General features: G+C 71.6%; 56 protein-coding genes and 1 pseudogene (2 of these 57 running past the window's edge). 36 read left to right on the forward strand and 21 right to left on the reverse strand.

The features are described 5' to 3' along the window. The 10 genes and pseudogenes from ACWEN0_RS10080 to ACWEN0_RS10125 all read left to right on the forward strand — a co-directional run. A pseudogene (locus tag ACWEN0_RS10080) lies at nucleotides 1–295 on the forward strand (long-chain-fatty-acid--CoA ligase) (its annotated part extends 1,247 nt beyond the left edge of the window); the annotation flags it as partial. Continuing rightward, nucleotides 296–1,420: a TetR/AcrR family transcriptional regulator gene (locus tag ACWEN0_RS10085; RefSeq protein ID WP_451971149.1), complete on the forward strand. Its 1,125-nt coding sequence runs from the start codon at nucleotides 296–298 to the stop codon at nucleotides 1,418–1,420. Nucleotides 1,421–1,537: 117 nt separating this feature from the next. Next, nucleotides 1,538–2,926 carry a glycoside hydrolase family 16 protein gene (locus ACWEN0_RS10090; RefSeq protein ID WP_451971152.1) on the forward strand — a complete coding sequence of 463 codons (1,389 nt, stop codon included), beginning with the start codon at nucleotides 1,538–1,540 and terminating at the stop codon, nucleotides 2,924–2,926. A gap of 82 nt (nucleotides 2,927–3,008) precedes the next feature. Further along, nucleotides 3,009–3,842 (forward strand): LytR/AlgR family response regulator transcription factor, encoded by an 834-nt coding sequence (locus ACWEN0_RS10095; RefSeq protein WP_451971155.1) that lies wholly within the window; start codon nucleotides 3,009–3,011, stop codon nucleotides 3,840–3,842. Nucleotides 3,843–3,855: 13 nt separating this feature from the next. Then, nucleotides 3,856–4,383, forward strand: a complete 528-nt coding sequence (locus ACWEN0_RS10100; RefSeq protein ID WP_451971158.1) for a hypothetical protein — start codon at nucleotides 3,856–3,858, stop codon at nucleotides 4,381–4,383. 30 nt (nucleotides 4,384–4,413) lie between these two features. Further along, entirely contained in the window at nucleotides 4,414–6,204 is a 1,791-nt protein-coding gene (locus ACWEN0_RS10105; protein WP_451971161.1) for a sodium/solute symporter, read from the forward strand. 196 nt (nucleotides 6,205–6,400) lie between these two features. Beyond that, nucleotides 6,401–6,751, forward strand: a complete 351-nt coding sequence (locus tag ACWEN0_RS10110) for a DUF485 domain-containing protein (RefSeq protein WP_451971164.1) — start codon at nucleotides 6,401–6,403, stop codon at nucleotides 6,749–6,751. Beyond that, nucleotides 6,748–8,376, forward strand: a complete 1,629-nt coding sequence (locus ACWEN0_RS10115) for a solute symporter family protein (protein ID WP_451971167.1) — start codon at nucleotides 6,748–6,750, stop codon at nucleotides 8,374–8,376. The genes ACWEN0_RS10110 and ACWEN0_RS10115 overlap by 4 nt, the downstream gene beginning before the upstream one ends. 136 nt (nucleotides 8,377–8,512) lie before the next feature. Next, nucleotides 8,513–8,872: a rhodanese-like domain-containing protein gene (locus ACWEN0_RS10120; protein ID WP_451971168.1), complete on the forward strand. Its 360-nt coding sequence runs from the start codon at nucleotides 8,513–8,515 to the stop codon at nucleotides 8,870–8,872. A 41-nt stretch (nucleotides 8,873–8,913) separates the two neighbouring features. Continuing rightward, on the forward strand, nucleotides 8,914–9,891 hold the full coding sequence (locus ACWEN0_RS10125) for a DUF4328 domain-containing protein (protein ID WP_451971170.1): 978 nt from the start codon (nucleotides 8,914–8,916) through the stop codon (nucleotides 9,889–9,891). On the opposite strand, the gene ACWEN0_RS10130 is transcribed toward ACWEN0_RS10125, so the two are convergent. After that, nucleotides 9,888–10,478, reverse strand: a complete 591-nt coding sequence (locus tag ACWEN0_RS10130; RefSeq protein WP_451971173.1) for a TetR/AcrR family transcriptional regulator — start codon at nucleotides 10,476–10,478, stop codon at nucleotides 9,888–9,890. The genes ACWEN0_RS10125 and ACWEN0_RS10130 overlap by 4 nt on opposite strands. Nucleotides 10,479–10,573: 95 nt before the next feature. On the opposite strand from ACWEN0_RS10130, the gene ACWEN0_RS10135 reads away from it, so the two are divergent. Then, entirely contained in the window at nucleotides 10,574–11,920 is a 1,347-nt protein-coding gene (locus ACWEN0_RS10135) for a DHA2 family efflux MFS transporter permease subunit (RefSeq protein WP_451971176.1), read from the forward strand. After that, a complete protein-coding gene (gene mca, locus ACWEN0_RS10140) occupies nucleotides 11,917–12,750 on the forward strand; it encodes a mycothiol conjugate amidase Mca (RefSeq protein WP_451971179.1) in 834 nt (277 codons plus the stop codon). The genes ACWEN0_RS10135 and mca overlap by 4 nt, the downstream gene beginning before the upstream one ends. Before the next feature lie 121 nt (nucleotides 12,751–12,871). Here the strand turns inward: mca and ACWEN0_RS10145 are convergent, their stop codons facing one another. Further along, nucleotides 12,872–14,038: a cytochrome P450 gene (locus ACWEN0_RS10145; protein WP_451971182.1), complete on the reverse strand. Its 1,167-nt coding sequence runs from the start codon at nucleotides 14,036–14,038 to the stop codon at nucleotides 12,872–12,874. Nucleotides 14,039–14,091: 53 nt separating this feature from the next. Here ACWEN0_RS10145 and ACWEN0_RS10150 point away from each other — a divergent pair, with 53 nt between their 5' ends. The 4 genes from ACWEN0_RS10150 (at nucleotide 14,092) to ACWEN0_RS10165 (ending at nucleotide 17,124) form a co-directional block, all read left to right on the forward strand. Continuing rightward, nucleotides 14,092–14,973, forward strand: coding sequence for a DUF5926 family protein (locus tag ACWEN0_RS10150; protein ID WP_451971185.1), 882 nt, complete (start codon nucleotides 14,092–14,094; stop codon nucleotides 14,971–14,973). 277 nt (nucleotides 14,974–15,250) lie between these two features. Next, entirely contained in the window at nucleotides 15,251–15,604 is a 354-nt protein-coding gene (locus ACWEN0_RS10155; protein ID WP_451971187.1) for a DUF952 domain-containing protein, read from the forward strand. A gap of 183 nt (nucleotides 15,605–15,787) precedes the next feature. Then, nucleotides 15,788–16,300, forward strand: a complete 513-nt coding sequence (locus ACWEN0_RS10160) for a SigE family RNA polymerase sigma factor (RefSeq protein ID WP_451971988.1) — start codon at nucleotides 15,788–15,790, stop codon at nucleotides 16,298–16,300. Then, complete coding sequence (locus ACWEN0_RS10165) at nucleotides 16,297–17,124, forward strand: hypothetical protein (RefSeq protein ID WP_451971190.1); 828 nt, start codon at nucleotides 16,297–16,299, stop codon at nucleotides 17,122–17,124. The genes ACWEN0_RS10160 and ACWEN0_RS10165 overlap by 4 nt, the downstream gene beginning before the upstream one ends. Before the next feature lie 69 nt (nucleotides 17,125–17,193). Here ACWEN0_RS10165 and ACWEN0_RS10170 read toward each other — a convergent pair whose 3' ends face one another. The 3 genes from ACWEN0_RS10170 to ACWEN0_RS10180 all read right to left on the reverse strand — a co-directional run bounded on the left by ACWEN0_RS10170 (nucleotide 17,194) and on the right by ACWEN0_RS10180 (nucleotide 19,939). Next, nucleotides 17,194–17,748, reverse strand: coding sequence for a ferritin (locus ACWEN0_RS10170; protein WP_451971193.1), 555 nt, complete (start codon nucleotides 17,746–17,748; stop codon nucleotides 17,194–17,196). 150 nt (nucleotides 17,749–17,898) lie between these two features. Next, a complete protein-coding gene (locus ACWEN0_RS10175; RefSeq protein WP_451971991.1) occupies nucleotides 17,899–19,086 on the reverse strand; it encodes an arginine deiminase in 1,188 nt (395 codons plus the stop codon). A 40-nt stretch (nucleotides 19,087–19,126) separates the two neighbouring features. Further along, nucleotides 19,127–19,939, reverse strand: a complete 813-nt coding sequence (locus ACWEN0_RS10180) for a CPBP family intramembrane glutamic endopeptidase (RefSeq protein ID WP_451971196.1) — start codon at nucleotides 19,937–19,939, stop codon at nucleotides 19,127–19,129. 22 nt (nucleotides 19,940–19,961) lie between these two features. On the opposite strand from ACWEN0_RS10180, the gene ACWEN0_RS10185 reads away from it, so the two are divergent. Then, the gene (locus ACWEN0_RS10185; RefSeq protein ID WP_451971199.1) at nucleotides 19,962–20,423 is read left to right on the forward strand and encodes a PPOX class F420-dependent oxidoreductase; all 462 of its coding nucleotides are present in this window, start codon (nucleotides 19,962–19,964) and stop codon (nucleotides 20,421–20,423) included. Here the strand turns inward: ACWEN0_RS10185 and ACWEN0_RS10190 are convergent. Continuing rightward, nucleotides 20,415–21,209, reverse strand: coding sequence for a DUF2470 domain-containing protein (locus tag ACWEN0_RS10190; RefSeq protein WP_451971202.1), 795 nt, complete (start codon nucleotides 21,207–21,209; stop codon nucleotides 20,415–20,417). The genes ACWEN0_RS10185 and ACWEN0_RS10190 overlap by 9 nt on opposite strands. Nucleotides 21,210–21,345: 136 nt before the next feature. Here ACWEN0_RS10190 and ACWEN0_RS10195 point away from each other — a divergent pair, with 136 nt between their 5' ends. Continuing rightward, nucleotides 21,346–22,404 (forward strand): hypothetical protein, encoded by a 1,059-nt coding sequence (locus ACWEN0_RS10195; protein ID WP_451971205.1) that lies wholly within the window; start codon nucleotides 21,346–21,348, stop codon nucleotides 22,402–22,404. Here the strand turns inward: ACWEN0_RS10195 and ACWEN0_RS10200 are convergent. After that, nucleotides 22,371–23,603 (reverse strand): MFS transporter, encoded by a 1,233-nt coding sequence (locus ACWEN0_RS10200; RefSeq protein WP_451971208.1) that lies wholly within the window; start codon nucleotides 23,601–23,603, stop codon nucleotides 22,371–22,373. The two genes, ACWEN0_RS10195 and ACWEN0_RS10200, sit on opposite strands and share 34 nt — an antisense overlap. 95 nt (nucleotides 23,604–23,698) lie before the next feature. Between ACWEN0_RS10200 and ACWEN0_RS10205 the strand changes: the two genes are divergently transcribed. Next, complete coding sequence (locus ACWEN0_RS10205; protein WP_451971211.1) at nucleotides 23,699–24,607, forward strand: LysR family transcriptional regulator; 909 nt, start codon at nucleotides 23,699–23,701, stop codon at nucleotides 24,605–24,607. Nucleotides 24,608–24,609: 2 nt separating this feature from the next. Here the strand turns inward: ACWEN0_RS10205 and ACWEN0_RS10210 are convergent, their stop codons facing one another. The 4 genes from ACWEN0_RS10210 to ACWEN0_RS10225 all read right to left on the reverse strand — a co-directional run bounded on the left by ACWEN0_RS10210 (nucleotide 24,610) and on the right by ACWEN0_RS10225 (nucleotide 28,932). Then, on the reverse strand, nucleotides 24,610–25,098 hold the full coding sequence (locus tag ACWEN0_RS10210; RefSeq protein ID WP_451971214.1) for a DUF4231 domain-containing protein: 489 nt from the start codon (nucleotides 25,096–25,098) through the stop codon (nucleotides 24,610–24,612). Nucleotides 25,099–25,142: 44 nt separating this feature from the next. Next, a complete protein-coding gene (locus ACWEN0_RS10215) occupies nucleotides 25,143–25,880 on the reverse strand; it encodes a hypothetical protein (protein WP_451971216.1) in 738 nt (245 codons plus the stop codon). Between the two features lies 1 nt (nucleotide 25,881). Continuing rightward, nucleotides 25,882–27,690, reverse strand: coding sequence for a substrate-binding and VWA domain-containing protein (locus tag ACWEN0_RS10220; RefSeq protein ID WP_451971219.1), 1,809 nt, complete (start codon nucleotides 27,688–27,690; stop codon nucleotides 25,882–25,884). Nucleotides 27,691–27,759: 69 nt separating this feature from the next. Next, complete coding sequence (locus tag ACWEN0_RS10225) at nucleotides 27,760–28,932, reverse strand: homogentisate 1,2-dioxygenase domain-containing protein (RefSeq protein ID WP_451971222.1); 1,173 nt, start codon at nucleotides 28,930–28,932, stop codon at nucleotides 27,760–27,762. Between the two features lie 85 nt (nucleotides 28,933–29,017). Here ACWEN0_RS10225 and ACWEN0_RS10230 point away from each other — a divergent pair, with 85 nt between their 5' ends. Beyond that, nucleotides 29,018–29,872 carry a hypothetical protein gene (locus ACWEN0_RS10230; RefSeq protein ID WP_451971994.1) on the forward strand — a complete coding sequence of 285 codons (855 nt, stop codon included), beginning with the start codon at nucleotides 29,018–29,020 and terminating at the stop codon, nucleotides 29,870–29,872. Continuing rightward, a complete protein-coding gene (locus ACWEN0_RS10235; RefSeq protein WP_451971225.1) occupies nucleotides 29,869–30,504 on the forward strand; it encodes an IclR family transcriptional regulator in 636 nt (211 codons plus the stop codon). Before ACWEN0_RS10230 ends, ACWEN0_RS10235 begins: the two co-directional genes overlap by 4 nt. Here ACWEN0_RS10235 and ACWEN0_RS10240 read toward each other — a convergent pair. After that, a complete protein-coding gene (locus ACWEN0_RS10240; protein ID WP_451971228.1) occupies nucleotides 30,501–31,148 on the reverse strand; it encodes a DUF998 domain-containing protein in 648 nt (215 codons plus the stop codon). The two genes, ACWEN0_RS10235 and ACWEN0_RS10240, sit on opposite strands and share 4 nt — an antisense overlap. 61 nt (nucleotides 31,149–31,209) lie before the next feature. After that, nucleotides 31,210–31,797, reverse strand: coding sequence for a TMEM165/GDT1 family protein (locus tag ACWEN0_RS10245; protein WP_451971997.1), 588 nt, complete (start codon nucleotides 31,795–31,797; stop codon nucleotides 31,210–31,212). Between the two features lie 187 nt (nucleotides 31,798–31,984). Between ACWEN0_RS10245 and ACWEN0_RS10250 the strand changes: the two genes are divergently transcribed. The 5 genes from ACWEN0_RS10250 (at nucleotide 31,985) to ACWEN0_RS10270 (ending at nucleotide 40,213) form a co-directional block, all read left to right on the forward strand. Further along, nucleotides 31,985–32,977, forward strand: a complete 993-nt coding sequence (locus ACWEN0_RS10250) for a S41 family peptidase (RefSeq protein ID WP_451971230.1) — start codon at nucleotides 31,985–31,987, stop codon at nucleotides 32,975–32,977. Between the two features lie 38 nt (nucleotides 32,978–33,015). Further along, a complete protein-coding gene (locus ACWEN0_RS10255; RefSeq protein WP_451971233.1) occupies nucleotides 33,016–34,488 on the forward strand; it encodes a cytochrome ubiquinol oxidase subunit I in 1,473 nt (490 codons plus the stop codon). A 114-nt stretch (nucleotides 34,489–34,602) separates the two neighbouring features. After that, complete coding sequence (cydB, locus tag ACWEN0_RS10260; RefSeq protein ID WP_451971237.1) at nucleotides 34,603–35,610, forward strand: cytochrome d ubiquinol oxidase subunit II; 1,008 nt, start codon at nucleotides 34,603–34,605, stop codon at nucleotides 35,608–35,610. Further along, the gene (gene cydD, locus ACWEN0_RS10265; RefSeq protein ID WP_451971240.1) at nucleotides 35,607–38,822 is read left to right on the forward strand and encodes a thiol reductant ABC exporter subunit CydD; all 3,216 of its coding nucleotides are present in this window, start codon (nucleotides 35,607–35,609) and stop codon (nucleotides 38,820–38,822) included. Before cydB ends, cydD begins: the two co-directional genes overlap by 4 nt. Nucleotides 38,823–38,881: 59 nt before the next feature. Continuing rightward, nucleotides 38,882–40,213 (forward strand): histidine kinase, encoded by a 1,332-nt coding sequence (locus tag ACWEN0_RS10270; protein WP_451972001.1) that lies wholly within the window; start codon nucleotides 38,882–38,884, stop codon nucleotides 40,211–40,213. A gap of 197 nt (nucleotides 40,214–40,410) precedes the next feature. Here the strand turns inward: ACWEN0_RS10270 and ACWEN0_RS10275 are convergent, their stop codons facing one another. Continuing rightward, on the reverse strand, nucleotides 40,411–41,037 hold the full coding sequence (locus ACWEN0_RS10275) for a response regulator (protein WP_043788689.1): 627 nt from the start codon (nucleotides 41,035–41,037) through the stop codon (nucleotides 40,411–40,413). Nucleotides 41,038–41,229: 192 nt separating this feature from the next. Here ACWEN0_RS10275 and ACWEN0_RS10280 point away from each other — a divergent pair, with 192 nt between their 5' ends. Beyond that, nucleotides 41,230–41,700 carry an excalibur calcium-binding domain-containing protein gene (locus ACWEN0_RS10280; RefSeq protein ID WP_451971243.1) on the forward strand — a complete coding sequence of 157 codons (471 nt, stop codon included), beginning with the start codon at nucleotides 41,230–41,232 and terminating at the stop codon, nucleotides 41,698–41,700. After that, nucleotides 41,697–42,335: a class F sortase gene (locus ACWEN0_RS10285; protein ID WP_451971246.1), complete on the forward strand. Its 639-nt coding sequence runs from the start codon at nucleotides 41,697–41,699 to the stop codon at nucleotides 42,333–42,335. The genes ACWEN0_RS10280 and ACWEN0_RS10285 overlap by 4 nt, the downstream gene beginning before the upstream one ends. Here ACWEN0_RS10285 and ACWEN0_RS10290 read toward each other — a convergent pair. After that, nucleotides 42,332–44,590: a helicase-associated domain-containing protein gene (locus tag ACWEN0_RS10290; RefSeq protein ID WP_451971249.1), complete on the reverse strand. Its 2,259-nt coding sequence runs from the start codon at nucleotides 44,588–44,590 to the stop codon at nucleotides 42,332–42,334. The two genes, ACWEN0_RS10285 and ACWEN0_RS10290, sit on opposite strands and share 4 nt — an antisense overlap. Before the next feature lie 77 nt (nucleotides 44,591–44,667). Between ACWEN0_RS10290 and ACWEN0_RS10295 the strand changes: the two genes are divergently transcribed. Both ACWEN0_RS10295 and ACWEN0_RS10300 read left to right on the forward strand, forming a co-directional pair. After that, on the forward strand, nucleotides 44,668–44,997 hold the full coding sequence (locus ACWEN0_RS10295) for a DUF3024 domain-containing protein (protein WP_451971251.1): 330 nt from the start codon (nucleotides 44,668–44,670) through the stop codon (nucleotides 44,995–44,997). Beyond that, nucleotides 44,997–45,539 carry an AAA family ATPase gene (locus tag ACWEN0_RS10300; protein WP_451971254.1) on the forward strand — a complete coding sequence of 181 codons (543 nt, stop codon included), beginning with the start codon at nucleotides 44,997–44,999 and terminating at the stop codon, nucleotides 45,537–45,539. The genes ACWEN0_RS10295 and ACWEN0_RS10300 overlap by 1 nt, the downstream gene beginning before the upstream one ends. On the opposite strand, the gene ACWEN0_RS10305 is transcribed toward ACWEN0_RS10300, so the two are convergent. Then, nucleotides 45,512–45,853: a nucleotide pyrophosphohydrolase gene (locus ACWEN0_RS10305; protein WP_451971258.1), complete on the reverse strand. Its 342-nt coding sequence runs from the start codon at nucleotides 45,851–45,853 to the stop codon at nucleotides 45,512–45,514. The two genes, ACWEN0_RS10300 and ACWEN0_RS10305, sit on opposite strands and share 28 nt — an antisense overlap. Before the next feature lie 133 nt (nucleotides 45,854–45,986). Here ACWEN0_RS10305 and ACWEN0_RS10310 point away from each other — a divergent pair, with 133 nt between their 5' ends. The 3 genes from ACWEN0_RS10310 to ACWEN0_RS10320 all read left to right on the forward strand — a co-directional run bounded on the left by ACWEN0_RS10310 (nucleotide 45,987) and on the right by ACWEN0_RS10320 (nucleotide 50,181). Continuing rightward, entirely contained in the window at nucleotides 45,987–46,907 is a 921-nt protein-coding gene (locus ACWEN0_RS10310) for a nitrate- and nitrite sensing domain-containing protein (protein WP_451971261.1), read from the forward strand. Nucleotides 46,908–46,995: 88 nt separating this feature from the next. Continuing rightward, nucleotides 46,996–48,423, forward strand: coding sequence for a DUF6880 family protein (locus ACWEN0_RS10315; RefSeq protein WP_451971264.1), 1,428 nt, complete (start codon nucleotides 46,996–46,998; stop codon nucleotides 48,421–48,423). A 246-nt stretch (nucleotides 48,424–48,669) separates the two neighbouring features. Further along, entirely contained in the window at nucleotides 48,670–50,181 is a 1,512-nt protein-coding gene (locus ACWEN0_RS10320; protein ID WP_451971267.1) for a hypothetical protein, read from the forward strand. A gap of 3 nt (nucleotides 50,182–50,184) precedes the next feature. Here ACWEN0_RS10320 and ACWEN0_RS10325 read toward each other — a convergent pair whose 3' ends face one another. The 3 genes from ACWEN0_RS10325 to ACWEN0_RS10335 all read right to left on the reverse strand — a co-directional run bounded on the left by ACWEN0_RS10325 (nucleotide 50,185) and on the right by ACWEN0_RS10335 (nucleotide 52,229). Continuing rightward, nucleotides 50,185–50,340, reverse strand: coding sequence for a hypothetical protein (locus ACWEN0_RS10325; RefSeq protein WP_451971270.1), 156 nt, complete (start codon nucleotides 50,338–50,340; stop codon nucleotides 50,185–50,187). Between the two features lie 222 nt (nucleotides 50,341–50,562). Continuing rightward, on the reverse strand, nucleotides 50,563–51,495 hold the full coding sequence (gene coaA, locus ACWEN0_RS10330; RefSeq protein WP_451971272.1) for a type I pantothenate kinase: 933 nt from the start codon (nucleotides 51,493–51,495) through the stop codon (nucleotides 50,563–50,565). A 113-nt stretch (nucleotides 51,496–51,608) separates the two neighbouring features. Next, entirely contained in the window at nucleotides 51,609–52,229 is a 621-nt protein-coding gene (locus ACWEN0_RS10335) for a macro domain-containing protein (RefSeq protein ID WP_451971275.1), read from the reverse strand. 98 nt (nucleotides 52,230–52,327) lie between these two features. Between ACWEN0_RS10335 and pheA the strand changes: the two genes are divergently transcribed. The 3 genes from pheA (at nucleotide 52,328) to ACWEN0_RS10350 (ending at nucleotide 54,615) form a co-directional block, all read left to right on the forward strand. Continuing rightward, nucleotides 52,328–53,236, forward strand: coding sequence for a prephenate dehydratase (pheA, locus tag ACWEN0_RS10340; protein WP_451971278.1), 909 nt, complete (start codon nucleotides 52,328–52,330; stop codon nucleotides 53,234–53,236). Then, the gene (locus tag ACWEN0_RS10345) at nucleotides 53,233–53,850 is read left to right on the forward strand and encodes a histidine phosphatase family protein (protein WP_451971281.1); all 618 of its coding nucleotides are present in this window, start codon (nucleotides 53,233–53,235) and stop codon (nucleotides 53,848–53,850) included. Before pheA ends, ACWEN0_RS10345 begins: the two co-directional genes overlap by 4 nt. Before the next feature lie 123 nt (nucleotides 53,851–53,973). Beyond that, nucleotides 53,974–54,615, forward strand: coding sequence for a DUF4232 domain-containing protein (locus ACWEN0_RS10350; protein WP_451971284.1), 642 nt, complete (start codon nucleotides 53,974–53,976; stop codon nucleotides 54,613–54,615). A gap of 4 nt (nucleotides 54,616–54,619) precedes the next feature. Here the strand turns inward: ACWEN0_RS10350 and ACWEN0_RS10355 are convergent, their stop codons facing one another. Both ACWEN0_RS10355 and ACWEN0_RS10360 read right to left on the reverse strand, forming a co-directional pair. Next, nucleotides 54,620–55,105 carry a hypothetical protein gene (locus ACWEN0_RS10355; protein WP_451971287.1) on the reverse strand — a complete coding sequence of 162 codons (486 nt, stop codon included), beginning with the start codon at nucleotides 55,103–55,105 and terminating at the stop codon, nucleotides 54,620–54,622. Between the two features lie 38 nt (nucleotides 55,106–55,143). After that, a protein-coding gene (locus tag ACWEN0_RS10360) for an MFS transporter (protein WP_451971290.1) crosses the window boundary here: on the reverse strand, nucleotides 55,144–55,259 show its 3' portion. Its footprint extends 1,126 nt past the window's final position; the window shows 116 of its 1,242 coding nt (coding positions 1,127–1,242); its start codon lies off the right edge, out of view; its stop codon occupies nucleotides 55,144–55,146.

Here is a 55,259-nt window from a genome sequence, read left to right on the forward strand (position 1 = left end):
CTCCGCCGAGGTGGAGAACGCCCTCGCCAAGCACCCGGCCGTGGCCGCGTGCGCGGTGATCGGCGTGCCCGACGACAAGTGGGGTGAGCGGGTGCACGCCGTCGTCGTGCTGCTCGACGGCCACGAAGCGACCGGCGACGAGCTGCGCGACTTCTGCCGCGAGGCGATCGCGGGCTACAAGGTGCCGCGCACGGTCGAGTTCGCCGACGCGCTCCCGATGTCCGGCGCGGGCAAGATCCTCAAACGCGAACTGCGGAAGCAGCACTGGGCCGACGGCGACCGCGGGGTCCACTGAGTGTCCGCACCCGCCCGCGGCACCCGGCCGCGCAACCGCCGCGCGCTGATCGTCTCGGCCGCCGCCGGGCTGTTCGTCCGCCGCGGCTACCCGCACGTCGCGATGGGCGACATCGCCGAGGCCGTCGCGATCGGGCCGTCCGCGCTGTACCGGCACTTCCGCGGCAAGCAGGAGCTGCTCGCCGAGGTCGTGCGGGACGCACTGAGCGCGCTCACCGCCCCCGACCTCGCCGGTCTGGCGGCGGGCACGCTCGACCGGCGCGACGTCGGCGTGCTGTGGCAGCGCGAGTCCCGCCACCTCGAGCCCGGCGTTCGCCGCCGCGTCGGCGAACCGTTGCGGCGGCAGGCCCGGTGGCTCGCCGGGCTGCTGCGCGACGGGCGTCGCGAGCTGAGCCACGACCAGGCCGACCTGCTCGGCTGGGCGGTGCTTGCAGTGCTGGTCAGCGTCTCCTTCCAGCGCGTCGACCTGCCGCGCCCGGCCTACGACGAGCTGATGACGTCCCTGGCCACGGCGGTCACCGCCGTCGATCTGCCGGACCTGGGCGAACGCGCCGCCGAGCCGGTCGCCGAGCCCGCGAACCGGCGTGAGCTGCTGCTGACGACCGCGACCCGGCTGTTCGCCGAGCGCGGCTTCGACAGCGTCGCCATCGAGGAGGTCGGCGCGGCGGCCGGGATCGCCGGGCCGAGCGTCTACCACCACTTCGGGAGCAAGGCCGAACTGCTGATGACGGCCCTGCGCATCGGGGCCGACGCACTCGGCGAGGGCCTGAAGACGGCTTCGCTACCCGCGTTGCTGCGGTCGTACGCCGCCTACTCGCTGGCCCACCACGACGTCGTCGACCTGCTGATCACCGAGGTCGGCCTGCTGCCGGAACCGCAGCGGCACGAGCTGCGCCGCACCCAGCGCGAGTACGTCCAAGCCTGGGCCGGGCTGCTCCTCGACGTCCACCCGGACGTCGGCGCCGATGTCGCCCGTGTGCGCGTCCAAGCGGCGCTCACCGTGGTCAACGACGTCGCGCGGACGCCGCACCTGCGTACGCTGCCGGGTGTCGAGGACGCGGTCGTCGCGATCGGATCGGCTCTGCTGGGACTGTCCGGTTTGAGTACTTCCGGGCAGACTTTGTGACCTGTATCACTCTTGTCGGGTAACGGGTCTGGCGATCACCGCGAGTCGTCGGGTCCCCTTGTCGACGGGCTTTGTTGTGACCCGCAACAAATCCGGCTCGACAAGGAGGTCGTTCCGATGCCCCACCTCTCCCGAAGACTCCTCACCCTCGGCGCGGTGCTCGGCGCCGCGCTCATCGCCATCCCGCTCACCCTGCCCGCCGACGCGTCCATCCCGCCGCCCGACTCGGGCTGGACCACCGTGTTCGCCGACGACTTCACCGGCGGCTCCGGCACCCTTCCCTCGGGCGCGAACTGGATCATCGACACCGGCCACGCCTACCCCGGCGGCCCCGCGAACTGGGGCACCGGCGAGATCCAGAACTACACCGCCGGCACGGCGAACCTCGCCCAGGACGGTGCCGGGAACCTCCGCATCACGCCGTTGCGCGACGGCGCCGGCAACTGGACGTCGGCCCGCATCGAAACCCAGCGCACGGACTTCAAGCCGCCCGCGGGCGGGATCATGCGGATCGAGAGCCGGATCCAGATGCCGGACGTCACCGGCGCGGCCGCGCTCGGCTACTGGCCGGCGTTCTGGGCCCTCGGCGGGCCCTACCGCGGCAACTACTGGAACTGGCCCGCCATCGGCGAGTTCGACATCATGGAGAACGTCAACGGGATCAACTCCGTCTGGGGCGTCCTCCACTGCGGCGTCAACCCGGGTGGCCCGTGCAACGAGACGACCGGCCTGCCCGCCAACCGGGCCTGCCCCGGCAGCAGCTGCCAGTCGGCCTTCCACACCTACCGCTTCGAATGGGACGCGAGCGTCAGCCCGCAGGTGTTCCGCTGGTTCGTCGACGGCCAGCAGTTCCACTCGGTCAGCCAGAACCAGGTCGACGCGACGACCTGGGCGAACATGACCACGCACCAGGGCTACTTCGTGCTGCTGAACGTCGCGATCGGCGGCGCGTTCCCCAACAACAACTCCGGCACGACCACGCCGGGGCCGGGGATCGTGCCGGGCCGCCCGATGGTCGTCGACTACGTCACGGTGACCACGCGCGGTGGTGGCGGCACCACGACGCCGCCGACGACCACCCCGCCCGGCGGTGGGACCAGCGCGTACAGCACCATCCAGGCCGAGTCGTACAGCCAGCAGTCCGGGCTCGCCACGGAGGCGACGTCCGACACCGGCGGCGGCCTGGACGTCGGCTGGGCGGCCAACGGCGACTGGGCGCTCTACCCCAACGTCGACTTCGGTGGCAGCGCGGCGACGAACTTCCAGGCGCGGGTCGCGTCCGGCGCGGCGTCCGGCGTGACCGGGCTGGTCGAGGTGCGGCTGGACAGCCGGTCGAACGCGCCCGTCGGCAGCTTCGCCGTGGGCAACACGGGTGGCTGGCAGAGCTGGCGGACCGTCCCGGCGAACATCGGCGCGGTGACCGGCGTGCACAACGTGTACCTGACGTTCACGAGCGGCCAGCCCGCCGACTTCGTGAACCTCAACTGGTTCACCTTCGTGCATTGAGACGAGGGACCCGCGGCCCCGGCCGCGGGTCTCCCCACATCAGGCGGACGGGGGCTGGACATTGCACTCGGCAATGGGCAGGATGCGTTTCACTGTGAGTGCTCACGATGACACCCGGAAGCTCGTGGTCCTGGCTGTGGACGACGAGCCTCGAGGTCTGGACGAACTCGTCCACTGCCTGCGCAACAGCCCGCACGTGGCCAAGGTGTTCCCGGCCATCGACGCGTCCGAGGCACTGCGCCTGCTGTCCACCGACGACCCGAGGCTACGCGAACGCAAGGACCGCGGCCTGCCGATCGTCGACGCCGTCTTCGCGGACATCGACATGCCCGGCCTTTCCGGCATGGAGATGTCGCGCGTGTTCGCCGCGCTCCGGCCGTCGCCCGCGCTCGTGTTCGTCACCGGGCACGCGGAGGAGGCGGTCAACGCCTTCGACCTCGGCGCGCTGGACTACGTGCTGAAGCCCTACCAGCAGGATCGCCTCGACCGCGCGATCTCCCGCGTGATCGAGAAGCTGGCCTCGGCGGCGGCACCCGCCCCGGGCGGCCTCGGCGGCGAGCCGGTGAAGAACGACGACGAGGTCATCCCGGTCGAGCTGGCCGGCACCACCAAGCTCATCCCGCGCTCGTCGGTCCGCTGGGTCGAAGCGCAGGGCGACTACGCACGGTTGTTCACCACCGAAGGCAGCCACCTGGTCCGCATCCCGCTCGCCCAGCTCGAGGAGCGGTGGGAGAAGGCCGGGTTCGTCCGGATCCACCGGTCGTTCCTCGTCGCGCTGCCGCTGATCACCGAGTTGCGCATGGGCCAGGGCGGCTACCAGGTCGTGATCGGCAACGAGGAGAAGGTGTTGCCGGTGAGCCGGCGGCACACCCGCGCGCTGAAGGACCGGCTGGTCGGTTCGGGCCGGAACGGCTGAGCCGGGACCGGCGATGACCGACGACTTCTACGACCGCCGCGCGAACGGCGTGCGCGAACCCGACCCGACGCTCGGCAGGCGGGTCAGCCGGCCGCTGCCGCAGCCGACCGAGCGCGCCGTCGTCGAGTCGCTGCCGCCCGCCCCGGACGCCGAGCCGCCGCCGAAGCCGGAGCACCACGCGAAACCCAAGCGGGAGCGAGTGATCCTCGCCGACCCGCGCCGCGGCGCCGGCACCCTGCGCGCCCGCGTCGAGCTGGAAGAGCAGACCAGCTGGGGAAAACTGCTCGTGCGGGACCACCTGGTGAAGGTGCAGCTGAGGACGGCCCTGCTGCTCGCGGGGCTCGTCGTCGTCGTGTTCGGCTCGCTGCCGGTGCTGTTCTACGTCGTCCCGGGGTTCTCCCGGCTGAGCCTGCTCGGCATCCCGGTGGCCTGGCTGATCCTCGGCGTGCTGCCGTTCCCGTTCCTGTTCGGGGTCGGCATCTGGTACAACCGGCTGGCCGAGCGCAACGAACGCGCGTTCGTGGACATGATCGAAAACTAGTTTCGCACCGAGTCGTGCGAGGATTCCCCCGTGCAGCTGAACCCGTGGGCCTTGACCGGCATCGTGCTGGTCGCCGTGGTGACGTTCTTCCTCGGTCACCGCTCTTCGCGTTCGGCCACGAGCACGCACGACTTCCTGGTCGCCCGGCGCACCGTCCGGTCGCGCCGCAACGCCGCCGCGATCTCCGGTGAGTACCTGTCCGCGGCGTCGTTCCTCGGCATCGCCGGGATCGTGCTCAAGGACGGCGCCGACGCCCTCTGGTTCCCGATCGGCTTCACCGCGGGCTACCTCGCGCTGATGCTCTTCGTCGCCGCGCCGCTGCGGCGCTCCGGCGCGTACACGCTGCCCGACTTCGTCGAGATGCGGCTGGGATCGAAGGGCCTGCGCCGGTTCTCGACGGCGTTCGTCGTGTTCATCGGGATCCTCTACATGGTCCCGCAGCTGCAGGGCGCCGGCCTGACGCTCGCGACGATCCTGCCGGTGCCGGTGTGGGCCGGCGCGGTCGCCGTGATGGTCGTGGTGGCGTTCAACGTGATCGCCGGCGGCATGCGCGCGATCACCGTGGTCCAGGCCTTCCAGTACTGGCTCAAGCTGTTCGCGATCTCGGTGCCCGCGTTCGTGCTGTGCATGGTCTTCTTCGCCGGCGGCGGCCCGGACGGCTTCCGCCCGCTCGGCGCGGCCGCGCCGCCGGTGTTCACCAGCGACACCACAGTGGACGTCCAGACCGACGTCACCCTGCACGTCACTTCGGACACCTTCCTCTACGCGTACGGCCGCACCGACAACGGTCCGGCGGCCGGGCCGACGCACTGGACCCCGCTGGCGCCGCACCAGGTGTCCGAAGGCACGAAGCTGAAGTTCCTGGCCGGCACGCCCGTCCCGGTGGTCAGCGACGCGAGCGCGGACAACGCGAACTGGCTGCATCCGGCGTCGGGCAGCCTCACCGACCTGCTGCAGACGTACTCGCTGATGTTCGCGACGTTCCTCGGCACGATGGGCCTGCCGCACGTGCTGGTCCGCTTCTACACCAACCCCGACGGCAAGGCCGCGCGCCGCACCACCGTGCACGTCCTGCTGCTGCTCGGCCTGTTCTACCTGTTCCCGACGCTGCTGGGCGCGCTGTCCCGGATGTACGTCCCGGAGCTGCTGGTCACCGGCAAGACGGACGCGGCGATCCTGCGGTTGCCCTCGGCGATGCTGCCGGGGGTCGGCGGGCAGATCCTCGGCGCGGTCACCGCCGCCGGCGCGTTCGCGGCGTTCCTCTCCAGCACGTCCGGGCTGCTGGTGAGCGTCGCCGGGGTGGTGTCGACCGACCTGCTGCCCGGGCGGGTGCGCGACTTCCGCGTCGCGACGCTGCTGGTCGCGCTGCTGCCCATCGCGCTGGCGGTCGCGCTGCGGCCCGAGGACATCTCGCTGTCGATCGGGCTGACGTTCGCGCTCGCCGCGTCGACGTTCAGCCCGTTGCTGGTGCTCGGCATCTGGTGGCGGAAGCTGTCCTGGCCGGGTGCGCTGGCCGGGATGTTCGTCGGCGGCGGCCTGGTGCTGGCCGCGCTGGTGACCAACATCGTGAGCGGCTACACCGGCGGCTGGGCGCCGTGGTTCGTCACCCAGCCCGCCCTGATCACCGTGCCGGCTGCGTTCGTCACGACGTACCTGGTCAGCCGGGTGACCGGCTACGGGCGCCCGGACCACGTCCACGACATCATGTTGCGGCTGCACGCGCCGGACCCGCTCGGGTTCATGCGCGACCGGGCGGTCGCGCGGTTCGGGCAGGCCGAGGAAAAGACGCGGATGGCCGGCCGAGGCCGCCACCGGAAGTGACGGTCCGTCAGAAATTCTTTACCTGATCGAGTGAGTTTCGGTCTGCTAAACGGACATCGCTCGCGAATCTGCTGGTGGTTTTCTACTGATCGTCAAGCGCCCGATTGGGGGCTTACCAACTACGCCGTTAACTCTTTACGGTCCGTTGGCTTCAAACAGTACGGCCAGTACGAGAACGGGAAGGTGGAGATCCGCTGTGAGCAGCACCGAACAAGACGTCGGTGGCGCGGAGCCGCAGACCGACTGGGAGAGGATCCAGGGGAGTCCCGAATTCACGAACCTGCGCCGGCGATTGCGGGTGTTCGTGTTCCCGATGACCGCGCTGTTCCTGCTCTGGTACCTGCTGTACGTCATCCTGGCCGACTACGCGCACGGGTTCATGAGCACGAAGCTGTTCGGCAACATCACCGTCGGCCTGGTCTTCGGCCTGCTGCAGTTCGTGTCGACGTTCGTCATCACCGGGCTGTACGTGCGCTACGCCAACCGGAAGCTCGACCCGGTGGCCGACGAGATCCGCGCGCAGATCGAAGGGGAGCCCGGCAAATGAGCCTCGCCGCGGGCGTGGAAGGCAGCAACTCCACCCTCAACATCATCATCTTCCTGGTCTTCGTCGCGATCACGCTGGTGATCGTGTTCCGGGCCAGCCGCAACACGAAGACGGCGTCGGACTACTACGCCGCCGGCCGCGCGTTCACCGGCCCGCAGAACGGCATCGCGATTTCCGGCGACTACCTTTCGGCGGCGTCGTTCCTCGGCATCGCGGGCGCGATCGCCGTCAACGGCTACGACGGCTTCCTCTATTCGATCGGCTTCCTGGTCGCGTGGCTCGTCGCGCTGCTGCTCGTCGCGGAATTGCTGCGCAACACCGGCAAGTTCACGATGGGCGACGTCCTGGCGTTCCGCATGAAGCAGACGCCCGTGCGCGCGGCGGCCGCGATTTCGACGCTGGCCGTTTCGTTCTTCTACCTGCTCGCGCAGATGGCGGGCGCCGGTGGTCTGGTCAACCTGCTGCTCGGCATTTCCGGGGAAGCGGGCCAGGACCTGGTGATCGCCGTCGTCGGCGTGATCATGATCCTGTACGTGCTGATCGGCGGCATGAAGGGCACCACCTGGGTGCAGATCATCAAGGCCGCGCTGCTGATCGTCGGCGCGTTCGCGATGACGCTGTGGGTGCTCGGCAAGTACGGCTTCAGCCTGTCCGACCTGTTCCAGGCCGCCGTCGACAAGGGCGGCAAGGGCGGCGCGGCGCTGCTCGACCCGGGCAAGCAGTACGGCAAGACGGGCACGACGAAGCTCGACTTCCTGTCGCTGGGCATCGCGCTCGTCCTCGGCACCGCGGGCCTGCCGCACGTCCTGATGCGCTTCTACACCGTGCCGACCGCGCGCGACGCGCGCCGCTCGGTGGTCTGGGCGATCGTGCTGATCGGCGTGTTCTACCTGTTCACGCTGGTGCTCGGCTACGGCGCGGGCGCGATCGTCGGGCCGGAAAAGATCGCGAAGGCCCCGGGCACGACGAACTCGGCCGCGCCCCTGCTGGCGTTGGAGCTCGGCGGCCCGGTGCTGCTCGGGTTCATCTCCGCGGTCGCCTTCGCGACGATCCTCGCGGTGGTGGCGGGCCTGACGATCACGGCGTCGGCGTCCTTCGCGCACGACGTGTACGCGAACGTGATCAAGAAGGGCCAGATCTCCACCGGCGGCGAGGTCCGGGTCGCCCGGATCACGGCGCTGGTGATCGGGGCGCTGGCCATCGCGGGCGGCATCCTGGCGAAGTCCCAGAACGTGGCGTTCCTGGTCGCGCTCGCCTTCGCGGTGGCGGCGTCGGCGAACCTGCCGACGATCCTGTATTCGCTGTTCTGGAAGCGGTTCAACACCCAGGGCGCGCTGTGGTCGATCTACGGCGGCCTGGTCGTCACGATCGTGCTGATCGTGTTCTCGCCGGCGGTCTCCGGCAAGCCGGTCGACCCGAAGACGGGCAAGAGCGCGTCGATGATCCAGGGCGTCGACTTCCACTGGTTCCCGCTCGACAACCCGGGCCTGGTCTCGATCCCGGCCGCGTTCCTGCTCGGCTGGCTCGGCACGGTCCTGTCGAAGGAACGCAACAACGCGAAGTACGCGGAGATGGAGGTCCGCGCGCTGACCGGCGCGGGCGCCGAAAAAGCCGTCACGCACTAGCGGTCCGCGAAGGGCCCTCCCGCACGGGAGGGCCCTTCGCCGTGTCGCCCCTCCAATCACGCGTGATGCCTCCCCAATCACACGTGATGCCCGGCCGATCCCACCTCACGCGCGGGCAACGCCCTCGCATGGCAGCATGGAGACCGTGGTGAGCCCTGCTGAACTGCCGACCGCCGAGGTCCGCGACCTGCCCAAGGACGGCCTCGTCCTGCTCGACGTCCGCGAAGACGACGAGTGGGCCGCCGGGCACGCGCCCGGCGCCGTGCACATCCCGATGGGGGAGCTGCCCGCCCGCGTCGGCGAGCTGACCGACCTGCCCGACGACCAGCCGATCCACGTGATCTGCCGCAGCGGCGGCCGGTCCGCGCGCGCGACGGCGTGGCTGAACCAGAGCGGCTGGGACGCGGTGAACGTCGCCGGCGGCATGGGCGCGTGGCAGCGTGAAGGCCGGCCGATGGTCGGCGAGCACCCCGGCATCGACCCCGAAGTGATCTAGCCTTGCAGCCGGGTCCGCCTCCTGGGTACTGGCCGCGCCAGGTGCCGCCGCCGAACGCCCAGCAGCTGCAGGGCCGGGCGCCGGCCGCCCAGCCGGAGCCGTACCCGTACCACCGCCGTCCCCTGCACCGGCCGAAGCTGCGCTGGGTCGCGACCCCGCCCCCGGGCGCGTGGCCGCGCCGGCGGGTGACGCCGCCCGAGCGGTACCTCGGACCGCCGTCGTACCCGGTGCCGCCGCGCTGGGGCTTCCCGAACCTGGTCTGGCGCCGCCCGACGTCCGTGCCCGGCACGGCGTCGGACGAGGTCCGCCCGATCGACCGCGTGCCGGTGCTCAGCCGGAGCCTGCTCGGCATCCTCTTCGCGTTCGCCGTCCTCGCCGTCGTGGCCGCCGGCGCGGAGATCTGGCGGTACGTGCTGCTCGTCCAGGGCCGGGAGTCCGCGCTGAACCGCTCGGTCGTCGCGTTCTCCGACGGCTTCGTGCTCACTGCCGGCCTGCTGGCCTCGATCCTCGCGCTGCTGCCCGCCGGACTGTCGGTCTGGTGGCTGCTGGTCGCGCGCCGGGCCGCCGCGGACGTCTCGGGCGACGACCCGCCGCGGCCGCTCTGGCAGGTGCTGGTCGGCGTCCTCGTGCCGATCGCGAACCTGCCGATGGCCCTGTCGATCGTCGGCGAGCTGGAGCACGCGGTGCTGGGTCGCCCGCGCGACGTCCGGCCGAAGCCGTCGCGCCAGGTCCTCGTGTGGTGGGGCGCCTGGCTGCTGAACTGGATCCTGCTCGGCGTCACGATCGTCTGGCGCTTCCGCGACGACGTGCAGGCGATGGCCGACAGCGTCGTCCTCGTCGCGCTGACCGACCTGTCGGCGGCGCTGCTGGCGGTGGTGACCGCCCTGGTCGTGCGGCGATTCTCGGCTTTGCTGGCGCCGTCCGACGCTCGCGTCGTGCGCTCGATGCGCGTCCTCAAGGTGGCGGGTGCCCCGGAGCCCGAGCTGCGCACCGCGCGGCCGTCCGGCGCCGCCCGCTAGTACCTGCCGAAGACCGGTTCCAGCTGGTCGAAGGCCTGTTCCGCGGCGGGCCACACCGCATCGGAGATCTGCTTCTCGTTCTCGAGCGTCCGGTCGAAGACCTCCTGGAAGAGCACGCGCAGCACCGTCGCGAGGTGGGCGGCGGCGAGTACCGGCTCGAGGCCCTGCTCCGGATGGCGCCGGATGAGGAGGTGCGTCAACGCTGCCTCGCGCTCGCGGTGCATTTCGTGCAACGCGTTCGTCAGGACTGGGCTGTCCTTGATCATGCGCGCGAACCCCTGGCCGGAGAACCCGACCAGCGCGTGCTCGGCGCCCAGCGCTTCGAAGTAGAGCTCGCGGGTGTCGTGGAAGACGCTGTCGTGGATCAGGTTCGCGGGCCAGGCCGCGAAGTCCGCGCGGATGTCGAAGACCAGGTCCTCCTTGCGCGGGAAGTGGTTCGTCACGGTCATCTTGGCGACCCGCGCCGCGGCCGCGATGTCCGCGATCGTCACGTCCTCGAAGCCCTCGCGAATGAACAGCTTCGTCGCGACGTCGGAGATGTTCTTCCTGGTCTCGTGCTTCTTCTGGGCCCGGAGTCCCTCGCTCATGGACGTCACTCTACTGGGTCGGACCCAAGTTTGTGCTTGACCTAGTAGATGGGTTGGACCTAATCTGAGGTTCGACCTAATGAACGGGGGAGGGCATGACGACGGCGATCCGTCCCGACGCGGCGTTGTGGAAGCTCGGCGGCGTCCTGATCATGGGCGCGGTGCTGTCGATCCTCGACGCGACGATCGTCACCGTCGGGATCGGCTCGATCGCCCGTGACCTGGGCAGTCCGCTGCCGACGGTGCAGTGGGTGGCCAGCGCGTATTTGCTGGCCGCGTCGGCGGCGATCCCGTTGTCGGGCTGGCTGACCGACCGCGTCGGCGGCCGCGCGGTGTGGCTGGCGGCGGTGGCGGTCTTCACGGCCGGCACGCTGTTGTGCGGGTTCGCCTGGTCGGCGCCGGCACTGATCGCGTTCCGGGTGCTGCACGGCCTGGGCGGCGGGCTGATGCAGCCGGTCGGGCAGGCGGTGTTCGCGCAGGAGGCGGGCCCGGCGCTGGGCCGCATGATCGGCGTGATCACGCTGCCGGCCACGGTGGCGCCGGTGCTCGGCCCGATGCTCGGCGGTGTCCTGGTGGCCGGCCTCGGCTGGCGGTGGATGTTCTTCGGCGTCGTCCCGTTGGGCGTGGCGACGTTCGTCTTCGCACGGCGGTTGCTCCCGGCGCCGTCGCCCGGCGGCGTCCGCGCACCGCTCGACGTCCGCGGGATCCTCCTGCTTTCGCCGGGGCTGAGCGCGTTCGTCTACGGCTTGGCCGAAGGTGTGCTCGTCGCTTGGCTGGCTGGGGCTGTCCTGCTGGTCGCGTACGGCGTCCACGCGGCCCGGACGCCGTCGGCGATCCTCGACCTGAAGTTGTTCCGCGACAAGGGTTTCACGGTCGCCAGCGTGAGCACTTTTCTGCTGGGTGCGTCACTGTACAGCTCGATGTTGCTGCTTCCCCTTTACTACCAACAGGTTTCGCACGCGAGCGCGTTGGAAGCCGGGCTGTTGCTCGCTCCGCAGGCCGTCGGCTCGGCGGCGGTCATGCTGGCGGGCGGCCGGCTCCTGGCCCGGTTCGGCGCCCGCCGGATGATGCTGGCCGGGATCGGCCTGTCCCTGCTGGGCACCATCGCGTTCACCCAGCTCGGTTCGGCACCGAGTGGCGTCTTGCTGACCTTGTCCCTGGTCGTCCGTGGCGCCGGGCTCGGCGCGGCGACCGCCCCGGGCATGACCACGCTGTACGGCTCGCTGGAGCGGTCCCGCATCCCGCGGGCGGCGAGCGCGTTCAACGTGATCAACCGGATCGGCGGCTCGCTGGGCACGGCCCTGCTGGCCGCGATCCTCCACAGTGAACTCACGAAGGCGGCGGGCCCCAGCGCCTTCGGCATGACGTTCACGTGGGCACTCGCGATATCCGCATTGACCCTGATTCCCGCAGCCTTCTACCCCCCGAGGAGCACCCGGTGACCCTCCGCCTGCTGAGCGTCCACGCACACCCCGACGACGAGTCCAGCAAGGGCGCGGCCACGCTCGCCCGCTACGCGGCCGAAGGCGTCGACGTCCTGGTCGCCACCTGCACCGGCGGCGAGCGCGGCGACATCCTGAACCCGGCCCTGGACACCCCCGAAACCCTCGCCGACCTGCCGGCGATCCGTCGCCGCGAGATGGCCGCGGCGGCCCGGATCCTGGGCGTCCGCCAGCGCTTCCTCGGCATGGCCGACTCGGGCATGAGCGAGCCACTGCCCGAGGGCTCCTTCGCCACGCTCCCGCTGTCCGAAGCGGCCGCTCCGCTGGTGGCGCTGATCCGCGAGTTCCGCCCGCACGTCGTGATCACGTACGACGAAACGGGCGGCTACCCCCACCCGGACCACATCCGCACCCACGAGGTCACGCTCGAAGCCTTCGACGCGGCGGCCGACCCGGCCCGCTACCCGGGAACCGGCGAACCCTGGCGGGTCCAAAAGCTGTACTACCAGGCAACTCTGAGCCGGGCCTGGTTCAAAGCCCTGCACGACGCGACCCTGGCCGCCGGTCTCGAGTCCTCCATGGCCGACGTCCTCGCCGAGCTCCCACCCGACACCCTGACGACCACCACGAAGATCCGCTGCGAGGAGTACTTCGGCACCCGCGACCGCGCCCTCCTGGCCCACGCGACCCAGGTCGACCCGGCCCACCCGTTCTTCGCCCACTCCCGCGACATCGAACGCGAAGTCTGGCCCCACGAGGACTACCACCGAGCCTGCCCGGTCCCAGGCCCAGACCTGGAAACCGACCTGTTCGCCGGAGTAACCCCATGACCCACCGTGTCGACCCCGCAATCACGCGTGATGCCTCCCCAATCACGCGAGATGCCCGTCCAATCACGCGAGATGCCCGTCCAATCACGCGAGTTCGGGCTCGGCTCACGCCGGATCCGGCCTACGCGGTGACCCGCAGCTCCCGCAGCCCGCGGATGACGAACTCCGGCCGTCGCCGCGGAGTCTCGGCGAGTCGCAGACCCGGCAGCTTCGCCGCCAGCGCGCTCAACGCGGCGGCGATCTCCACCCGAGCGAGAGGAGCGCCCACGCAGTAGTGAATCCCCAGGCCGAACCCGAGGTGCGCGTTCGGCGTCCGTCCGATGTCGAGGGTGTCCGGCGCGTCGAACACCTTCGGATCGCGGGCGGCGGCACCCAGCAGCGCGCCGATCTTCTGCCCCTCCGAGACGACATACCCGCAGATCGACACGTCCTCGGTCGCCGTCCGCTCGAACAGCTGCAGCGGCGCGTCGAACCGGATCAGTTCTTCGACGCACGAATCCAGCAAGGAAGGAGTCGCCAGGAGCCGTTCCCACTGGTCCCGGTGGGTGAGCAGGGCCGTGATGCCGTTGCCGAGCACGTTCACCGTTGCCTCGTGGCCGGCCATCAGCAGCAGCACCGCGGTCGCGACCAGCTCGTCCGGGGTCAGCTCGCTGCTCAGCAGGTCGCTGATGATGTCGTCCCCGGGCGACTCGGCGCGGGTCGAGGCCACCGACCGGACGTACTCGACGAACTCGGCGGCCGCCAGCTCGGCGGCGTCGCGGCCCTCCTCGGGCAGGCCGTACTCGTACATCTTGACGATGGCGTTGGACAGTTCGACCATCCGCGGGCCGTCGGTGCCGGGCACGCCCAGCAGCTCGGCGATCACGGCGACCGGCAGCGGCTGGGCGAGGTGCGCCAGCAGGTCCGCGCTGCCGTCGGCGGCGATCGCGGCCGCGAGGTCGTCGACCATCCGGTCGGCGAGCTTCGCGACCATCGGACGCAGGCGCTGCACGTGGCCGCGGCCGAAGGCGCCCGCGATCAGGCGGCGCAGGCGGGTGTGCGCCGGCGGCTCGTTCTCCAGCAGGGAGTTGCGGTGCAGCAGGTTGAACGACGCGAACCGTTCGAGCGGCTGGGCGTCCTGCCAGATCCGGCCCAGGCCGCGGTGGCGCAGGACGGCCGAAGACGCGGCGTGCGAGACGGCGACGGCCAAGCCGAGCTCGTCGTGGTGGTGGACGTCGCCCTGGGAACGGAGCTCGGCGAACGCCGGGTACGGGTCTTCCAGGAACGCGGGATCGCGGGGGTCGAACACGTCGCGAGACTAACCCTTCGATAGCGTCTCAAACCGAGCCAGAGGAGGCAGCAGTGGGCAAGGGCGCGCGCAAGAAGGGTCCCAAGCAGGCGTCGGACCGCAAGCCGAAGGTGCGCGACGTCTTCGTCGGCCAGCCGTTCGAAGGACTGGCGGCGGAGCCCGAGCTGATCGCGCTGCGCGAGTTCGTGCCGTCCGCGACGGCCAAGCTGACCCTCGCCGACGGCGGGGACGTCACCCTCGGCACGGTGCTGCCGATGGCCGCGGCCGCGTTCGTCCGCTCGGATGGCGAGCGCTACCTCGGCCTGCAGGTGCAGACGCGCTCGTCCGACATCAGCCGCGACCTCGGCCGTTCGCTGAAGTGGCTGCTGGACGCCAAGGAGGGCGACGTCCTCGGCGTGCCGGACACGACGACCCCGCCGGAGGCCGACGAGCACGCCCGCCTCCAGGACCTGCTGAGCCCGGGCGCCGAACTCGACGTCACGCTGCACAAGGACTTCGCCTGGTGGCTCCCGGAGGACGCGGACGCCACCGGCGACGTCGCGGTCTCCCTCGAGCGCGCGAACGCGGCGATCATGCCGACCGAACGCCTCGGCCACGGCGCCTACTGGGTCCTCGCGGGCGAAAAGGCGCACCTGCGCTGGGTCCGCCCGGAGCCGGAGAACCTGCTGCTCCAGGCCCTCGCCCGGCTGTCCGCGGCGGGCGAGCTCGGCCTCGGCGAGGGCTCGCGCTACGCCGGTTCGTTCCGGGCGCACGGCCTGCTGGTCCCGGTCTGGGACCTCGACCCCGAGGCCCACGCCCGCGAGTGGGCCGAAGCGAAGGACGCCCTGGGCGGCCGCCTCGAGTCGGCCCTCAAGTCCCTCGACACGGAACCCCTGAACGCCGCCGAGCGCCGCGCTCGCGACGGCCTCATCGGCCGCCAGCTCACCCTGCGCTGACCCACCGGGCGCGGCCCGCCGAAGGCCCCAGCAGGCCGCGCCCGCCGAGCAGCCCTTCGGGACGGCCACCGTCCGGCCGCGGAGCTCGGATGGGTCGTCGGCGGTAGCCCGCAAGCGGCGTGCCCGAGGCGGTCCGGCAGCCGCCGAGGCGTCGTCGGAAAGCACCGGACCGTTCGCGCGTTCCGGTGACCGGAAACTGCTCGATGAGCGTTCAACCAGGCGTTATGTGGCGCACGAGACACCGCCGCCGAATCGCTGTGGTGGGACGATTCTCCGCGTGATACTCCACATCTGCGGGGCGGCCGACTGGGCCGAAGTGGGCGAAGGCGGCGAGTACCGGCCTCCTTCACTCGGGGACGTCGGGTTCGTCCACTGCTCCGACTTCGGCACGGCGCACCTGCCGGCCAACGCGCTCTACCGGGGCCGCACCGATCTGGTGCTGCTCGAGATCGACCCGGGAAATCTGGGGGTCCCCGTCCGCTGGGAAGACGGCGAGCCCCCGCATCCGGCCGGGGTCTGGTTCCCGCACGTGTACGGCCCGATTCCGCGCTCGGCGGTTGTCGGTGTGCACGCGTTCGGCGAGGTGGACGGTGCCGGTTTCCGGCTGCCCGACGCGCTCGCGCACCGCTGACGTGGGCAATTCGACCCGCCCGAAGTCAGGCGGGAACGCGGGCAACCTGAGGGGGCTGTGATGCGTGTTGGGGAGGAAAGCGGCTCGAACCCGATGGGAGGCGATACGGTGACCGCTGCGGCACCCGTCTTCACCGGGGGAGATACCTGGGTGACCAGCGCAGGCCGAGGGAGGGCCGCGACGTTGCCGGGCGAGTTCACCGACTTCGGTGACTTCGTGCAGGCCACCCTGCCGGGGTTGCTGCGGTACGGGCACGCGCTCACCGGCAACCCGCACGACGCGGCGGACCTGGTGCAGACCGTCCTCGAAAAGATCGGTTCGCGCTGGGCGTACGTGCACGAAAAGACCGGCGACCCGCTCGCCTACGTCCGGCGGTCGATGGCGAACGCGCACGTCAGCCGCTGGCGGCGGACGCGTCGCGAGAACCTCGTGGCCGATCTGCCGGACACCAGTCCGCACGTGCCGGACGACCCGTTCGAGCACGAGCCGCTGTGGCGTGCGTTACGAACGCTGCCGCCGAGACAACGGGCCGTGATGGTCCTGCGTTACTACGAGGGTCTGTCGGAAGCGGAGATCGCGAGCGCCCTCGGCGTCACGCAGGGCACCGTGAAGAGCCAGGCCAGCAAGGCGATCACGTCGCTGCGGATGAAGCTGACCGCGGCCGACATCCAGGGCGAAGGGAGTGACGCGGGTTGAACATCTCCGAGGACGAGCTGGAGCAGCGCCTGCGCGCGCTGTTCGCCGACGAGCGCCTGGACTTACCGCCACCGCCGCCGGACGCCGGCACGGTCATCGTCGCCGGGGCACGGCGCCGCCGCCGTCGCCGGCACGGCGTGCTCGCCGCGACGGGTGTCGCGGCGGCCGTCGTGGCCGTTTCGGGCGGGCTCACCATGGTCAGCCTCCACGGCGAGGACGGCACCGCGGTGATGTCCGCGGGCGGCTCGTCGATCAGCGTCAAGCCGCCGGAGAACCTCACGGCCGGGCGGCAGCCACAGCCGTCGGACGCGGGTCCGACGAGCACGCAGGACATCGAGGCTTCCGCGCCTCCGGCCACGCAGCCGTCGAAGGCTTCGCGGCCACCTTCGGCCCAGCCGACGTCGAAGCTCCCGGTCGTGCTGAGCGGGCCGCTGCTCGCCCCGGACGGCTTCGGCAGCATCAAGCTCGGCATGTCCGAGACCCAGATCGCCGCGCAGGGCGTCACGCTCAGCGACGCGAAGACGGGCGGGAGCTGCACCGTTTACACCGCGCGGGGCAGCGGGGTGCCGTCCGGCGCGACCGTGGTGGTCTCGAAAGCGGCCGGGCTCACCGTCGTCACCCCCGACCAGTCGGCGCACACCGCCGAGGGCATCGGCGCCGGGTCGACCAGGGACCAGGTGCTCGCGGTCTACCCCGCGGCGAAGGACGAGTCGGGTGGCGTCGTCGCCCCCGCCACCGCCGCCGCCGAATACCACTTCCGGCTCGACGACTCCGCGGTCGTGCAGACCAGCCTCGCGAGCGTCAACCAGGACTGCGCCGGCTGAAAACGCCGGCGACATGCGAAAACCCGGGCTGTCCACAGGGGGAGAGCCCGGGTTTTCGGCGTCTTGGGGTTACAGCGCTCCGCCGGCCACCGGCGGCATCTGCGCATCCGTGCCGCCATCGCCGACGGACTCGCGGTGCAGGTGGTTCTCGACCTCGAACAGGTTGCCGTTCGCGCGCTTGACGACGTTCAGCAGCGTGTTCATCTGCGAGATCTCCTCGACCTGCTCCTTGAGGAACCACTGCGTGAACTGCTCGCTGATGTAGTCCTCTTCGGCGCGGGCGGCCTTGGCCATCGCGGAGATGTCGGCCGCGACTTCCTTCTCCTGCTCGAGCGCGAGCTCGATGACCTCGGTGACGCCGGAGAAGTCGTTGCGCACTTCACCCGTGCCCGGGATTTCGACGTGGTGGTCGCGGTCGAGCATGTACTGCACGAGCGCCATCGCGTGGTTGCGCTCTTCGACGGACTGCTTGTAGAAGTGCTTCGCCAGCTGCGGCAGGTCCTCGGCGTCGAACCACACCGCGAGCGCGATGTACTGCTGCGATGCGTTGAACTCGTTGTGGATCTGCGCCTGCAGCAGCTCGTAGAACTTCGAGCGCGGTTCTTTCTTCTTGGTGAGGGCCATGTGAATCAGAATAAATCAAGATTCGGCTCGATGCCACTTCGGGCTGGTGATCTGGCCCCTATTAGGGTTACCATTCCTAAAGAAGACGTACCTAATTTAAGTAAGCCTTCCCTAAATTGTCGTAACCATTTAGGGAAGGCTTACTTCATTTTATTGCAGCGGCTCCCGGCGGATGGGGCAGGACATGCACCGCGGGCCACCCCGGCCGGAACCCAGCTCCGAGCCCGCGATCGGCAGCACCTCGATACCGGCCGCCTCCAGCCGTTCGTTCGTCTCGACGTTCCGCTCGTAGCCGACGACCACGCCGGGCGCCAGCGCGAGCGTGTTGTTGCCGTCGTCCCACTGCTCGCGCTCGGCCGTCACCGGGTCGAGCCCGGTGTCGATGACGCGCAGCCGGTCGATTTCCATGGCCTCCGCCGCGGCCACCAGGAACGGGGCCGGGCCCGCCACCTTCACGCCGCCGTCGCCGGTCGGGCGGATGGTGAACGCCGTCAGCGAGTCGCGGGCCAGCGGGTACATCACCACGGCGTCGGCGGCGACCATCGTGCACACCGTGTCCAGGTGCATGGTCGCGCGGGACTGCTCGATCGGCACCGCCAGCACGGTGTGCGCGATGCCGTCGGCGAACACCGACCGCGCGAGCGACTCCGCGCCGGCCGCGGTCGTGCGCTCGCCGACGCCGATGGCGAGCACGCCCGGCGCCAGCAGCATCACGTCACCGCCTTCGATCGGTGCGGAATGCGCGCCGTACGCGCGGGCGGCGTGCCGGAAGTACGGGTGGTAGGCGTAGATCAGGTCCAGCACCGCCGTCTCGCGACGGCGCGCGGGCATGGTCAACGACGAAATCGCCACCCGGTCGGCGATCCACGCCGACGAATCGCGCGTGAACAGCAGGTTCGGCAGCGGGTCGACGGCGAAGTCGTGCGGGTGGTTCATCATCCGCACCAGCGACGCGCCCTCGGCCGACGGCAGCTCCTCGAACGTCATCCCGGCCATCAGCACCTCGGCGAGGCCGGCGGCGGGGACGCCGGAAAGGTGCGACCGCAGCGAGTCGGCGAGGTCGCCGCCGAGGCGCCGGTCGTCGACCGCCGCGTGCACGCCGGCCGCGTGGGCGCGGTCGTCCTCCAGCGCCGTCCGGAGGGCGTCGGCCAGCAGCAGCACCTCGACGCCGCGGCTGCGCAGCACCTCGGCGAACGCGTCGTGCTCGGCCTGGGCCCGGTCGACCCACGGGATCGAGTCGAACAGGAGCTGGTCGTTGTTGCGGGGCGTCAGCCTTTTGAGCTCGTTGCCGGGCCGGTGCAGCAGCACCGCGCGCAGGGGTCCGACTTCGCTGTCCACCCGGGGAGGTGTCGTTTCGTCGATCACCCCCCGAGCTTAGTCAGGGCAACCAGGAAACGTGCCCCTTCAGCAGGGCGTATCCGACGAAAGAAACGAAGTCGAACAGCGTGTGCGCGGCGACGAGCGGCCACAGCCGGTTCGTCTTCTGCCACAGCCGCCCGAACACCAGGCCCATGACGAAGTTGCCCACGAACCCGCCGAAGCCCTGGTACAGGTGGTACGACCCGCGCAGCACCGCGGCGCCGAGCACGGCGTTGTTCTCGCGGACGCCGAGCTGGCGCAGCCGCGTCAGCAGATAGCCGATGACCAGGACTTCTTCGGCGAACGCGTTGCCGAACGCCGAGAGCGTCAGCGAGATCGGCCGCCACCACGTGTCGTTCAAAGTGGACGGTTGCACCGCCAGGCTGAAGCCCAGGTGGTAGGAGAGGAAGTACAGCCCGAGGCCGGGGATCCCGATCAGCGCGGCCAGCCCGAGCGTCAGCAGCGTGTCGCGGCCGGGAGACCGGCGGTCCAGTCCGACCTGGGCCATCTTGATCCCGGCGCGCCACAGGAAGTACAGCCCGAGCGCGCCCCAGCCGACGAGCTGGGCGGCCGAGAGCAGCTGCTTCAGCAGGTCGATCAGGCTGGCCGCGGCCTGCGGCACGTTGAGCTGGACCTGTTGCTGGGCCAGCGGCGTCGGCTGCAACAGGGAGTCCACAAGGGACAGCAGGCTGCGCACGCCGGACAGGCCGAGCGTGATGCCGAAGACGATCAGCAGCTCGACCTTGACCGCCCGGCGCTCCCGCGGGTCCTCGATCGTCTCCGGGAACTCGGGACGGGCCGGGGCCAGCCACGATCGCGCGGTGAACGTCATGTGCGCACGCTACCTTCGGGGTATGCCGAGGAGCATCGCCACCAACGAAACCGTCGACCGCGCCGCGCTCGTCGAGTTCCTGTCCACCCGCCACCGCGCGATCCTGATGGCCACGAAGGCCGACGGGAGCCCGCAGCTCTCGCCGGTCACCTGCGGCGTCGACGCCGAGGGCAGGCTGGTCATCTCGACCTACCCCAAGCGCGCCAAGGTCGTGAACGTCAAGCGCAACCCGAAGGTCTCGGCCTGCATCCTCTCCGACGAGTGGAACGACCGGTGGGTCCAGCTCAACGGGACCGCCGAGGTGCTGGACATCCCGGAGTCCGTCGAGCCGCTCGTGGAGTACTTCCGCGCCATTTCCGGCGAACACCCGGACTGGGACGAATACCGCGAAGCCATGGTCAAGCAGGGCAAGAGCATCATCCGCGTGACGATCGAGAGCTGGGGCCCGATCGCCAAGGGCGGCTTCCCCGCCGAACTAGCCTGACGTCCCCCGCAGGAACGGGCAGCCGACGAGCCGCCGCAGCTCCATCGCGAGCTGCGGCGGGCTTTCGACGGACTTCGAGAACGCCAGCCGGACGTCGTGGTCGCCCGCGTCGGACTCGACGCGCAGCCGCAGCCCGAACCGGTCCAGCCCGAGCGGGCGGATCCGGCCGCCGCGCAGCTCCGCCGGCAGGTGCTTGGCCAGCTGGTCGACGACGTCGGAGTGGTCGCTCTCCAGGTGCCGCAGCCACTGGGCCTCGTAGTCGTGGAACGGGTCGGGCGGCGCCGCGCTGAACATGTGCGGGCGCAGCGAATGCGTGCCCTCGGCGTCGGCGAGCACGAGCGACGCCGGGGTGAGCCGCAGCAGGGTGACGCCGTGACCGACGTCGAGGAGCCGTTCGTCCGGTCGCGACTCGGCGATCGCGATCGCCCGCGCGCGGGCCGAAACCGGGGAGAGCGGCCGCAGCCAGCCCGTGATCCACAGCAGGCCGCGGATCGGTTCGCGCAGGTCGACGGGTGCCTGGTCGGCCAGTTCGACCATCACGGCCAGCTCGCCGCGCTGGGTCTGCTTCGCCGCGTTGACCATCGGGTGGTCGTCGGGCAGCAGCACGCTGACGCTGCCGCTGTGGTGCACGTGGTGCAGGACCGGGACGACGCGTTCGCCGTCGAGACCGGCGCGTTCGCACGTCGGCATGAGCGACGCCGGCCCGTTGCGGGTCGCGATCGTCTTGGCGCGCTCGGCGGGGTTCGGCGCCGGCGGGCGGCGGATGGATGTCGGTGCCTCGGTCACGGCTCACCTCCTACTTAGGTGAGCCTAACCTGAATCAGTCGGTCTGGGTAGTCGCCGGATTGCGGTTCGGGTCACGTCGCCGGTCCGCTGAGCGGAGCATCCGGTAACGCCGCTGTGCAAATTTCCGAAAAGGCCGGTGACCAGTGTCGACTCGGTGGGGGCCAGCGTGCAGATCATCCCGGTTCCCGAACGCGTGCCCGCGTTCGAACTCGACCCGGCCATGCCGTCGGGCGCCCTGCCGATCTTCGGCGAGTACCTCGACCGGATCGGCCGGAACGCCGCCAACCAGCAGCTGCTGTCGTGGTTCTTCCTGGTGTTCGCCGCCGCGCAGTTCTTCACCGGCGCCGGGGTCGCGCTGTCGGTGGGCGCGCTCGCGCTGGCCGGGGCGTCCGAGGCGTGGTGGCTCCACCGCGCGTACGCCTGGGTGCCCGAGACGCGGTTGAAGCGGGAGCCGTTCCGCCAGGTCGACATCGCCGCCGACGGCCTGGTCGCCGCCGGCCGGGTGGTCGGGGTGCGGCTGCCGGACGGCCGCTGGCTGCGCGTCCGGCTCGACGAGGCGTACCGGCTGCTGCTGGCCGGGCACCGGCGGGTGTGGCTGCTGGGCCGGGGCCCGAAGGTGTTCGTCGGCTTCTCCGGGCTCGTGCGGATCCGCCGCGCCCGGATCTTCGACGCGCCGCCGCCGGGTGCCGTGGCCGTGCCGCCGCTCGCCGGGTCGGCGTCGCCGCGGCTCGACCCCGTGCTGGCCGCGCACCGCCGCCGGATCGCCCGCGAGCTGCGCGTGGGTGCGGCGTTCCTGCTGGCCCTGGCCGGGTTCGCGCTGTGGGTGCGGGTCGACTTCCCCGCCGTGAAGTGGGCTGCCCTGGCCGCCACGGCCGTCGCGCTGCTGAGCGCGCTCGTGGCCGCGACGCGCTCGTGGGCCCACTCCCGCCCGCTTCCGGCGGACCACTGGACGGAGCTGCGGGCGGTCCTCGACGGCCCGGTCCGGATGGGCCGCCGCGGCGCCGCGCGGCTGAGCGGCCTGACGATGCTGGCCGACGGGACCGTGGTCGGTTTCCGCCTGCCCAAGGCGGACCCGTCGATGGCCGCGAACATCGCGGCGACCGGCCGGCTGTGGATCGCGGGCGTGCCGAGGCCGGGCGCGGCGAAGACGGGCGTGCCGGGCTACCCGGTGCTCGGCACGGTCTGGCTGGGCTGAGCGGGCGTCCGGTCCCGGCGCGGCAGCAGCACCGGCGTCACCAGCACCAGAACCCCGGCGGCACCGATCGCGACGCGAGGGCCGGTGAAGTTCGCGAGCACACCCCAGAGCGCGGTCAGCGTGGCGATCGACGCCTTGGTGCTGACCGACCACGCCGAGAGCGTGCTCGCGACGCGGTCCGCCGGCAGCTGCTCGAGCCGGTAGGTGGCGAGCACGGGGGTGAACACGCTGCAGGAGACGATCAAGCCGAGCTCGACCAGCATCACGAAGGCGAGCCCGCCGGCGCCGCCCGGCAGGAAAGCCAGCGCGAGCAGCCAGCACGCCCGGACCGCACCGGCCGTCAGCAGAACGGGGTGCCTGCCGAACCGCGCGACGAGCCGGGGCGTCAGGCGTGAACCGGCGAGCCCGCCGAGGCACGGCACCGCGAACGCGAGCCCGTACTGCCACGGCGTGAACCCGAGCTGGTTCAGCATCAGCACGGCGAGCAGCGGCTCGGTCGCCATGATCAGGCCGTTGAACAGCAGGACGTTGAAGTACAGCGGCCGGAGTCCGGGGTGCGTCAGGATCGTGCGCCAGCCTTCGGCCAGATCCCGCGCGCGCAGGCGGCTGGTGTGCTTCGGCCGCGGCTCGTCCCCGCCGATCGCCCGGATCCCGAGCGCGGAGAGCAGGAAGCTGACGGCGTTGGCGGCCACCGACGTCACCGGCCCGAAGAGCGCGAAGGCGGCCCCGCCCAGCGGCGGGCCGAGCGCGGTGGCCGTCCAGTTCGTCGACTCGAAGCGGCCGTTCGCGACGAGCAGGTCTTCGGGCCGCACGAGCCCCTTCAGGAAGGCGCCGCTCGCCGAGGTGAAGGTGATGTCCGCCGCCGCGACGACCACGGAAACGACGAGGAGCTGCGTGAAACCCAAGGCCCCGAGCGCGTAGAGGGCCGGGACGCTGACGAGCGCGGCGAACCGCACGAGGTCCATCGCCACCATGACCGGCCGCTTGGGGCGCCGGTCGACCCACGGCCCCAGCGGCACGGCCACGAGCGCTCCGACGGCCGGTCCGACGGCGGCGAGCGCGGAGACGGTCGCGGGCCCGGCGTGCAGCACGAGGATGGCCAGCATCGGGAAGGCCCCGAAGCCGAGCCAGGTCCCGAACGCGCTCACGGCGTAAGCCGTCCACAGCCACCTGAACCGCCGTCCGAGCCGCCTGCGCATCACCCGGAGATCAAAGCGGGCAACGGCCGCGGGGAGCAAACAACCGCCGCATCGGCGCGTCACAACCCGGCGTTGTGACCCTAGAGTCGGTCGTCGTGGACCTCGATGCCGTGCGCACCTTCGTCGCGGCCGCGGAGGCGGGCCGGTTCCAGGACGCCGCGGCCGATCTCGCGATCACCCAGCAGGCCGTCTCGAAGCGCATCGCCGCGTTGGAAAAGACGCTGGCCGTGCGCCTGTTCACCCGCACGGCCCGCGGCGTCCGGCTCACCGGCGACGGTGCGGTGTTCCTGCCCCACGCCCGCGAACTCCTGCTGGCGGAAGCGCGGGCCGTGGCGTCCGTGCAGTCCGGCCGGAGGGCGTTGCGCGTCGACGTGATCGGCCGGCGGCTGGGCCCCGCGTCGCTCCTGCACCGGTTCCACGAAGCCCATCCGGAAGTCGCCTTGGAGGTCGTCACGCTCTTCGACGTCGGTTCGGCCCTGGCCGCGGTGCTGGCGGGGTCGATCGACGCTTCGTTCCGGGCGGTCGCGTCCTTGCCCGGCGAAGTCGAGGCGATGCGGGTGCTGGACGAGCCGCTGCAGCTGCTCTGCGGACCGGCGCACCCGCTGGCGACCGAGTCCGCGGTCACCCCGTGGCAGGTGCGGGGGCATCGGATCTGGATGCCCGGGCTCGTGCCCGGCACCGAGTGGGAGGCGTATTACGCCGAGCTGGCGGCGGCTTTCGGCCTCTCGATCGACATGGCCGGGCCGAACTTCGGCACCGAGGTCGTGCTGGACACGATCGCGGAGTCGGCCGAGGTCGCGACCCTGGTGGGAGCGGGGGTCAGGCTGTCGTGGCCCGTGGAGCACGACCTGCGGCGAGTGCCGATCGAGCAGCCGGTTCCCGTGTACCCGCACTCGCTGCTCTGGCGTCGCGACAACTCCCACCCCGCCCTGGCCGCGTTGCGCGACGACCTGCGTGAAGCACCGCGCGCGGACGATGCGTGGCAGCCCGGCTGGGCGAGCTGACCTCAGGGCGTCGTCGCGTTCTCGCGGTTCGTGCCGTACGACAGCCGCAGGGCGACCCAGCCGTCGCGCTCGCCCGCGCAGATCTCCTCGACCGTCTCCACCAGGACGGCCGCCGCGCCCGATGTCGCGTACGGTTCGTGTTTGGCGGCGAACAGCGCGATCTCCTTCTCGATCGCGTAGCGCGCCCGGGTCCGGCTGGTCCAGTTCTCCTTGTACCCGCCCAGCGCGCGGATCCCGTTGATCAGCACCGCGAGCGACCCGACCGCGGCGATGAGCCGCGCGTCGAGGGCGAACGCCGCGAGCGCGGGGATCGTGGCCGTCACGAGCAGGCTCGTGACCTCGACGACGGAGTGCCGGCGCCGCGCGGCCCACGAGGACCGCTGGTAGCGCCGCCATTCGGCGAGCACCGACGGCGGCACGGGCTCGTCGTCGACCCCCTTCGCGTCCAGGACCCACTGACTGCGCGCGATCGAGCGCGGATCTGCCTTCATGGCACGAAAGTTCACACCACCGGGCGACCCGGTCAAGCACGCGGTCAGCCCAGCGACTTCCGCGTCGCCTGCTCGGTCTCCAGGACGCCCTGCCGGATGCCCTCCAGCTGGTCGCTCAGCTCCCGGATCGCGCCGGTGTCCACCGCGACGTCCGTCGTCGCCGCGGTCAGCTCCGCGACCCTCGCCACCAGGCTGTCCAACCCGAGCGCGCCCGACTGCAGCTGCGCCAGCAGCTTGTCCCGGGCGCCGGAAAGGCGCCCGTGCACGTCCGCCTGGGCCTGGACGGCCGTCAGCGCCTGCTCGAGGTCGCCGCGGACCTCCTCGCGCGCCGACGTCAGCGACTGCTCCAGCCGGCGCCGTTCGCGCGTGACGGCCTCGAGGTCGACCCGGGACAGGGCCTTCCCGGTCGCCGACGCGCGGCCGGCCAGCCGTTCGAGCGTCGCCAGCGTCTCCTGGACGACCGGCTCCATGTCCGCGACGCGGTCGGCGAGCGGACCGGCGTCGAGCGACGAGCTGAGCGACGCGAACCCGTCGGCCGCGCCTTCGGCCCGCCGCAGCCAGTTCGCCTCGGCCGAACCGGGCGCGACGTCGAGCACGCGCGCTTCACGCCGTTCCGGCGCGGCCTCTCGTCCCAGCGAAGCCACGCCCGCACGCGCGGCCAGCACCGCCACCCCGATCAAGACGGCGACGAGCACCGGCAGCTGGACGGCCCAGGCCACGCCCGCCGCCGTGGCGGCCAGCAGCAGCCCCCACGGTTCGGCGAGCTCACGGGCGAACTTCATGTCAGAAATTGGAGATCACGGAGGTGAACACCTGGTTGATCGAGTCCGGTTTGGACGAATCGTACTCCGATCCCTCGGTCGCTTCGGCGATCTGCTTCAGCACGCCCTGGTCGGCGTCCGAGCCGTAGGCGATCGTGAACAGCCGGACCGTCTCCGCGTTGCCTTCCGGCCGCAGCTCGGGGAGCAGGTGGTCCAGGTCGACGCCGCCGGGGTCCTCGTTGCGGCCGTCGGTCAGCACCACGACCGCGTTGATCGCCGTCGGGTCGACGTGCGCCTTCATGTACTCATAGGCGGCCTTCGACGAGTCGTACAGCCCGGTGCCCGCCTGCGGCGTGAGCCCGCCCAGCCGCGCCGCCAGGGTCTCCTTGCCGTTCGCGCCGAGCGCCTGGACCGGCACCAGCTCCTGGTAGTCCTTGTCGCCGTCGAGGTGCGTCGAGAACTGCCAGAGCCCGACCTGGTCGCGGGGCACGAACTGGCCGAGCGCGTCGATCGCGGCCTGCTTGGCCAGGTCGATCTTGCTCTTGCCGGTGCCGCTCACCTCGTCGCCCATCGAGCCCGAGACGTCCACGACCAGCAGCACGTTCGCCTTCTTGCGCAGCTCGGTCCACGTGGTCAGCAGCTTCGAGAGCACGCTCGGCGACGGCGGTTGCAGGAAGCTGATCTTCGCGTCCGGCTGGACGCCGTTCGCGGTGGTCGCCTGCGGGCCCGGCTTGCCGTCGAACGACCGGAAGCCCAGGTCGGCGAACTTCTGCTGCGTCTCCGGGCCGCGCAGGTAGCCGAGGAAGTCGGCGGCGACCTGCTTGCGCGTCGCGTCGGCCCAGTTCAGCGTGACGAACGGGTGGTCGGAGTTGAGCGTGCCGTCCGCCGGGTAGATCCCCACGAGCGGCACCTTCGGGGGTGCGTGCTGGCCCGCCTTCGCCGGATCGGTCGTCGGGTTGCCCTGGTTGTAGCCGATCAGTGAGTTCTCCTCGACGGTCACCGCCGAGATGTAGGACAGCGCCGCGCCGCGGTCGTCGGCCTTCTGCAGGTTCGTCAGGAAGGTCAGCGTGTTGTCGCCGTAGTGGACGATCGCCTGCTCGATGTTCGTGACGAACTGCTTGGCCTCGGGCTTCTCGAGCGCGGCCGCGGTGAGGTCCGACGACGTGCCCGTGGCCGCGTAGTACGCGCCGATGGTGGCGTTCAGGCCCGCCGTGGAGATGTTCGGGTTCGTCTTGCCGAGCCGGAACTTCCCCCACTCCGGGTGGCCGTACTTCGCCCAGCCCGCCGGGTCGGTGGCCAGCTCGGCCAGGTCCTTCCAGCCGATCGGCTTGGCCGGCCAGCCCAGCGCCTCGGCCATCGGCTTCGGCATCGCGATGGTCAGCGGCGAGTTCGCGATCGACGGCGGGGCGCCCTCCGGCACGATCGACGCCGTGTCGCCCTTCGCGTTGACGCGCAGCAGGTTGACCCAGCCGCTCGCGGCCGGCGTCCAGACGTCCGGGCGCGGCCCGTCGGTGGCTTCGTTCCAGCCGTTCGCCAGCGCCTGCATGGCGACGCCGGACGACTTCGACCGCACGACCACGTCGACGCAGTGCCCGGCGACGGTCCGTCCGGAGTAGGCCTTCGCGGCTTCTTGGACTATTCCGACCTTTTCCGGGGACGACGCGACGTTGAGCGCGATCGCGTCCGAGCCCGTGCACTTCGGGGCGTCCGCGCTGCCGTCCGGACCACTGGTCCAGTACCGGATCCCGATGATCAGCCCGGCGGCGACCACGATCGCGGCCACGAACGGGAGGATCTTTCTCTTTCGCCGTGCTGGTTGGGAATTGATCATCGAACCCTCCCCGTTGCGCCGCGGAATTCCATTATCCGGCAACGGAACGGGGAGGGGACGGTATTTTGACTATCCCTTGGGCCCGCGGCGCGACCACGTCCACGCGTAGCCGGGGTCTTCGGACGCGTCGGCGGCTTCGCCGAGCTCCAGCGGCGCGAACGTGTCGACCATGACGGCGGTCTCGTCGAAGAACTCCGCGCCGATCGACGCCTCCGCCGCGCCCGGCTGCGGGCCGTGCGTGAATCCCGACGGGTGCAGCGAAAGGGAGCCGATGCCGATCCCGGAGCCCTTCCGGGCTTCGTAGTTGCCGCGGACGTAGAACATCAGCTCGTCGGAGTCGACGTTCGCGTGGTTGTACGGCACCGGGATCGAGTCCTCGTGGTAGTCGACCTTCCGCGGGCAGAAGGAGCAGACGACGAAGTTCGGGCCCTCGAACGTCTGGTGCACCGGCGGCGGCTGGTGCACGCGGCCGGTGATCGGCTCGAAGTCGTCGATGTTGAACGCCCACGGGTAGAGGCAGCCGTCCCAGCCGACGACGTCGAAGGGGTGCGTCGCGTACGTGTAGCGCGTCAGCCCGGCGCGGTGGCGGACGAGGACGTCCACGTCTTCGCCGTCGGCCAGCAGCGGCTGCGACGGACCCCGGATGTCCCGCTCGCAGTACGGCGAGTGCTCCAGGAACTGGCCCTTCGCCGAGAGGTAGCGCTTCGGCGGACCGATGTGCCCGCGTGCCTCCAGGACGAAGAGCCCGACTTCGCCGTGGGGGACGACGCGGTAGGTGCAGGACGTCGGGATCACGAGGTAGTCGCCGTCGCCGACCTCGAGGCTGCCGTAGATCGTCTCGACGGTCGCGGAGCCGCCCTGGACGTAGAAGAGCTCGTCGCCGGCCGCGTTGCGGTAGAGCGGGCTGGGCGCGGTCGCGGTGACGAACCCGATGGTGACGTCGTTGTTGCCGAACAGCCGGCGCCGGTCGGTCACGGCGTCGGTGTCGCCGCCGAACTTGAGGTCCCGCGTCTGGTAGGCGCGAGGCTTGAGGGGGAGGTTCGGGGTGAGCGGGCCGCGGTCCTCCTCGACCGCGACGGCGTCGACGATCGCCGTCGGCAGGCCGCGGTGGTACAGCAGCGCCGAGTCGGCGGAGAAGCCTTCGACGCCCATCAGCTCCTCGGCGTAGAGGCCGCCGTCCGGCTTGCGGAACGCGGTGTGCCGCTTGTGCGGGATCTCGCCTACTTGCCGGTAGTAAGGCATCGGCACCCCTCCGAAATGTGTCCGTTGTGCGAACGATTTTGTCCTCATGTCGTACGCTACTAGCGTGTCAGTCGTGTCAAGCGCTGTGGAACTCACGCCCCCCGGCCCCCGTGGAATCCCTCCCCTGTTCGCGAGGCTCGTCGACGACTCGGCGCTGTTCCCGCCCGGTGATTCCGCGATGCCCGAAGCGCTGCGTGCGCACTTCGCCAGCCGGGAGTCCGAACACGCCGGTGTGCTGGGGGTTTTCCTCTGCCAGGCGTCCCGGCTGCCGGAGCTGATCACCGAGCTGATCAAGATCAAGCCGAAGCAGCCCCTGCCGCTTTCGCTGATCATCGACACCGGTCTGGGCGGCGTGCCGAAGGCGATCTCCATCGTCGAGTCGCGCAGCGAGCTGCTCGCCCTCCGGATGGTCGAGATGCCGGCGCCGTCGGATGTCGACGAGGTCTGGCTGGAGCGCGTCTCGGAGTTCGTCCCGGAGGACGTCATCCGCGTGGTCGAGCCGCGGCGCGGCGTCGGCTGGCTGGACGGCGTGCGGAAGGTGATCGAGCACGGCAGCTGGCCGAAGATCCGCTGCGGCGGCCAGGCCGGCGAGAACTTCCCCAGCGTCGACGAGGTGGCGGACTTCCTCGCCGTCGTCAGCGGGGCCACCGGGGCGTCGTTCAAGGCGACGAACAGCCTGCACCGCGCGGTCCGGCACGCCGACCCCGACACCGGCTTCGTGCACCACGGCTTCCTCAACCTGCTCGTGGCCTCCGCGCGCAGCCTTTCGGGCGGCGACGTCCGGGGCGCGCTGGAGTCGACGGACGCCGAAGCGCTGGCCGACGAGGCCCGCGCGTTGTCCGAGCAGGCCGCGAAGGCCGTCCGGGCGCTCTTCGCGTCGTACGCGGCCGCGTCGTTCGACGAGCCGGTCGCCGACATGGGCGAACTCGGCTTGCTGTGACCAGCCGGGAGGGGTCGCTGACGCTCGACCGGGGTTTGGCGCTGCTGCAGGCGGTCGCCGATGCCGGAGGCGACGCGGCGACCATCTCCGAGCTGGCGGTGGCCATCGGGGCCAGCCGCGCGGCCGTCTACCGGCTCCTCGTGCCGCTGTCGGAACGCGGGCTGGTCTGGCGGGACGGCACCAAGGTCCGCCTCGGCGTCGGCCTGCTCCGGCTGGCCGGGCAGGTGCTGCCCCAGCTGCGGGACGCCGCGGGGCCGGTGTTGCGCGAGCTGGCCGAGAAGGTCGGGGCGACCGCGCACCTGTCGGTCGCGCAGGGGCCGCAAGCGCTTGCGGTGGCCGTCGTCGAGCCGTCGTGGACGAGTTTTCACGTCGCCTACCGCGTCGGCAGCCGGCACTCGCTGACCGCGGGCGCGGCGGGCAAGGCGATGTCCCTGCGCCCGGGCGGCGACGGCTGGGTGACGTCGACGGGCGAGCTGGAGGCGGGCGCGTCCGGTGTCGCGGCACCCGTCCGGGGCGTGCCGGGGCTCAAGGCGAGTGTCGGTGTCGTCTCGATGGAGCCGCTGAAGGCCGCCGAGGTGGGCCCGCAGGTCGTCGCGGCCGCCGGGCGGCTGGCCGAGATCCTGAAGGCTTAACGCAGCGGGCGGACCATCGTCAGCAGCAGCGTGACGTCGATGGTGAACAGCAGCCGCTCGAACAGGCCGAGCGTGACTTCCTGGTTCGCCGGGCCGAGGACGAGCGTGAGCACGAACCCGCCGAGCACCACGCCGACGCTGGCGAAGCTCGCGGCGGCCAGGCGCCGGATCGTCGTCCGGCGCGGCTCCCACGGGCACCGCTCGCGGCCCTTCTTCGTCAGCACGAACGCGGCCGTGGGCAGCGCGACGAACGCCGTGAGCGCGGCGGCGTTGTGGATCTGGCCGGACAGGGTGCGCGCCTGGCCGTCGGGGTCCACGGGCACGAGCCCGCACACGAGCAGCCCGGCCGACCAGACGCCGAGCAGCACGCAGACGGCCGTGGTGCCGGGCCGGTGCGCCTTCGCGATCCCCGCGAGCAGCGCCACCGAGCCGAACGACAGGGCCAGGCACATCACGCTGAACAGCGGCGCGGCCGAGCCGTGCCCGAGCCGGCCGTAGACGTACTCCGAGAGCGTCTGCCAGACCGGGCTGACCTGCCCGGAGAGGCGCAGGTGCAGGTCGATCGAGATGACCACCGCGAGGCCGATCCCGCCGAGCGCGATCCGGCCGTGCACGGGCGAGACCGCGGACAGGGGCTTGTTCACCTGGCTTCCACCCTTTCGTTTCCGAAAGGTTACCCGGTGACCCTGTGAAAGAGCTGTCGGCTCAGAAGGCCAGCTGGATCAGCGCGAAGGCCGAGAAGCCGGCGAAGACGAACCCGGCGCAGCGCTGGATCAGCTTCGGCTTGATCCGGCTGCGGATCTTCGCGCCGATGAACACGGCGAGCCCGGCGACGATCACGAGCGCGGCGAACGCGCCGACGCCGACGGCGACGGGGTTGCCGATCCGGGCGGCGAGGCTCGCCGTCGCGAGCTGGGAGGCGTCGCCCCACTCGGCGGCGAAGAGTACGCCGAACGACGTCATCGCGGAGCGCAGGAAGGACAGCGGAGCCGGCCCGACCCGCGAAGCGTCTTCACCTGCTTCGTCCGCTTCGCTGAATCCCTCGCGAAGGAGCATGAAAGCGCCGAGCGCGAACATGCCGGCGACGACCAGCGAAAGCACCAGGTCCGGCAGCAGCGTCAGCACGCTGCCGAAGGCGACCGCGATGACGCATTGCACGGCGAACGCGGCGCACACCCCGGCGAATACCGGACCACCGCGGAAACGGGTGGTCAGCACCAGGGTCGCCACGAGCGTCTTGTCCGGCAGCTCCACGGCGAGGACCAGGCCGAACGCGCTGATCAACGCCACCATCGCGGAAGTCATGAGTATTTTCTCGCCCCTTTCACTGCAACGATAAAGGGGTGATTCAGAAGACCGCAAGCTGATGGCTTGCTCGAAATTGCGCCGTCGGTGGTCATGAATTTGTCATCCAGTCGCGTCGTACATTTGTTTTCGGCATGCCGAAAAGTCATTTGTGGCCTGCGGTAGGTTGACAACCATGGGGTCAATGGCGCGTGCTGCGCAGGTCGACGAGGTCATCCGCCGGTTGGAAGCCCACTACGTGTTCCCGGACGTCGCGGAGAAACTGGCCGAAGTGCTTCGCCGCCGTCTCGGCGAAGGTGCGTATGCGGAAGTGGACGACGCCGGGTTCGCGACGCTCGTCACAGCGGACCTGCAGTCGGTGAACGGGGACAAGCACCTGCGCCTGCGGCACCACGTGGACCCGGTGGCCGAGGACGGCGACGCGGCCGTGAGCTCCGACGGGTACCGGCTCGAGGCCGAACTCGAGGGCTTCGGCATCGCGTCGGCGCGGCGGCTCGCGGGCAACGTCGGCTACGTCGACACGACCCTGCTCTACCCGCTCGACCTCGCGGCGCCGTCGATCGCGGCGGCGATGACGCTGGTCGCCCCCACCGACGCGGTGCTGCTCGACGTGCGGCGCAACCGCGGCGGCACCCCGGACACCAGCGCGTTCCTGCAGAGCTACCTCTTCGACGAGCGGACCCACTACCTCGACATCTACGAGCGCGAGGGCCACCGGACGACGCAGATGTGGACGCTGCCGTACGTGCCGGGCCCGCGGTTCGGCGGGACCAAGCCGGTCTGGGTGCTCACCGGCCCGCAGACGTTCTCCGGCGGCGAGGACCTGGCGTTCTCCCTCCAGCAGCAAGGCCGCGCGAAGACGGTGGGGGAGGCCACGCGCGGCGGCGCGCACCCGCGCGAGCAGTACAAGGTGGACACCTACCTGGACGTGACGGTGTCGATCGCGCGCTCGTTCCACCCGGACACGGGGGAGAACTGGGAGGGCACGGGCGTCCGGCCGGACTTCCCGGTGGCGGCGGACAGGGCGTTCGACACGGCGTACGAGCTGGCGCTGCGGCACATCGCCGGACTGGGTGACGCCGGTCCGCGACGCGCTGTGGCCGAAGAGGCGCGAAAGGCACTCGAACAGGTGCAGGACCTTGGTCCCAGGAGGGAAGGGACCGATTGATCTAGTCGCTCCGGCGGCGCCGGAGCACGCTGGACCACGTGGAGGTCCTTGAGCTAGCGCGGTGGCAGTTCGGCATCACCACCGTCTACCACTTCCTGATGGTCCCGCTGACCATCGGGCTGTCGATCCTGGTCGCGGCGATGCAGACCCGCTGGGTCCGCACCGGCGATCCGCGGCACCTGAAGATGACCAAGTTCTGGGGCAAGCTGCTGCTGGTCAACTTCGCGATGGGCGTCGTGACCGGCATCGTGCAGGAGTTCCAGTTCGGGATGAACTGGAGCGCCTACTCGCGCTTCGTCGGCGACGTCTTCGGCGCGCCGCTCGCCATGGAAGGGCTCGTCGCGTTCTTCGTCGAGTCGACGTTCCTCGGCCTGTGGATCTTCGGCTGGGACCGGCTGCCGAAGAAGGTCCACCTGGCCTGCGCGTGGGCGTTTTCCCTGGCCACGATGGCCTCGGCGTACTTCATCCTGGCCGCGAACTCGTGGATGCAGCACCCGGTGGGCGTGACGTTCGAGAACGGCAAGCCGACCATGAACTCGATCTGGGCGGTGCTGACGAACAACACGGCGCTGGCCGCGATCCCGCACACCCTGGCCGGCGCGTTCTCGGTGGCGGCGGCGTTCCTGGTGGGCGTCGCGGGCTGGCACCTCTGGCGGCGCCGCTCGAACCAGGATGTCTGGCGCTCGTCGCTGCGCCTCGGCGCCTGGGTCGGCATCGCGGCGTTCGCGGTGCTCGCCATCACCGGCGACACCCAGGGCAAGCTGATGTTCGAGCAGCAGCCGATGAAGATGGCGTCGGCGGAAGCGCTGTGCCACACGGAAAAGCCGGCGAGCTTCTCGATCATCGCGATCGGCGACGTCTCGGGGTCGAACTGCGAGGACGTCAAGACGTTCAACGTGCCCGCGCTCCTGTCCTTCCTGGCCCACAACGACTTCTCGACCGAGGTCAAGGGCGTCGAGAACCTGGTCTCGGAGTACCAGGCGAAGTACGGGACGAACTACCCGGACGACCCGGAGCTGGGCTCGCTGGCCGGCAAGCCGATCGACTACGTGCCGAACCTGCCGGTGACGTACTGGGGCTTCCGCATGATGATCGGCTTCGGCGCGATCTCGGCGGGCATCGGGCTGCTGGCGCTGTGGCTGACGCGGCGCGATCGCATCCCCACCGGCCGCTGGTTCCCCCTGCTGGTCCTGGCCGGCATCGCGACCCCGTTCCTGGGCAACAGCGCGGGCTGGATCTTCACGGAGATGGGGCGTCAGCCGTTCGTGGTGGCCCCGAACCCGACGGGCGTCGACGGGGTGTGGATGTTCACCGCCCAGGCGGTCTCACGCCTGACGACGGGCGAAGTCTGGACGTCGTTGATCGCCCTGACCACGGTGTACGCGGCCCTGGGCGTGGTGGAGCTGTTCCTGATGCGCAAGTACATCCGGGGCGGCGTCGAGGCCGTGATGCCCCCGGAACCGAAGGATTCCGACAAACCGGGCGAGGACACGCTCGCCTTCGCCTACTGAGGTGCTGACGATGAGTGCCGATGCGATCACCCTGCCGGGTTACCCACAGCCTGCCTGTGGACAACTCCCCGGCTTGTGGACAACTCACGGCTACCACGCTCGAGGAGCGACCCGATGACCCTCGAAACCGTCTGGTTCGTCGTGATCGCCTTCTTCTGGCTCGGCTACCTGTTCCTCGAAGGCTTCGATTTCGGCGTCGGGATGCTGCTGCCGATCCTGGCGCGCGACAACACCGAACGCCGCGTCATGGTCAACACCATCGGGCCCGTCTGGGACGGCAACGAGGTCTGGCTCATCGTCGCCGGCGGCGCGATGTTCGCCGCCTTCCCCGGGTGGTACGCGAGCCTCTTCTCGGCCGCCTACCTGCCGTTGCTGCTCCTGCTGCTCGCCCTGATCGGCCGCGGCGTCGCGTTCGAGTACCGCGGCAAGGTCGACTCCGACCGCTGGCGGCGCACCTGGGACCGCGTGATCATGATCGGCTCGTGGATCCCGCCGCTGGGTGTCGGCCTCGTCCTCGCCACGACCGTCCTCGGCCTGCCGCTGGACGCCGAAGGCAACCGCGTCGGCTCGGCGTTCGCCGCGATCCGCTGGGACACCCTGCTCGGCGCGGTCGCGATCGCGGCCTTCTCGATCACCCACGGTGCCGCGTTCCTCGCCCTCAAGACGAGCGGCGACCTGCGGGAACGCGCTCGTCTCCTGGCGCTGCGGCTGCTGCCGTTCGCGATGGTGCCGATCGTCGCGTTCCTCGCGGTGGTGCAGTGGCGCTCGGGCACCCTGTGGACGCTGCTCGCGTTCGGCGTGGCCGCCGTCGCCGCCGTCGTGGCTTGGTTCCGGCTGCGCGCGGATCGCGACGGCCAGGCGTTCGCCGCGCTCGCCGTGGTCATCACCGGTGCCGCCGTCGTCCTGTTCGGCTCGCTCTTCCCGAACGTGCTGCCGTCGACGGTCGACACAGCGAACACCCTTTCCATCGCCGAAGCCGCGTCCAGCCCGTACACGCTGACCGTCATGACCTGGGTCGCCGTCTTCGGTGCCCCAGCTGTGCTGATCTACCAGGGCTGGACGTACTGGGTGTTCCGGAAGCGCATCGGCACTCAGCACATCCCGGCGGTCCACGCGCCATGAGCAAGCTTCCCGGACGCGCTCCCCTTTCCGCCTCGGAGTCCACAGTGGACTCGGCGCGGCCGGGAAAGGGCCCGCTCGGCGCATTGCCGGCCCTCGTGCCGGCCGTGCGCCGAGCGCTGGCCCTGGTGGGGTTCCTGTCCTTCCTGCACGCGGCCGCGCTGGTGGCCCAGGCCTTCCTGCTCGCCGACGTCCTCGCGGCGATCGTCGGAGCGGGTTCCGGGGGGCGCACCGCCCAGCTGGCCGCGCTGCTCGCGCTCGTCGCGACGCGCGCCGTGACCGGCTGGGCCGTGCGCACGGTCTCCGCGCGTGCGGCCGCGACAGCGCAACGCGAGCTGCGCGCCAAGGCCGTCGACCACGCGCTGCGCCTGGGTCCCGAGTGGATCGCCCGGCGTGGCCACGGCGAGCTGACCGCGCTCACCACCCGCGGTCTCGACGCGCTCGACGCGTACTTCCGCGAATACCTGCCCGCCCTGGTGACGGCCGCGGTCGTGCCGCTCGGCGCGGGCGCGGCGATCCTGTTCGCCGACTGGCCGTCCGGCGTGATCGTCGCGCTGACCGTGCCGCTGCTCCCGGTGTTCGCGATCCTCGTCGGCAAGTTCACGGCCGGGCGCGTCGCCGGCGCGACCGACGCGACGCACCGGATGTCCGAACGGCTCCTCGAGCTCGTGCGCGTGCTGCCGGTGCTGACCGCGTTCCGCCGCGCGGCCGCCCAGGGCGAGACGGTCCGGCAGCTGTCCGAACGCCACCGCCGAGCGACGCTCAAGACGTTGAAGGTCGCCTTCTCCTCGGCGTTCGTGCTCGAACTGATCGCGACGCTGTCGGTGGCGCTGGTCGCGGTGACGATCGGCGTCCGGCTGGTGAACGGAAACCTCCCGCTCGCCATCGGGCTGGGCGTGCTGATCCTGGCGCCCGAGTGCTACCAGCCGCTGCGCGCGGTCGGCGCCGCGTTCCACGCCAGTGAGGACGGCGTCGAAGCGGTCCGGCGGGTCGCCGACCTGCTGGCGGTCCCGGCGCCCGCCGCCGGAACCGAGGATCCTTCGCGGGGCGAACTGCGCGTGGCTTCCCTGCGCGTGGCGCGACGCGGCGGGTTCGCCCCGGACGGCGAGACGTTCTCGGTCCGCCCGGGCGAGACGGTGTGGCTGCGCGCCCCGAGCGGCGGCGGCAAGTCGACCACCCTCTCGGCGCTGCTGGGCTTCGTCCCGGCCCACGACGGTGCGATCACCGTCGGCGCGACGAACCTCGCCGACGCCGACCTCGCGCGCTGGCGTGAGCAGGTCGCGTGGGTGCCGCAGTCGCCGGTGTTCACCGGCGGCACGGTCCGCGAGGAGGTCGGCTCCGACGCCCCGCTCGCGGAACTCGGCCTGACCGGGCTCGCGGACCGCCCGGTGGCACGGCTTTCGCTGGGGCAACGTCAGCGCGTCGCGGTGGCTCGGGCGTTGCTCCGCGTCCGCGACGGCGCCTGGCTGCTGGTGCTCGACGAGCCGACCGCCCACCTCGACGAGGCCGGCGCGCGCCTGGTGCTCGACGCCGTGCAGCGCGCGGTCGACGACGGCGCCGCGGCGATCATCGCGGCCCACGAGCACACGGCGGCGGTCGACCTGCCGCCGGAAGAGGTCCCGGCCGTCGAAGTGTCCACAGTGGACTCGGCGCGCGCGCCGCTGAAGTGGCGTGCCCTGCTCGACACCCGCCTGTTCGGCGGCGCCGTGCTGGGCGCGGTGGCGCTGCTGGCCGGGGTGGCGCTGACGGCGACGTCGGGCTTGCTCATCGCCAAGGCGTCGCAGCAGCCGCCGATCCTGACGTTGACGGTCGCGGTGGTCGGCGTCCGCGCGTTCGGGCTGGGCCGTGCGGGGCTGCGGTACGCGGAACGCCTGGTCACGCACGACGCGGCGTTCCGCATCGCGGGCCGGCTCCGGGTGCGGCTGTGGACTTCGCTGGTCCGGCTCGGCCCGGCGCGGGGCCTGCGCGCGGGCGAAGGGCAGCGCCGGCTCGTCGCCGACGTCGACACCGTGCGCGACCTGCTGCCCCGGGTGGTGTCGCCACCGCTGGTGGTGGCGCTGGTCGCGGCCGGGGCGATCGCCGTGCAGACGTGGGGCCTGCCCGCGGCGGGGCTCACGCTCGCGGCGGCCGTGGCGCTCGGGCTGTGCGCGCCCTGGCTCGCCTTGCGCGCCGAGCGCCGGGCGACGTCGGCCCTGGCGGACGGCCGTCGCGAAGTGGCTTCGCGCGTCCTCGTGCTCTTCGAGGCGGCGGCCGAGCTGCTCGCCTTCGGCAAGGACCGCGACCACCGCCGCGCGCTCGCGGACGCCGACACCCACTTGGCGGCGCAGGCCCGCCGGCAGGCTTTCGGTGCGGGCGCAGCGGAAGCGCTGGTCACGCTGGTCTGCGGCGCGGCCGCGGTGGTCAGCACGGCGCTCGCGGCGTCGGCCGTGACCGACGGCCGTCTCGAACCGGTGCTGGCGCCCGTGCTGGCGTTGGTGCCGCTGGCTTTGGCGGAGGTGCTCGCGCTGCTGCCGCCGGTCGCCCAGCACTGGGACACGCTGCAGCGGGCCCGCCGGCGCTTGGCCGACACGCCGGCCACGCACCCGGTCCCGGTCGACGACCACGTGGTCCTCCGGAGCGCCGACCTCGGCTGGCCGGGCGGTCCTGCCGTGCTGCACGACGTCGACGTCGACCTGGCGCCGGGCACTTACGCCGCGGTGGTCGGCCCGAGTGGCGCCGGCAAGTCGACGCTCGTCGCCGCGCTGCTGGGCTTCCTCGAGCCGCGGCGCGGAGTCGTCGGCGTCCCGGACGGGGTCGCGTGGGCGCCCCAGGAGCCGATGCTCGCCGCCACGACGGTCGCCGAGAACCTCCGCCTCGCCCGCCCGACGGCCACGCCGGACGAACTGCGCGAGGCGCTGCGGCAGGCCGCGCTCGCGGACCTCGACCCGTCGACGCTGCTAGGCAGCGGCGGCAGCGGCCTGTCCGGCGGGCAGGCCCAGCGCGTCGCACTGGCGCGGGCGCTGCTCGGGGCGCCGTCGGCGGGGCTCGTGCTGCTCGACGAGCCGACCGCGCACCTCGACGAGCCGACCGCGCAGGTCGTGCGCGCGCACCTGCGTGAGGCCTTGGCCGGCCGGACGGTGGTGCACGTGACCCACCGCGCGGAGGAGGCGTCCGACGCGGACGTGGTTCTCGAAGTCCGCGACGGGCGAGTTGTCGCGCGGGTGCCGGTGTCGTGATCGAGTCCGCCAGTGTGCTTGGCGCACCGCCGCAGCGCCGCGCGATAATGACGGAACTCATGGATCCGACGCTTGCCGCGCGGGCACTGTCCGCCGCCACCGAGATCACGAGCACCGCCCTGTCCGGCGACGACCCGGGCGCGGTGCTCGACACGGTCGTAGCCCGAGCGGCCGAGCTGGCCGACGCCGACCTGGGCCTGGCCATGGTCAGCACCGACGACGGCCGCGTGGTGGTCGAGGCAGCGCACCACGCCACCGCCCACCCGGCCGAGCCGCCCTTTTCCGCCGCGAGCAGCGCCGCCGCCCACCCCGTGGAGTCCGAGCCGCGCCTTCCCGACGCGGGCAGCGCCACCGCCGACCCGACCGAGGCGCCTCTTCCTGCCGCGGACAGTGCCGTCGGTGAGCCGGAAGCCGCGGGAGACGAATCAGCCGTGCCAGGCCATGCCAGTGCCGCGGAATCCTTGCGCGGTCTTGCCTTGGCCGCCGACTCCGCTGCTGGGCGCGTCGCGCGCGGGGGTGAGCCCGTCGCGAGCGCCGACTTCACCGTCGATCCGCGGACCGCGCCCTTCGTGCCCGCCGAGTTGCAGGGCTATGGGCCGTTCGCCGCCGCGCCGTTCGGGTCCGGGGGGCGGGTGCTCGGGGCGCTCACGGTCTACCGGAAGCGGGGGCGTGAGCCGTTCTCCGCCGGGACCGTCGAGATGCTCGTGGCCTTCGCCGCCCAGGCCGGGGTCGTCCTCGCGCTCGCCGAAGGCGCCAATGCCCGGCACCGCGTCGCGCTCTACGAAGAGCGGGAGCGCATCGCTCGCGAGCTGCACGACGTCATCGTCCAGCGGCTCTACGGCGCCGGCATGCAGCTCGACCGGGTCCGGCGCAACATGCGCAAGCGGTTCGCCCAGGCCGATGGCGCACGGCTTTCGGATGCGATCGACCAGCTCGACCAGACCATCGAGGAAATCCGGGGCACCGTGCGCGCGCTGAGGTCTCCGGAGCCTCGCCACGACACCGGCACGCCCACCGACCTCGCCGAGTCGGCGCGCGGCGAGGTCCGCATCGCCGGCGAGCTGCTCGGCTACCCGCCGACCCTGGAGCTGTCCGGCGAATTCGCCGACATCCCCGCGGAACGCGCCGACCACATCCGGGCCGCACTGCGCGAAGCACTGTCCAATGTGGTCAGACACTCCGGTGCCAGCGAAACCCGCGTGACCCTGACCAGGGACTCCGGGGGCGTCAAACTCCGTGTCCGGGACAACGGTTCCGGCGTCCCCCAAGGTGTCGCCACCCGTGGCCTGCGTCATCTCGCCGAACGCGCGGATGCCGCCGGCGGCAAGTTCTTCCTGAACTCCTCGCCCAGCCTCGGCACGCTCGTCGCGTTCGACCTCCCACTTGACTGACCGCGACCTAGCCTTCTCGGGTCATCCAGCCTCCCTTCCTCGCCCTCACGAAGATCGTACCGGCTGATCGAACACCCATTCGACTCACGTTAGAGTGAATCTGGCGCCAAGAAACCGCTGATCGACATCGCGGATCGTGACCACGGTTGAAAAGGACGCAGCGAACGGCGGCTTGCGGACGCGATCGTCGCGCGGAGCTACTTTTCCCGGCGCGCGATCCAGGCGGCCGCCTGCGTCCGGCGCTGCATGCCGAGCTTCGCCAGCACCGAAGTGACGTAGTTCTTGACCGTCTTCTCGGCGAGGAACAGCCGCTCGGCGATCTCCCGGTTCGACAGCCCCTGGCCGATCAGCTCGAGCACGTCCCGCTCGCGCTCGGTCAGCGTCGCCAGCTCGTCCGTCGGCGGGTGCCGCATCTTGTCGAGCACCCGCGCGGTGCTCACCGGGTCCAGCAGCGACCGCCCGGCCGCGACCTCGCGGACGGCGTTCACGACGTCCTGCCCCCGCACCTGTTTCAGCAGGTAACCGGCGGCGCCGGCCATGATCGCGCCGACCATCGCCTCCTCGTCGTCGAACGCGGTGAGCATCAGGCAGGCGGGCGGGTTCGGCTTGGACCGCAGTTCGCGGCAGAGCGTGATGCCGTCGCCGTCGCCGAGGCGGACGTCGACCACGGCGACCTCCGGTTCGACGTGCATCGCCACCGCCAGGGCTTCTTCGACGCTGCTCGCCTCGGCGACGACCTCGATGTCAGGCTCGTCGCCGAGGAGGTCGCGGAGCCCGCGGCGGACCAGTTCGTGGTCGTCGACGAGCAGTACCTGGATCGGCATATCCCCAGGTTACGGGGTATGCCGGCGCTGCGGCGAATAGGCCCGGTGGCGGCCGGGAAAAGAATCACCAGCCGCCCGGATTCAGGTGGAGCGCTGGCATTTCCGGAATTACGGAAAAGTCCGTAACAGAATGGCCGTCGCCACGATATTAACCCTCGCAATCGCCCCGATTCTCCCCCGAAAGGACTTCCGGTGTCCTTGTTTCGCCGTGCCCTGACGACGGCCGCCGCCGTCGCCGGGATCGCTCTCCTCGGCCCCGTTCCCTTCGCTTCCGCCCAGACCGCCGGTGACTTGGACTGCAGCGACTTCCACTACCAGGAAGAGGCCCAGGCGGTGCTCGACGCGACGCCGGGCGACCCGAACAACCTCGATTCCGACCACGACGGCATCGCCTGCGAATCCCTGCCGCACCGCCCGCAGGGCACGACCACGCCGTCGTCCGAAGAGCCCGCGACCGAGACCCACCCGGCACCGAAGCCCGCCACGACCACCAAGAAGGCCGCGACGGGCGGCCAGGTGAAGGTGAAGCCGGTCGGCGGCGTGGCCACCGGCGGCGGCGAGCCGGACGAGGAGGTCCCCGGGTTCCTGGTGCTCGGCGGCGCGCTGCTCGCCGCGGCGGCCTCCGGCGGCATGGTGCTCTACCTGCGCCGGCGGGCGAATTGAGGCACCCGCGCCTGTGGCCGGCCGTCACGGCGGTCGTCGCCGCGCTCGTCGCGGTCCTGGTGGTGGCCGCCGTCTTCGCCTTCTCGCCGCATCCGGCGAACGAAGTCGCTCCGCCGTCCGCGTCGCCGGTCGCGATCGTCCCGCCGACCACCTTCACGCCCACCGTCGGCGGGCTCCCGGCGGCGAAACCGGCGTCGCTGACCATCCCGGCGATCGGCGTCCGGGCCGAGGGGATCAAGGACCTCGGGCTGACCGCGAAGGGCGAGCTCGAGGTCCCGGGCGACGCGACGACGGTCGGCTGGTTCACCGGCGCGCCGTCGCCCGGCGAGGTCGGCCCGGCCGTGCTGGCCGCGCACGTCGACTACAAGCACGTCACCGGGGCCTTCTCCCGGCTCAAGGACCTGCGCCCCGGCGAACAGGCCGTGGTCGGCCGCGCCGACGGCCGGACGGCGGTCTTCACCGTCTACCGCGTCGACCGCTACGCCAAGGCCGAGTTCCCGACGGACCAGGTCTACGGCGACACGGCCGGGCCCGAGCTGCGGCTCATCACCTGCGGCGGGGCGTTCGACCGGTCGAGCGGCAACTACCTCGACAACGTCGTGGTCTACGCGCGGCTGACCGGCGTCAGGACCTAGCCGAGTTCGATCCGCGTCAGCTCGAGCCGCCGGTAACCGCGCTCGCCGAGCGACCAGACGTCCAGGACGTCGCCGTCGAGTTCCGGGTACGCGATCACGAGCCGGGCGGGGCCGTCTTCGGCCTGGTACAGGACGTCCGCGGGGATCCCGGCCTCGAGCTGCCAGCAGAGCTGCTGCTGCTTCGGCGTGAGGCGGCCGGAGTAGCGGTCGCTCATCGCCCGCGCGAGCTGCCCGCGCAGCAGGCCCGGGCCGGTCCGCGGGGCCGCGAGCAGGCGCTCGGCGTGGTCCAGGGCGCTCGGTGGCCGGTCGCCCGGCTCGGCGTCGCGGACGACGACCGTCGGCTCGGCCGGTTCACGGGCCGGCAGCACGATGCTCCCGTCGGCGGCGTGCCGGGTCGGCGCGTACCCGGCTTCGCGCAGGGCGTCCAGCGTGCCCGAAGCGTCCACAGTGGACGTCAAGACGGTCGGGGCCACCCCGCGCAGGCCGAGTTTCGCCAGCTTGCGGTGCGCGGCGAGCTCGGCCAGCACGGCGGGTTCGCCGACGACGACGCTCGCGACGTCGAGCACCTGCGCTTCGCCGTGCCGCCTCGCGACGTCGTTGACCAGGTACACCAGCGGTTGCGGCAGCTCGCCCGCGGCGAGCGCGCCCAGCTCGCCGAGCAGCTCGTCGGCCGTCGCGCCCTGGTCGAACGCCCGCCGGACGGTCGCGGGCGAGAACCGCCAGCTGGTCGCGGTGCCCTGGGACTCGCGGTCGGCGACCCGGTCGAGCGACGCGGCGAGCCGCGTGTCCGGCGAGCCGGGCACGATCGCGGTCAGGTCGGTGCCGAACAACGCCGTCGTCCGCGCACGGGCGACCAGCTCGTCGGTGACCTCGACGAGCTCGCCGTCGTCGAGCAGGGCCCGCCCGGCCGCGGTGACGGCGCCGTGCGCGACGACGCCGAGCAGCTCGGCCTCGGCGAGCGCCGCCCGGACGTGGCCGGCGAAGTCGTCGGTCGGCAGCATCGGCGCGTGCCATTCGGCCAGCCGGGCCAGCGCGTCGACGTCGGCGATCGCGTCGCCGGGACCGAGCCGCGCCAGGAGCCGCACGACCAGCCGTCGCGTGAGCGCGGGGACGTCGGTCTCGAACTCCGGCGGCGCCGGGTCCCACCAGGTCGTCAGCAGCAGGCGGTACAGCAGCGCGGGCGCGGGCCGGGCGAGGTCGGGATCCGGCGCGAGCGTGGGCGGCGGCGCTTTCCGGCCGCGACCCAGGTCGGGCGGCTCGCCGGCCAGCAGCAGCCCGGCCTGCGCGGCGAGGTCGATGGCCAGCTCGATCTCCGCCAGCGCCGCGCCGGTCTCCTTGGCGAGCTTCTTGATCAGCCGCGCGCCGATCGTGCCGTCCTTGAGCAGCGGGAACGGTTCCGCGGACCCGAGTTCGAGGATCGCCGACACCCGGTCGAGCAGCCGCAGCGCGGCGGCCGACGACGTGGCCTCGGCCGACTCGGCGCCGACGTGCGTGACGGGAAAGCTGGGCTCGTCCGGCGTGAACGGCAGGTGGTGGTCCGGGTCGCGCAGCGCCAGCGACACCTCGATCGGCATCACCGCGCTGCCGTCGTAGGTGGCGAACAGGAAGCCGTGCTCGAACGCCCAGCCCTCCGCGGCGTGGAACGGCAGCACGCCCCCGGCCTCGGGAACGCCGTCGGCCATGTCCCGCAACAGTTTCCGCGTCGCCTCGGGCGCGTCGGCGAACAGCTCGCGGACGCGGTCGCCGTCGCGGTAGAACCGCACGAGCGGCGTCAGTCCCCCGGGCAGCCCGAGGGCGCGCGACAGCTGCGCGTGCCGGCTCCGGCCGACCTCGCCGAGCAGGTCCGCGACCGGCCGGCCGAGCCCTTCGGCGCGAAAGCTCTTCTTGTGCAGGAGGTCCGGCAGAACGACGCGGTCGTCGTCACGCCACAGCAGAGCGCGCTCGGCGAGCTGGTCCACAAAGGACTCGACAACGTCGGCGGTCGCCCCGAGCAGCCGGGCCACTTCGGCAACCGGCGTCGGCCGCACGCCCAGAGCGTGCCCCAGCTGAACGGCCCGCACGACCTGAGCCTGCGGCAACGACAACCCGAGCACGGCCTCGTTCACGGACTCGGCGGAGGCAAGCCGCGCCGCAACGACATCAAGCCGCCGCGGCCACGGCTCCCGCAGCACATCGGCCCGGTGGGCCAGCACTTTCGCCAGGCCATCCCGACCCAGGGCGGCGAGCCTGCCGAGCAGGTCGTCGGCGGTGGTCATGCTCCGAAGGCTACTGGGCGGCGGGTTCATGGCCACCCGGGTGTGCGGCTGCCCGGCCGTTTCGGTTCACTGGGGGCATGGCGGGAATCCCGGAACTCGCGCTTCGGCAGATCGAACGGTGGTGCGCGCAGCGCGTGCCCGAGCGTGTTCGTGACCAGGTGCGCGTCGAATGCCGGCGGCGGGGCAGGGCGGTGACCATCGTCGAACGGCGGGCGCCCGTGGACGGGCCCGAGTGGACCGAGCAGAAGATCGCGCAGCTGCGGCTCGACGAGTTCGGGATCTGGTCCGTGCTGTGGGCCGACAGCAACGGGCAGTGGCTGACCTACCCGGACGCGCCCGTCGCCAGCTCGCCGACGCCGCTGCTGGCGGAGATCGACCGCAATCCGCACGGCGTGTTCTGGGGCTGATGGTGGCGCCCAGGCTGATCCACCTGAACGGCCCGTCCGGAATCGGGAAGTCGACCGTCGCCGAGGCCTACGCCGAGCGGCATGCCGGGGTGCTGAACCTCGACACCGATCGCGTCGTCTGCCTCATCGGCGGGTGGCGGGACACCTTCTTCGAGACCTTCAAAGCCGCGCAGCTGCTCACCGCCGCCATGGCCGAGACGCACCTGCGGACCGGGCACGACGTCGTCATGCCGCAGCTCGCCACCCGCGTCGCCGACGTCGAGCCCTTCGAGGAAGTCGCGGAGCGGTGTGGTGCCGAGTACCGCGAAATCCTGCTGACCGCCGAGAAAACCGTCGCCTGCAGCCGGTTCGAGAGCCGTGTCGGGAACGCCGGGACCCAGGGGATCGACGACGTCGTCACCTCGCGGGGCGGGGCCGCCGTGGTCGGGCGGATCCACGACCAGCTCGCCGCCTACCTGCCGTTGCGGCCCGGCTGCGTCGTCGTGCCCACCGACGGGCGTGCGCCCGCCGAGACCTACGCCGACGTCGTCGCCGTGCTCTGATCCGGGGGCGGGAACCGGACTTCGTTGCGGTCGATCTTCGCGTGCGCCGCGGCTGCCAGGTCCACGCCGAGGCGGTCCGCCAACTGGAGCAAATACAGCGTGACGTCCGCGATCTCGTCGAGCACGTTCGCTTCCAGCGCCGGGTCTTCCCGCCACGCGTCGGACTCCGCCGGCGTCAGCCACTGGAACAGCGACGTCAGCTCGCCGACCTCGCCGGACAACGCCATCACGAGGTTCTTCGGGGTGTGGTACGGCTCCCAGGAGCGGGCCGCCGCGAAGGCGCGGAGGCGCTGCGTCACGTCGTCGAAAGTCACCGGCTGATTGTCCTCCGTCGTCACGGTGCGCTAACGGCCGTATGGCGGACTGCCGTTGACCGGTGAATCTCTCACTCAATAGGTTGAACTTCGTCGGGATGCTTGCGGGGCTTGAAGCAGGGAAAGGAACGTCTTGAAGTACCTGCGATCCGTCCGCGGCCGCATGCTGTGCATCGCCTTCGTGCCCGGTGGCGCCCTCGTCGTCGTGGCTCTCGTGATCGCGTTCTTCCTGGTCCACCAAGCGAACCGCACCCGCGACCTCGCGCTGGAGACGGCGGGCGTCGCGGATCGGACCGCTCGGGCCGTCGTCTCGCTGCAGTCCCAGCGCAGCGAAGCGATGTCCGCACCCGACCAACGGACCACGGCGTACGCGAATTTCACCCAGCGGATCGATGTCGCCATCGGCGGCCTCCGCGACTACGTCCGCCGGGCGCCGGACGCCGAATCCGCCTACCAGCAGACGACCGCCGTGGAGCTGCTTTCCGTCGCCGAGGGCATGGATCGCTCCGATTCCCTCGCCCTGGCGGGGATCGACGGCGTGACGCGGCGGCCGTTCACCGAAGCCGTCGCGGCCTACCGGGCCGAGTTGACGCGGGTCGCGCCGCAGCTCACCGAGAGTGGCCGGCTCGCCTACGAGTCGCTCACGCGCGGCGCCGATTGGAGCAGGCTGGCCGCGGCCGAGGACGCGCTCATGGCCGCCGAACCGTTGCCCGTGCCCGAGTCCACCTGGCGCAGTGCCGCTTACACCGTCTCCCAGCAGCTGGGCCGGCTGTACTCGCAGCAGAGCCAGTACGCCGTTCAGCTCACCCTCGACGACGGCCGCCGCACGCTCGCCGGCGCGATCGCCGCGAGCGCGGCTCTGCTGCTGTGCGCCGGACTGCTGCTCGTCGTCGTGCGGCGGCTGGTCGCGCGGGTGCCGGTGCCGGTCGTCCCGATCATGGTGCCGACGATGCACGCCGCCATCCCGCGGCCCCGCCACGCTCGGTCACGACGGCCGCGCGTCCCCGAGCCGTGGCCGATGAAAGCCGTGCTCGACGAGTTGCGGGGCTCCTGAGCCGGTGACGCAAGGTGAGCGATTACGCCGAAAAGAGCACGCGGTTGGCCCACACGCGAATCCGCCGGCCTCGGGCAGACTGGTGCGCGTGAGTCCCCCCTCGGATCTTCGCCCCTACCTGCGCACTTTGGACGCGGAGACGTTGGCGGACCTGCTGTACGCCCAGGCCGAGCGTGACCCTGAGTTGCGGCATTCGCTCGAACTGCGCGCGGCCACCCAGTCCGGTGATGTCACCGAAGCGCACCGGCTGCTGGACACCGCGGTGACCGACGGGAACGTCGAGTACGCCGCGAAGATCGGCGCGGTCCTCGACACGCTGCAGCGGTTGCTCGACGCCGGCAGCCGCGCCGACCTGGCCCCGCTCGCGCGGCGCACGGTCGACGACGTCAGCGAGGTGCTGGAGCAGTCCGGCGACCACGCCGGCGACCTCGGCGACCGGCTGGAACTCGCCGTCGAGCTGTACGCCCGCGCCTGCGCCGCCCGGCCGCCGGACCCGGAGAAGCTCGCCGACTGGATCCTCGAGGTCGAGTTCGACGGCCCCGGCTGGCCCGTGCTCGACCTCGCCGACTTCGCGACGGCGCTGGGCGAACCCGGCCTGCGCCGGATCAAGTCCACTGTGGACGACGTGCTCGCGGCGAGCGCGGCCGGCCACCGCCGGGACGTCGCGGAACGGCTGCGGGAGCAGCTGGCCGAGGTGCTCGGCGACGTCGACGAGCTGGTCGCGATCCTGTCCGCCAAGCCGCCGCGGCGGGACGTCAGCCTCAAGATCGTCCGGGTGCTGCGGGCCGCGGGGCGGCACAGTGAGGCGATCGCGCACGCCGCTCGCGCGCTCACGCAGGACAAGAACCCGCCGGCGGAACCCCCGCCGCACGGGGTTTTCGGGGGTCCGGGTGGCGGCGCCCCCGGCTCGGGGCGAAGCCCCGTTCGGCAGTGGGACGAAACCTCCCGTCGCCGCAAGGAGTTCGACGCCCGGCCGGACCGCGAGACGTTCGCCGCGCTGCGCGAAGCCGCGATCGCCGACGGGAAGTGGACGACGCAGCGCCGGGCCGCGCTGGCCCGCCTGCGCGAGCTGGCCGCCGACGGCGCCGGGCCCGCCGACGAGCTGGCCCGCGTGCTCCTCGACGACGGGCGTCCCGACGAAGCCTGGCGCGCCTGCGTGCGGTTCGGGGCGTCGCCGGAGCTCAAGCTCGAGCTGGCCGAGCAGCGCGCCGCGGAGCACCCGGCCGAGACGATCCCGGTCTTCCGCGAGCACGTCGAGGAGCTCATCGAGCGCAAGGACCCGCAGGCCTACCGGGAAGCCGCGCGCCGGCTGAAGCTGTTGCGCACCTTGCACAAGCGCTCCGGAACCCCGGACGAATTCGCCGCCTACCTCGCCGCGCTGGTGGAGACCCACCGCCGGAAGACCCGCCTGATCACGGAAATCCGGACCGCGCGGATCGCCATCCCCAAGCCCGTGAAAACCGGGGCTTCGCCTCGGGCCGGGGGCTCCGCCGCCCGAACCCCGAAAAGCTCGTAACCTCCCCAAGACCACCTCGTTGAGCCGGGTGAACCGGTGATTCACGTGCACCGGGACAGCGAAGTTCCGCCAAGGCGGTCACGCCCTTGGCCAGCGATGTCGCGGTGGTCCTGTTCCGCCGTCCGGCTCGGCGCCTCCCCGTCGAGCACGCGGCGGGACCCGCGCCAGGGCCACCGCGACCAGCGCTGAACCATCCGGGGCTTCGCCACCCGGAGCCCCCGAAAGCCCGCGTGAAACGATGACTCCATGAGCCCGGTGAGTCGCGCCCGCAAGAAGGCACCGCAGCCCGTCACCCACAGCGTGACCGGCCTTTTCAAGGACGTCCTGAACGACTTTTCGGCGCTGGGCGCCGACCCCGCGCCGGTGGACGTCGAGCTGCTCGCCTCCGAGGTGCTCGGCCAGTTCCACGACGTGCCCGTCGAAGCGGGCGAAGAGCCGCTCGGTCTCGAGCTGATCGGCTTCGCGCAGCGCAAGATCACCCCGGGCGCCGCGGCGCTGCTGGCCGCGCTGAAGGTCGTCGCCGAGACCGACGTCGAGCGCAAGGCCGCCGACGCGGGCCTGCAGACCGTCCTCGGCCGCGGCATCCCCGCGCCGGCCTGGGCCGCCGGGCTCGGCCAGGTCGTCGCCGGCGAGTGCTGGCGGACCGGTGACGTCTTCGGCGACGAGTCGTCCCTGCTCTGCGCGTTCTCCCACGGCGGCCGCGCGTACGGCCTGCTCGCGCTGCTCGACTTCACCGAGGGCGGCCGGGTGCGGGACCTCGTCGTGATCGAGGAGCCCGCCGAAGTCCTCGCCGAGATGCGGCAGCAGGCCGACGCGGACCCGGAGCTCGTCGTGCTGGAGGCCGTCGACCCCGCCGAGGCGCACCGCCTGCTCTCCGACGGCCTCGCCGCGACCGACCACCTCGACGAGGCCGACGTCAGCGAGGACTACGCGCGCTTCCACGCGGTCGCCCTGACGTGGTCGCGCGCGCTGCCGGAACCCGCGCTCGTGCCCGAGGTCGCCGTGTGGTCCGACACCGAACGCGCCGCCGTCGTCGAGCAGTTCGTCGCGGCGAGCGGCGAGGACGCCGACGCCGCCCGCGCGATCGGGACCCTGCTGCTGGAGCACGGCCTGGCCACCGACCCCGCGAACCCGCTGCGCGTCGGCCCGGAGAAGATCGCGCGGTTCCTCGAGGGCCTGCTCGGCGAGGAGTTCGAGCTCGGCGCCGAGTACGAGGACGCCGTCGAGCCGGTCGTCCTGGCCTGGGTGCAGTGGACGGCGGACCGGGCCGGGCTGACCGAGACCGCGGTCGCCGCGCTCGACGAAGCCGTCGCCGACTACCTGAGCGAGTACGCCGACGAGGACGACTCGCCGCTGGAGCGCTACTTCGGCGACGTCGGCGACCTGTCGCCGACGGAGCTGGCGGACGCGCTGGAGCGCCGGATGTTCGCCCTGCCGTCGCTGACCACGGAGATCGAGGACGAGGAAGTCGACCTCGACCCGACCGACCCCGAGCAGCGCCGGGCGCTCGTCATCGCCGAAGCCGACGAAGACGAAGAAGAGCAGCGGCTCGTGCTGCGCGCGACGATCGTCGACCAGCTGTGGGACGACGAGCCCGCCGAGGCCTGGCAGGCCGTGCAGCGCCTGCAGGAGGGCGAGCTCGACCGCGAGGAGATCTTCGAGCAGCTGATCGACACGCTGGAAGGCAGTTTGCTGGAGTCCGAGGAATCGCTCGAATACGACGCCGACGCCTACGTCGAGGCCTTGGCTGAACTCTGACGCTCAGGGAAGCGGGCCCGCCGGTTCGATCGGCTTGGCTTTGCGGCGACGCTCTTGCAGGCGGTCGTCGAAGTCCACGACGAACGTTCCGGCGGCCATCGCGACCAGCAGGACCAGACCCAGCACCGCACCGACCCACGTAAGGACCATGGCGAACATCGTGGGCCTCCTCCCCAGCTCAGAGCCGTTTTCCTGACTTCTTCAGGGTCGCTTTCCGAACGGGGTACCGGTATCGGCCAACCGGTTAGGGCTCGCTGCGGCTCCTCGGCCGATCGGCCGGGGTTTCGACGCGGAGAGTCGCGGGCGCACGACGAAGCGTGCCCGCGTGTTCGCCCAGCGTGGAATTCGGCGCCATGTGGGTGACGGGCCGCGTAACCGGTGTCAGAGCTTGCGCAGGCGGACCCGGTTGATGGTGTGGTCGGCGTCCTTGCGCAGCACGAGCGTCGCCCGGGGCCGGGTCGGCTTGATGTTCTCCATCAGGTTCGGCTCGTTGATCGAGCGCCAGAGGTGCCGGGCCTCGGCGCGGGCCTCGTCGTCGGGCAGGCCGGCGAAGTGGTGGAAGTGCGAGGCCGGGTCGGCGAACGCGGTGTGCCGCAGCTCCAGGAACCGCTCGATGTACCAGCGCTGGATGTCGTCGGTGTGCGCGTCGACGTAGATCGAGAAGTCGAACAGGTCGGACACCATCAGCCGCGGGCCCGGCTGCAGCACGTTCAGGCCCTCGACGATCAGGATGTCCGGCTGCCGCACGACCTGCTCCTGGCCGGGCAGGATGTCGTAGGCCAGGTGGGAGTACACCGGCGCGGCGACGCGCTCGGCACCCGACTTGACCTCGGTGACGAACCGCAGCAGCGCGCGGCGGTCGTAGCTCTCCGGGAAGCCCTTCCGGTGCATGATCCCGCGCCGCATCAGCTCGGCCCGCGGGTACAGGAAGCCGTCCGTGGTGACCAGATCGACGCGGGGGTGGTCCGGCCAGCGGGCGAGCAGCGTGCGCAGGAGGCGGGCGGTGGTCGACTTGCCGACCGCCACGCTCCCGGCGATGCCGATCACGTACGGGACCTTCGTGCCGCGGGAGTCGTCACCGAGGAACGTCGTGGTCGCCTCGTACAACCGCTGGCGCGCGGCGACCTGGAGGTTGATCAGGCGGGACAGCGGCAGGTAGACGTCGGCCACCTCGGCCAGGTCGACCTGCTCGCCGAGCCCTCGCAACCGCAGCAGTTCCTCCGCGGTCAGCGGCAACGGCGTCGAACTTCGCAGTTCTTTCCATTGTTCCCGGTGCAGCTCGACATACGGGCTGAGTTCGCGGACCCGGGTCATCGCACACTCCTCCGGCCGTCGCCTGCACTGGCGGACGTTCACCTGCGCGATCAACGGTAGGGCTTACCGCGGGTGAACGCGGTGTGATGTTGTCCACCCCGGGTTGGGAGAAGTCACCGAAGGTGACGGTCGCCGAAGACCTCGTCCCACGCCGCGGCGACCTGCCGGGCGCACGTCGCGGGGTCCACACCGCCGACGCCGGTGCCCAGACCGGGCATCGCGATGGTGTCCACGAACTCGCGCACCGGGCCCTGGTCGAGGTGGCCGTCGCGCCACTTCCGGAACACCGCGCGGGCCGCGAGGTAGGGGTGCACGGTGTCGGCGGGCAGCCGCTCGCCGGGCTCGCGCACGGTCGGCGCGCTGATCAGCCACGCCGGTTCGGCCTCGCCGGTCGGCACGATCACGGCTTCGCCGATCGGCAGCTCACCGCCGTGAAAAGCCAGCACAGCGCTGCGGACGTACTGCTCGACGCCGGGGAACGCCCGCGCGTAGACGGCGTCGATGCCGCCGCGCATCCAGCCGTAGGAGTTGGCCGGGCTGACCACGGCCTGGGCGACGACGTCGAGCACCGACCCGCGGTGCACCCGGACCCGGCCCGTCACCTTGTTCGCGGCGGACGTCCAGGCGGTGGCGAGTGGTTCATCGACGGCGCACAGCACCAGCTCCGGTGTGCGAGGGGAGACCGGCGGGTGCGTGCCCCCACGGCCAGTGTGCGTGCCCGAGTCGGCGGTCACGTCCCTAGCATCGCAAAAAATGCCACCCGGCGTAACCGGGTGGCGTACCGGCTGTCCGAGTGAAAGTCGCCACGGCGGGGCCCCGTAGCCTGGGTGGTGTGTCACGGATCGCATACTTCGGCCCCCAGGGGACCTTCACCGAACAGGCCGCGCGGGTCCTCGCCGGCGGCGGAGAACTGATTCCGGTCGAGACCGTCCGGCTCGCGATGACGGCCGTCCGCAAGGGCGAGGCGGACGCCGCGTGCGTCCCCATCGAGAACTCGGTCGAGGGCGTCGTGCCCACGACGCTCGACGCGCTCAGCGAGTCGACCCCGCTGGTCGCCGTCGCCGAAGCCATCCTGCCGATCCAGTTCAGCGTGCTGACCCGGCCCGGCGAGCGCAAGATCAAGACCGTCGCGAGCCACCCGCACGCGCTCGCCCAGGTCCGCGACTGGCTGGAGGAGAACCTGCCGGAGGCGCACCCGGTGGCGTCGTCCTCGACGTCGGCGGCCGCGGTCGGCGTGCTGGAGGGCCAGTTCGACGCCGCGGTCTGCGCGCCGGTCGCCGTCGAGCACTACGACCTCGAGGTGCTGGCCACCGGGGTGGCGGACGTCGACGACGCTGCGACGCGGTTCCTGCTCGTCCGCCAGCCGGGTGAGCTGCCCGAGCCGACGGGGGCCGACCGCACGTCCGTGGTCGCCGCGGCCGTGAACCGCACCGGCACCCTCGCCGAGCTGCTCACGGCGCTGGCCGACCGCGGGATCAACCTGACCCGGCTCGACGCCCGCCCGACGCGGAACAGCTTCGGTGAGTACCGCTTCTTCATCGACTTCGAGGGGCACGTGGCCGAGCCGCGGATCCTCGACGCGCTGACGGCGTTGCGCCGGCACTGCCGCAACCTGCGGTTCCTCGGCTCGCACCCGCGCGCCGACGGCACCCGCACCACGATCGACCCCGGCTACGGCAACGACGACTTCGTCGAGGCCGCCGTGTGGGCCGACGCGGTGCGCAAGGGAGACCTGGCGTGAGGCTGCTGCTCGTCCGCCACGGCCAGACCGAGGGGAACGTCCGGGGCGCGCTCGACACGGCGTTGCCCGGCCCGCCGCTGACCGAGCTGGGCCGCACGCAGGCCGACGAGCTCGCCGTGCGGCTGGCGGGGGAGCCGGTCGTCGCGGTCTACGCGTCCCAGGCGATCCGCGCCCAGCAGACCGCGGCGCCGCTGGCCGCGCGGTTCGAGCTGGACGTCCAGGTCATCGACGGCGTTCACGAGGTCGTCGCCGGGGACCTGGAGGGAGCGACCGACCGCGAGTCGATCCGCACGTACCTGGAGGTCGTGCGGCGGTGGACGCTCGGCGAGCTGACGCCGGCGCTGCCCGGCGGGGAGAGCGGCACGAGCGTGCGCACCCGCATGCTCGACGCGGTCGGCGCGCTGCGCGCCAAGCACGAGCAGGCCGATCCGGACGGCGTGGTCGCCCTGGTCTGCCACGGCGGCGCGATCCGGCTGTCGGGTGAATGGCTGGCGCCGAACGTCCACGCGGACGTCGCCAACGCGGCCCTGATCCCGAACACCGGGTTCGTGGAGCTGGAGACGCGTCCGGAGGGCCAGTGGTATTGCCTGAGCTGGGTTGACACGCCGCTCTGACCGTCACGAAAGTGTGATCCCGTCACGTTTAGAACACGTTTGGTGGGGAATTAACGGGTCTGAACCAACCTGCCGTAGCTCCGTACGTCTACCCAGTAGCACCACACCAGGGAGGCGATTGACATGGTTCGGACGAAGCTTTCTCGGTTGTTCCCGGTCCTCGCGGCTTCGGCGGGCGTGCTCGCCCTTTCCGCCTGCGGGAGTGGCGGAACCACGCCCGCGGCCAGCAGCTCGACGCCGTCGACCTCGTCGGCGTCGCCGACCTCCACCACCGCGACCACGGCGGCGCCCAGCTCCAGCTCGACCGCGGCCAGCCAGCCCGTCGCCGCGCCGCCGGACAACGGCCTCTGCAAGGCCGGCGACGTCACGCTGTCGCTCGGCCAGGGCGACGCGGGCGCCGGTTCGTCGTACCGGCCGCTGCTCATCAAGAACAAGAGCTCGAAGCCGTGCACCATCCAGGGCTTCCCCGGCGTCTCGTACGTCGCCGGCGCGGACGGGCACCAGGTCGGCAAGGACGCCTTCCGCGAAGGCACCAAGGGCAACCCGGTCAAGCTGGACCCGGGCCAGTCCGCGGCGGCCGACATCCAGTTCGTCAACGTGCAGAACTTCGACCCCGGCACCTGCCAGCCGACCGCGGTGAAGGGCCTGCGCGTCTACCTGCCGCAGGAGACCGCGTCGAACTTCCTGCCGACCGACGGCACCGCCTGCGCGAGCACGAAGATCCCGGGCAACCAGCTCGCGGTGAAGACGGTCCACCCGGCCTGACCCGCTAGATCCTGGCGCAGATCTCCTGCGCCTCGACCAGGTGCCGCTGGCCGGAGATGTCGTTGAAGTGCAGGCTCAGCACCATCCGCGCCACGCCGTCGATGTGGTCGGCCAGCGGCTGGTAGTTGGCGTTCACCTGGGCGGCGGCCGCCGACAGCTCGCGGGCCGCCGTCATCCGGTGCAGGCGTTCCGGGGTGAGGCCGGGCGTCAGCGACGGCTGCGCGTCCCGGCTCGTGTCGGGCAGGTCGCCGACGCGGTCGAGCGCCTGGCACGCGGCCAGGGCGTCGTCGAGCGCTCCGGCGTGCACGCCGGACAGTCCCCACAGCAGGCCGAGCACGCCGCCGCCGAGCACGAACCCGGCCACGGCGCACAGCACCAGCATCCGGCGTGACTGCGGCGGGTTCGCCGCCTTGACCTCGTCGGACTCCGCCGAGGGCTCGTCGAAGCCGGGACCGGCCTCGGTGCCGGTTCCGCTGTCCACGGTGCGCATAGCCGCCTCCCACCACCCGGGTGATGAGATATTTCAGCTCACAAACCCGGATCCTGGTGCATCAGCGCGGTGGCTGAGTCCGATTCGTCATCGAGCGGGAACCGGCGCAGCGCGACCGCCGCGAACGCGGCGATCACCAGCAGCGCCAGCCCGG

The sequence above is a fragment of the Amycolatopsis sp. NPDC004378 genome (genome assembly GCF_053602455.1).

Excerpts from the sequence above, each read along its gene's own strand:
- ACWEN0_RS10245 (WP_451971997.1), bottom strand. The coding sequence starts at position 31,797 with ATGGTGGCGTTGATCAGCGCGTTCGGCCTGGTCCTCGCCGTGGAGCTG.
- ACWEN0_RS10355 (WP_451971287.1), bottom strand. The coding sequence starts at position 55,105 with ATGCGCACCGTGGACAGCGGAACCGGCACCGAGGCCGGTCCCGGCTTC.
- ACWEN0_RS10325 (WP_451971270.1), bottom strand. The coding sequence starts at position 50,340 with ATGTTCGCCATGGTCCTTACGTGGGTCGGTGCGGTGCTGGGTCTGGTC.
- ACWEN0_RS10295 (WP_451971251.1), top strand. The coding sequence starts at position 44,668 with ATGGCGGGAATCCCGGAACTCGCGCTTCGGCAGATCGAACGGTGGTGC.
- ACWEN0_RS10300 (WP_451971254.1), top strand. The coding sequence starts at position 44,997 with ATGGTGGCGCCCAGGCTGATCCACCTGAACGGCCCGTCCGGAATCGGG.
- coaA (WP_451971272.1), bottom strand. The coding sequence starts at position 51,495 with ATGACCCGGGTCCGCGAACTCAGCCCGTATGTCGAGCTGCACCGGGAA.
- ACWEN0_RS10220 (WP_451971219.1), bottom strand. The coding sequence starts at position 27,690 with ATGATCAATTCCCAACCAGCACGGCGAAAGAGAAAGATCCTCCCGTTC.
- ACWEN0_RS10215 (WP_451971216.1), bottom strand. The coding sequence starts at position 25,880 with ATGAAGTTCGCCCGTGAGCTCGCCGAACCGTGGGGGCTGCTGCTGGCC.
- ACWEN0_RS10135 (WP_451971176.1), top strand. The coding sequence starts at position 10,574 with ATGACGACGGCGATCCGTCCCGACGCGGCGTTGTGGAAGCTCGGCGGC.
- ACWEN0_RS10290 (WP_451971249.1), bottom strand. The coding sequence starts at position 44,590 with ATGACCACCGCCGACGACCTGCTCGGCAGGCTCGCCGCCCTGGGTCGG.
- ACWEN0_RS10090 (WP_451971152.1), top strand. The coding sequence starts at position 1,538 with ATGCCCCACCTCTCCCGAAGACTCCTCACCCTCGGCGCGGTGCTCGGC.
- ACWEN0_RS10320 (WP_451971267.1), top strand. The coding sequence starts at position 48,670 with ATGAGCCCGGTGAGTCGCGCCCGCAAGAAGGCACCGCAGCCCGTCACC.
- ACWEN0_RS10170 (WP_451971193.1), bottom strand. The coding sequence starts at position 17,748 with ATGGCCCTCACCAAGAAGAAAGAACCGCGCTCGAAGTTCTACGAGCTG.
- ACWEN0_RS10180 (WP_451971196.1), bottom strand. The coding sequence starts at position 19,939 with ATGACGTTCACCGCGCGATCGTGGCTGGCCCCGGCCCGTCCCGAGTTC.
- ACWEN0_RS10350 (WP_451971284.1), top strand. The coding sequence starts at position 53,974 with ATGGTTCGGACGAAGCTTTCTCGGTTGTTCCCGGTCCTCGCGGCTTCG.
- ACWEN0_RS10115 (WP_451971167.1), top strand. The coding sequence starts at position 6,748 with ATGAGCCTCGCCGCGGGCGTGGAAGGCAGCAACTCCACCCTCAACATC.
- ACWEN0_RS10210 (WP_451971214.1), bottom strand. The coding sequence starts at position 25,098 with ATGAAGGCAGATCCGCGCTCGATCGCGCGCAGTCAGTGGGTCCTGGAC.
- ACWEN0_RS10200 (WP_451971208.1), bottom strand. The coding sequence starts at position 23,603 with ATGCGCAGGCGGCTCGGACGGCGGTTCAGGTGGCTGTGGACGGCTTAC.
- ACWEN0_RS10250 (WP_451971230.1), top strand. The coding sequence starts at position 31,985 with ATGGGGTCAATGGCGCGTGCTGCGCAGGTCGACGAGGTCATCCGCCGG.
- ACWEN0_RS10275 (WP_043788689.1), bottom strand. The coding sequence starts at position 41,037 with ATGCCGATCCAGGTACTGCTCGTCGACGACCACGAACTGGTCCGCCGC.
- ACWEN0_RS10095 (WP_451971155.1), top strand. The coding sequence starts at position 3,009 with ATGCGTTTCACTGTGAGTGCTCACGATGACACCCGGAAGCTCGTGGTC.
- ACWEN0_RS10100 (WP_451971158.1), top strand. The coding sequence starts at position 3,856 with ATGACCGACGACTTCTACGACCGCCGCGCGAACGGCGTGCGCGAACCC.
- ACWEN0_RS10185 (WP_451971199.1), top strand. The coding sequence starts at position 19,962 with ATGCCGAGGAGCATCGCCACCAACGAAACCGTCGACCGCGCCGCGCTC.
- cydD (WP_451971240.1), top strand. The coding sequence starts at position 35,607 with ATGAGCAAGCTTCCCGGACGCGCTCCCCTTTCCGCCTCGGAGTCCACA.
- ACWEN0_RS10130 (WP_451971173.1), bottom strand. The coding sequence starts at position 10,478 with ATGAGCGAGGGACTCCGGGCCCAGAAGAAGCACGAGACCAGGAAGAAC.
- ACWEN0_RS10270 (WP_451972001.1), top strand. The coding sequence starts at position 38,882 with ATGGATCCGACGCTTGCCGCGCGGGCACTGTCCGCCGCCACCGAGATC.
- ACWEN0_RS10120 (WP_451971168.1), top strand. The coding sequence starts at position 8,513 with ATGGAGACCGTGGTGAGCCCTGCTGAACTGCCGACCGCCGAGGTCCGC.
- cydB (WP_451971237.1), top strand. The coding sequence starts at position 34,603 with ATGACCCTCGAAACCGTCTGGTTCGTCGTGATCGCCTTCTTCTGGCTC.
- ACWEN0_RS10225 (WP_451971222.1), bottom strand. The coding sequence starts at position 28,932 with ATGCCTTACTACCGGCAAGTAGGCGAGATCCCGCACAAGCGGCACACC.